Annotated in this window: 51 protein-coding genes; 27 read left to right on the top strand and 24 right to left on the bottom strand. The window is 44.6% G+C overall.

Annotated elements, in window-relative coordinates; genetic code table 11:
* Nucleotides 1-406: 406 nt before the first annotated feature.
* A complete protein-coding gene (locus AB4517_RS09410) occupies nt 407-1,201 on the bottom strand; it encodes an ABC transporter permease (protein WP_372123622.1) in 795 nt (264 codons plus the stop codon).
* 436 nt (nt 1,202-1,637) lie between these two features.
* On the opposite strand from AB4517_RS09410, the gene torE reads away from it, so the two are divergent.
* The 3 genes from torE to torA are packed head-to-tail and all read left to right on the top strand — an operon-like array spanning nt 1,638 to nt 5,541.
* Complete coding sequence (gene torE, locus AB4517_RS09405; protein WP_004734591.1) at nt 1,638-1,820, top strand: trimethylamine N-oxide reductase system protein TorE; 183 nt, start codon at nt 1,638-1,640, stop codon at nt 1,818-1,820.
* A gap of 52 nt (nt 1,821-1,872) precedes the next feature.
* On the top strand, nt 1,873-3,054 hold the full coding sequence (torC, locus tag AB4517_RS09400; protein WP_136974655.1) for a pentaheme c-type cytochrome TorC: 1,182 nt from the start codon (nt 1,873-1,875) through the stop codon (nt 3,052-3,054).
* A 24-nt stretch (nt 3,055-3,078) separates the two neighbouring features.
* Nucleotides 3,079-5,541 carry a trimethylamine-N-oxide reductase TorA gene (gene torA / locus AB4517_RS09395; protein WP_017060300.1) on the top strand — a complete coding sequence of 821 codons (2,463 nt, stop codon included), beginning with the start codon at nt 3,079-3,081 and terminating at the stop codon, nt 5,539-5,541.
* A gap of 294 nt (nt 5,542-5,835) precedes the next feature.
* Here the strand turns inward: torA and AB4517_RS09390 are convergent, their stop codons facing one another.
* Nucleotides 5,836-7,050: a putative manganese transporter gene (locus tag AB4517_RS09390; RefSeq protein WP_017060301.1), complete on the bottom strand. Its 1,215-nt coding sequence runs from the start codon at nt 7,048-7,050 to the stop codon at nt 5,836-5,838.
* Nucleotides 7,051-7,251: 201 nt separating this feature from the next.
* Here AB4517_RS09390 and AB4517_RS09385 point away from each other — a divergent pair, with 201 nt between their 5' ends.
* Together AB4517_RS09385 and AB4517_RS09380 are read left to right on the top strand one after the other, a co-directional pair.
* On the top strand, nt 7,252-8,157 hold the full coding sequence (locus AB4517_RS09385) for a manganese-dependent inorganic pyrophosphatase (protein WP_017065328.1): 906 nt from the start codon (nt 7,252-7,254) through the stop codon (nt 8,155-8,157).
* A 149-nt stretch (nt 8,158-8,306) separates the two neighbouring features.
* A complete protein-coding gene (locus tag AB4517_RS09380; RefSeq protein ID WP_004734596.1) occupies nt 8,307-8,696 on the top strand; it encodes a DUF2750 domain-containing protein in 390 nt (129 codons plus the stop codon).
* Between the two features lie 98 nt (nt 8,697-8,794).
* Here the strand turns inward: AB4517_RS09380 and AB4517_RS09375 are convergent, their stop codons facing one another.
* The 7 genes from AB4517_RS09375 to pspF form a co-directional block, all read right to left on the bottom strand.
* Nucleotides 8,795-9,574, bottom strand: coding sequence for a DUF2927 domain-containing protein (locus AB4517_RS09375; RefSeq protein ID WP_029235328.1), 780 nt, complete (start codon nt 9,572-9,574; stop codon nt 8,795-8,797).
* A 36-nt stretch (nt 9,575-9,610) separates the two neighbouring features.
* Entirely contained in the window at nt 9,611-10,393 is a 783-nt protein-coding gene (locus AB4517_RS09370) for an ATP-binding cassette domain-containing protein (protein ID WP_017060304.1), read from the bottom strand.
* A complete protein-coding gene (locus tag AB4517_RS09365; RefSeq protein WP_017060305.1) occupies nt 10,390-11,391 on the bottom strand; it encodes an oligopeptide/dipeptide ABC transporter ATP-binding protein in 1,002 nt (333 codons plus the stop codon). The genes AB4517_RS09370 and AB4517_RS09365 overlap by 4 nt, the downstream gene beginning before the upstream one ends.
* On the bottom strand, nt 11,391-12,278 hold the full coding sequence (gene sapC / locus AB4517_RS09360) for a putrescine export ABC transporter permease SapC (RefSeq protein WP_017065331.1): 888 nt from the start codon (nt 12,276-12,278) through the stop codon (nt 11,391-11,393). The genes AB4517_RS09365 and sapC overlap by 1 nt, the downstream gene beginning before the upstream one ends.
* Nucleotides 12,265-13,227: an ABC transporter permease subunit gene (locus tag AB4517_RS09355; RefSeq protein ID WP_017060307.1), complete on the bottom strand. Its 963-nt coding sequence runs from the start codon at nt 13,225-13,227 to the stop codon at nt 12,265-12,267. Before AB4517_RS09355 ends, sapC begins: the two co-directional genes overlap by 14 nt.
* Complete coding sequence (gene sapA, locus AB4517_RS09350) at nt 13,227-14,849, bottom strand: ABC transporter substrate-binding protein SapA (RefSeq protein ID WP_017060308.1); 1,623 nt, start codon at nt 14,847-14,849, stop codon at nt 13,227-13,229. Before sapA ends, AB4517_RS09355 begins: the two co-directional genes overlap by 1 nt.
* A gap of 102 nt (nt 14,850-14,951) precedes the next feature.
* Complete coding sequence (pspF, locus tag AB4517_RS09345; protein WP_372132411.1) at nt 14,952-15,974, bottom strand: phage shock protein operon transcriptional activator; 1,023 nt, start codon at nt 15,972-15,974, stop codon at nt 14,952-14,954.
* A gap of 273 nt (nt 15,975-16,247) precedes the next feature.
* Between pspF and pspA the strand changes: the two genes are divergently transcribed.
* The 7 genes from pspA (at nt 16,248) to AB4517_RS09310 (ending at nt 23,572) form a co-directional block, all read left to right on the top strand.
* Nucleotides 16,248-16,919, top strand: a complete 672-nt coding sequence (gene pspA, locus AB4517_RS09340; protein WP_372148245.1) for a phage shock protein PspA — start codon at nt 16,248-16,250, stop codon at nt 16,917-16,919.
* A 14-nt stretch (nt 16,920-16,933) separates the two neighbouring features.
* Nucleotides 16,934-17,167 (top strand): envelope stress response membrane protein PspB, encoded by a 234-nt coding sequence (gene pspB, locus AB4517_RS09335; RefSeq protein ID WP_004734605.1) that lies wholly within the window; start codon nt 16,934-16,936, stop codon nt 17,165-17,167.
* Entirely contained in the window at nt 17,160-17,546 is a 387-nt protein-coding gene (gene pspC, locus AB4517_RS09330; RefSeq protein WP_017065334.1) for an envelope stress response membrane protein PspC, read from the top strand. Before pspB ends, pspC begins: the two co-directional genes overlap by 8 nt.
* A gap of 158 nt (nt 17,547-17,704) precedes the next feature.
* Nucleotides 17,705-18,739: an efflux RND transporter periplasmic adaptor subunit gene (locus tag AB4517_RS09325; protein WP_372148244.1), complete on the top strand. Its 1,035-nt coding sequence runs from the start codon at nt 17,705-17,707 to the stop codon at nt 18,737-18,739.
* Between the two features lies 1 nt (nt 18,740).
* Nucleotides 18,741-19,826, top strand: a complete 1,086-nt coding sequence (locus tag AB4517_RS09320) for an efflux RND transporter periplasmic adaptor subunit (RefSeq protein WP_017060312.1) — start codon at nt 18,741-18,743, stop codon at nt 19,824-19,826.
* Entirely contained in the window at nt 19,819-22,929 is a 3,111-nt protein-coding gene (locus tag AB4517_RS09315) for an efflux RND transporter permease subunit (RefSeq protein ID WP_017065336.1), read from the top strand. Before AB4517_RS09320 ends, AB4517_RS09315 begins: the two co-directional genes overlap by 8 nt.
* 76 nt (nt 22,930-23,005) lie before the next feature.
* The gene (locus tag AB4517_RS09310) at nt 23,006-23,572 is read left to right on the top strand and encodes a DNA-3-methyladenine glycosylase I (RefSeq protein ID WP_372148243.1); all 567 of its coding nucleotides are present in this window, start codon (nt 23,006-23,008) and stop codon (nt 23,570-23,572) included.
* Between the two features lie 244 nt (nt 23,573-23,816).
* Here AB4517_RS09310 and AB4517_RS09305 read toward each other — a convergent pair whose 3' ends face one another.
* Together AB4517_RS09305 and cls are read right to left on the bottom strand one after the other, a co-directional pair.
* Nucleotides 23,817-25,001 carry a cystathionine beta-lyase gene (locus AB4517_RS09305; RefSeq protein ID WP_017065338.1) on the bottom strand — a complete coding sequence of 395 codons (1,185 nt, stop codon included), beginning with the start codon at nt 24,999-25,001 and terminating at the stop codon, nt 23,817-23,819.
* A gap of 188 nt (nt 25,002-25,189) precedes the next feature.
* Nucleotides 25,190-26,644, bottom strand: coding sequence for a cardiolipin synthase (cls, locus tag AB4517_RS09300; RefSeq protein WP_065583881.1), 1,455 nt, complete (start codon nt 26,642-26,644; stop codon nt 25,190-25,192).
* Nucleotides 26,645-27,010: 366 nt separating this feature from the next.
* Between cls and AB4517_RS09295 the strand changes: the two genes are divergently transcribed.
* The 4 genes from AB4517_RS09295 (at nt 27,011) to AB4517_RS09280 (ending at nt 32,087) form a co-directional block, all read left to right on the top strand.
* Nucleotides 27,011-28,444 (top strand): sodium-dependent transporter, encoded by a 1,434-nt coding sequence (locus AB4517_RS09295; protein WP_050546918.1) that lies wholly within the window; start codon nt 27,011-27,013, stop codon nt 28,442-28,444.
* A gap of 188 nt (nt 28,445-28,632) precedes the next feature.
* Nucleotides 28,633-30,249, top strand: coding sequence for a methyl-accepting chemotaxis protein (locus AB4517_RS09290; RefSeq protein ID WP_102333160.1), 1,617 nt, complete (start codon nt 28,633-28,635; stop codon nt 30,247-30,249).
* Nucleotides 30,250-30,426: 177 nt separating this feature from the next.
* Nucleotides 30,427-31,125: a TIGR01621 family pseudouridine synthase gene (locus AB4517_RS09285; protein WP_371725002.1), complete on the top strand. Its 699-nt coding sequence runs from the start codon at nt 30,427-30,429 to the stop codon at nt 31,123-31,125.
* An 8-nt stretch (nt 31,126-31,133) separates the two neighbouring features.
* Nucleotides 31,134-32,087 carry a class I SAM-dependent methyltransferase gene (locus AB4517_RS09280; protein ID WP_017068057.1) on the top strand — a complete coding sequence of 318 codons (954 nt, stop codon included), beginning with the start codon at nt 31,134-31,136 and terminating at the stop codon, nt 32,085-32,087.
* A 93-nt stretch (nt 32,088-32,180) separates the two neighbouring features.
* Here the strand turns inward: AB4517_RS09280 and AB4517_RS09275 are convergent, their stop codons facing one another.
* The 5 genes from AB4517_RS09275 to AB4517_RS09255 form a co-directional block, all read right to left on the bottom strand.
* The gene (locus AB4517_RS09275) at nt 32,181-32,798 is read right to left on the bottom strand and encodes a CDP-alcohol phosphatidyltransferase family protein (protein ID WP_017060320.1); all 618 of its coding nucleotides are present in this window, start codon (nt 32,796-32,798) and stop codon (nt 32,181-32,183) included.
* Nucleotides 32,788-33,438, bottom strand: coding sequence for an ATP-binding cassette domain-containing protein (locus AB4517_RS09270; protein WP_017065359.1), 651 nt, complete (start codon nt 33,436-33,438; stop codon nt 32,788-32,790). Before AB4517_RS09270 ends, AB4517_RS09275 begins: the two co-directional genes overlap by 11 nt.
* Nucleotides 33,404-35,104 (bottom strand): ABC transporter permease, encoded by a 1,701-nt coding sequence (locus tag AB4517_RS09265; protein WP_017060322.1) that lies wholly within the window; start codon nt 35,102-35,104, stop codon nt 33,404-33,406. Before AB4517_RS09265 ends, AB4517_RS09270 begins: the two co-directional genes overlap by 35 nt.
* Before the next feature lie 5 nt (nt 35,105-35,109).
* Nucleotides 35,110-36,276: an ABC transporter substrate-binding protein gene (locus AB4517_RS09260; RefSeq protein WP_372148242.1), complete on the bottom strand. Its 1,167-nt coding sequence runs from the start codon at nt 36,274-36,276 to the stop codon at nt 35,110-35,112.
* Nucleotides 36,277-36,704: 428 nt separating this feature from the next.
* A complete protein-coding gene (locus AB4517_RS09255; protein WP_004734625.1) occupies nt 36,705-37,151 on the bottom strand; it encodes an META domain-containing protein in 447 nt (148 codons plus the stop codon).
* Nucleotides 37,152-37,339: 188 nt separating this feature from the next.
* Between AB4517_RS09255 and AB4517_RS09250 the strand changes: the two genes are divergently transcribed.
* Nucleotides 37,340-37,603, top strand: a complete 264-nt coding sequence (locus AB4517_RS09250; RefSeq protein ID WP_017060324.1) for a DUF1289 domain-containing protein — start codon at nt 37,340-37,342, stop codon at nt 37,601-37,603.
* Between the two features lie 109 nt (nt 37,604-37,712).
* Nucleotides 37,713-37,880 (top strand): hypothetical protein, encoded by a 168-nt coding sequence (locus AB4517_RS09245; protein WP_017060325.1) that lies wholly within the window; start codon nt 37,713-37,715, stop codon nt 37,878-37,880.
* Nucleotides 37,881-37,937: 57 nt separating this feature from the next.
* Here AB4517_RS09245 and AB4517_RS09240 read toward each other — a convergent pair whose 3' ends face one another.
* The 3 genes from AB4517_RS09240 to AB4517_RS09230 form a co-directional block, all read right to left on the bottom strand.
* Nucleotides 37,938-38,240: a thiamine-binding protein gene (locus tag AB4517_RS09240; protein WP_017065764.1), complete on the bottom strand. Its 303-nt coding sequence runs from the start codon at nt 38,238-38,240 to the stop codon at nt 37,938-37,940.
* Between the two features lie 127 nt (nt 38,241-38,367).
* Complete coding sequence (locus AB4517_RS09235; RefSeq protein WP_017057116.1) at nt 38,368-38,589, bottom strand: hypothetical protein; 222 nt, start codon at nt 38,587-38,589, stop codon at nt 38,368-38,370.
* 253 nt (nt 38,590-38,842) lie between these two features.
* Nucleotides 38,843-40,081, bottom strand: a complete 1,239-nt coding sequence (locus tag AB4517_RS09230; protein ID WP_017060327.1) for a DEAD/DEAH box helicase — start codon at nt 40,079-40,081, stop codon at nt 38,843-38,845.
* 209 nt (nt 40,082-40,290) lie between these two features.
* Here AB4517_RS09230 and AB4517_RS09225 point away from each other — a divergent pair, with 209 nt between their 5' ends.
* Nucleotides 40,291-40,917, top strand: coding sequence for a LysE family translocator (locus AB4517_RS09225; RefSeq protein ID WP_017060328.1), 627 nt, complete (start codon nt 40,291-40,293; stop codon nt 40,915-40,917).
* Between the two features lie 267 nt (nt 40,918-41,184).
* Nucleotides 41,185-41,541 carry a PilZ domain-containing protein gene (locus tag AB4517_RS09220; RefSeq protein WP_372148241.1) on the top strand — a complete coding sequence of 119 codons (357 nt, stop codon included), beginning with the start codon at nt 41,185-41,187 and terminating at the stop codon, nt 41,539-41,541.
* 143 nt (nt 41,542-41,684) lie between these two features.
* On the opposite strand, the gene AB4517_RS09215 is transcribed toward AB4517_RS09220, so the two are convergent.
* Both AB4517_RS09215 and AB4517_RS09210 read right to left on the bottom strand, forming a co-directional pair.
* On the bottom strand, nt 41,685-42,809 hold the full coding sequence (locus tag AB4517_RS09215) for a M14-type cytosolic carboxypeptidase (protein ID WP_372148240.1): 1,125 nt from the start codon (nt 42,807-42,809) through the stop codon (nt 41,685-41,687).
* Between the two features lie 135 nt (nt 42,810-42,944).
* Nucleotides 42,945-43,220, bottom strand: coding sequence for a nitrogenase-stabilizing/protective protein NifW (locus AB4517_RS09210; RefSeq protein ID WP_017060331.1), 276 nt, complete (start codon nt 43,218-43,220; stop codon nt 42,945-42,947).
* Between the two features lie 307 nt (nt 43,221-43,527).
* On the opposite strand from AB4517_RS09210, the gene AB4517_RS09205 reads away from it, so the two are divergent.
* The 3 genes from AB4517_RS09205 to AB4517_RS09195 all read left to right on the top strand — a co-directional run bounded on the left by AB4517_RS09205 (nt 43,528) and on the right by AB4517_RS09195 (nt 47,446).
* On the top strand, nt 43,528-44,622 hold the full coding sequence (locus tag AB4517_RS09205) for a NapC/NirT family cytochrome c (protein WP_017060332.1): 1,095 nt from the start codon (nt 43,528-43,530) through the stop codon (nt 44,620-44,622).
* A 22-nt stretch (nt 44,623-44,644) separates the two neighbouring features.
* A complete protein-coding gene (locus tag AB4517_RS09200; protein WP_017071931.1) occupies nt 44,645-47,092 on the top strand; it encodes a molybdopterin guanine dinucleotide-containing S/N-oxide reductase in 2,448 nt (815 codons plus the stop codon).
* 141 nt (nt 47,093-47,233) lie between these two features.
* A complete protein-coding gene (locus AB4517_RS09195; protein ID WP_017071930.1) occupies nt 47,234-47,446 on the top strand; it encodes a TIGR02450 family Trp-rich protein in 213 nt (70 codons plus the stop codon).
* Nucleotides 47,447-47,475: 29 nt separating this feature from the next.
* On the opposite strand, the gene AB4517_RS09190 is transcribed toward AB4517_RS09195, so the two are convergent.
* A complete protein-coding gene (locus AB4517_RS09190; protein ID WP_102321519.1) occupies nt 47,476-48,213 on the bottom strand; it encodes an HAD-IIB family hydrolase in 738 nt (245 codons plus the stop codon).
* A gap of 639 nt (nt 48,214-48,852) precedes the next feature.
* On the opposite strand from AB4517_RS09190, the gene proV reads away from it, so the two are divergent.
* The 3 genes from proV to proX are packed head-to-tail and all read left to right on the top strand — an operon-like array spanning nt 48,853 to nt 52,138.
* Nucleotides 48,853-50,040, top strand: a complete 1,188-nt coding sequence (gene proV, locus AB4517_RS09185) for a glycine betaine/L-proline ABC transporter ATP-binding protein ProV (RefSeq protein ID WP_372148239.1) — start codon at nt 48,853-48,855, stop codon at nt 50,038-50,040.
* 3 nt (nt 50,041-50,043) lie between these two features.
* Nucleotides 50,044-51,138, top strand: a complete 1,095-nt coding sequence (gene proW, locus AB4517_RS09180) for a glycine betaine/L-proline ABC transporter permease ProW (RefSeq protein WP_372148238.1) — start codon at nt 50,044-50,046, stop codon at nt 51,136-51,138.
* Nucleotides 51,131-52,138 carry a glycine betaine/L-proline ABC transporter substrate-binding protein ProX gene (gene proX, locus AB4517_RS09175; RefSeq protein WP_372148237.1) on the top strand — a complete coding sequence of 336 codons (1,008 nt, stop codon included), beginning with the start codon at nt 51,131-51,133 and terminating at the stop codon, nt 52,136-52,138. Before proW ends, proX begins: the two co-directional genes overlap by 8 nt.
* 204 nt (nt 52,139-52,342) lie before the next feature.
* Here proX and AB4517_RS09170 read toward each other — a convergent pair whose 3' ends face one another.
* Nucleotides 52,343-52,717 carry a nuclear transport factor 2 family protein gene (locus tag AB4517_RS09170; protein WP_372148236.1) on the bottom strand — a complete coding sequence of 125 codons (375 nt, stop codon included), beginning with the start codon at nt 52,715-52,717 and terminating at the stop codon, nt 52,343-52,345.
* Between the two features lie 144 nt (nt 52,718-52,861).
* On the opposite strand from AB4517_RS09170, the gene AB4517_RS09165 reads away from it, so the two are divergent.
* Complete coding sequence (locus tag AB4517_RS09165) at nt 52,862-53,728, top strand: LysR family transcriptional regulator (RefSeq protein WP_372148235.1); 867 nt, start codon at nt 52,862-52,864, stop codon at nt 53,726-53,728.
* A gap of 28 nt (nt 53,729-53,756) precedes the next feature.
* On the opposite strand, the gene AB4517_RS09160 is transcribed toward AB4517_RS09165, so the two are convergent.
* A partial coding sequence (locus AB4517_RS09160) for a helix-turn-helix domain-containing protein (protein WP_372148234.1) occupies nt 53,757-54,787 on the bottom strand: 1,031 nt, incomplete at its 5' end.

The following is a 54,787-nucleotide window of genomic DNA, read 5'->3' as shown; positions in this document are numbered from 1 at the left end:
CTTGGCCTTAACGCCGCAGTTAAATCACGCCATGCCAATAAAATGGTTCGAGGAGTTGGGCCTGTACTCATTGCGAGATTGGTATGAGTCACTGAAAATGTATTCGGAATCGCCGTATGCGACCCACGCTTGTACGGTGGTGTGAGAGGACGGAGGCCGTGAGGCCTCCTCCTACTCGATTGTGGAAAACCTACTTCTTCATCTCTCTAATGATCATCTGAAAATTCAACAGCGCTGATTACCATGTGTGTATATGTCTTTGAAATCACCCAAAGATCGAAGGCGATGATCTTTCCTTGGGTCGAAATGGACAAAAAAGGATCTATATTGATTTGGTTATCCACAGTTTCTGTGGATAACCTGTCTCAAATTCAGTGAGTAACCAGATCTAAGTGGAGTAGGGAGGTTATTTCGAAGGCTGTATTTGAGCGAGAACTCGCCCTTCTTTGGTCAGAGATGTCTTCAATGAGAGGTGAAGTACAAGGGCTAGAGAGCAGCTCATCATCACGAAAATCGCCAGCATGATCATCAGTTGATACTTAATCGCGATCATCGGTGAAGCACCACCTAAGATCTGTCCAGTCATCATTCCCGGCAGCGTTACTAAGCCTGTGGTTGCCATAGAGGCCATGATAGGGGACATCGCTTTCTGTATTGCATTACGTACAAAAGGCGCAGCAGCATAAGTAGGAGACGCGCCTAACGCGATTGCTGCTTCATATTCTGATTTCTGTGTTTCAAAGGCACCAAACAGGTTCTGCAATGCCACGATATTACTGCTTAAGCTATTACCCAATAACATCCCTGCAATAGGGATTAAGTACTGTGCGTTAAAAACCGGTGTTGGTTTAATGATGAATAAGCAGATAAACAAGACAATGGGTACACAGGTTACCGCTAGGCTCACAGCGACAGGGACTAACAATAGGTTTCGCGGTAACTTGGATTTTTCAACAATCGAGCTTGCCCCAACGATAATCATCGTAAATAACCACAGTAAATTGACCCACAAGCTATTCAAAGTGAACAGGTATTCTAGGTAGAGGCCAACCAGAAATAGCTGAACAGTCATGCGAATGATGCTGATAGAAGCCTCTTTGCCAAGGCTAAGTTTTAGCTTGTGGTTGATTACAATTGGCAGCAAGAGAAGTGAACTGAAAAACAATAATTGCCACCAAGATATATCAATAACGTCTTGCATAATGCTTCCTTTTAATAAGGCTTATATCATATCTGAAAGTGCCAAATGATGCATTTCAACTGCAAAGTCATTGATTCGAAAACGATCAATTATTTAACAAACAAAACACAAAATAGTGGTTGTTTGAGGCTTTTTTGGCTACTACTTAGTAGGTAAAAAGTTAAAATCGGTTGTCAAATAGTTGCGCGAGTGTTGGTTTTTAACATTTGTGAAATATACTTAATTCTTCACATTTGTTAATACTTTTTAATAAGTTTGTTTAACTGAAAACAAGTTTGGATGACCTCAAAAAAGTATTGATTAGCAAGGGTTATAACAAGAGATTTGATTGAACCCTACTTTGTGTATGGTCTAAAATTTGTTGTTAGATACTCAAGAACTTTAGCTCCTTAGAATGAGCTACTCGAAATTACTAAATACAAAATAGGCAAAATGTATGAGTGATGTTAATAAAATTGAAACTGGCGAAAAACGCTCGTTGGAGTGGAAGTCATTCCTCTTCATTGCAGTGGTTCTCTTTCCAATATTAAGTGTGGCTTTTGTAGGAGGCTACGGCTTTCTAGTTTGGGCACTGCAAGTGTTTGTATTAGGTCCTCCAGGTGCACACGGCGGCATGTAATGCCCTCTTGCTATCACATTTTTATTAGAACTAATTTTTAAGAGAGCTAAACATGAAATCATTTTTAGTTAAATTATGGCGCACAATGACTCGCCCAGCAGTACACATCAGTCTTGGTGTACTAACCATGGGTGGCTTTATCGCCGGTGTTATTTTCTGGGGCGGTTTTAATACAGCGCTAGAACATACAAATACAGAAGAGTTCTGTGTAAGCTGTCACACCATGCGTGACAACGTATACGTAGAACTACAAGAAACGGTTCACTGGAAAAACACTTCTGGTGTACGTGCTACTTGTCCTGACTGTCACGTTCCACATGAATGGACAGCAAAAATTGCTCGTAAGATGCAAGCATCTAAAGAAGTCTTTGCTCAAGTATTTGGTGACCTAGATACACCTGAGAAATTCGAAGCTCGTCGTATCGAACTGGCTAAACACGAATGGGATCGTTTCTCTTCGAACAAATCTCTAGAGTGTAAAAACTGCCACAACTACGATTCAATGGATTTCGAAAACATGCGCCCAACAGCGCGTATCCAGATGAAGAACGCGGCAGAGCGTGATCAAAGCTGTGTTGACTGTCACAAAGGTATTGCTCACAACCTTCCATTAGATATGGCATCAGCGAGCGGTATTGTTGGCGAGCTAGAAAATGTAGCAAGCAGCACATCTTACGCTAATGGTTCTGACGTGATCTCTATTCGTCACCTGCCAATGTACACAGATGAAACAGCAACAGTTGAAGCGGGTCTACTAAGCCCTGCAAGTAAAGTTGCGGTTATCGACGAAAAAGGCGACATGATCAAGATTCAAATCGACGGTTGGCGTAAAGCGAAAGGCTTCGGACGTGTAATCCAAGAAGACTTCGGTATGAACATCTCAACTGCAATCTTGACGAAAGAAGTATCTCAAAGTGACGTTGTCACTGTTGGTGAGAAGAAAGAAGATGAGCTTACTGGCCTTCCATGGGAAGAAGTTAACCTAGCACTTTGGATGAAGAAAGAGTCTATGGTTGATAACTTCGATCCAATCTGGAACGCAGCGGGTCAAGCGTACCAATCTAACTGTTCAACGTGTCACTCACAGCCAGATGAAGCTCACTTCAGCGCTAACGGTTGGGTAGGCATGCTAGATGGTATGATTGCGTTCGTTAACTTCGATACAGATACAGAAGCACTTGTTCTTAAGTATCTACAGAAGCACTCATCAGATTTTTCTGAAGGCCATCACTAATAAGACGTCAATTGGAGTAACACAATGGCAATTACAAGAAGAAGTTTCCTGAAAGGTGTCGCTACTACAAGTGCGGCATCGGTTATCGGTCCAAGCTTATTGGCGTCGGCATCAGCGTCTGCTGCAGAAACAGACGGCGCGTGGAAAGTCTCTGGTTCTCACTGGGGTGCATTCCGAGCTCGCGTTTACGCGGGTAAAGTACAAGAAATTAAACCTCTAGAAATCGATCAGCACCCAACAGAGATGCTGAAAGGTATTAAAGGTATTATCTACAGCCCATCACGTGTGCGTTACCCAATGGTTCGCCTAGATTGGTTGAAGAAGCATAAGTACAGCGCAGACACGCGTGGTAACAACCGCTTTATTCGTGTGACTTGGGATGAGGCACTAGACCTTGTTTACCGCGAGCTAGAGCGCGTACAGAAAGATTACGGTCCATGGGCGCTTCACACAGGTCAAACTGGTTGGAGACAAACAGGTCAGTTCCATAGCTGTACTAACCACATGCAACGTGCAATGGCACTTCACGGTTACTCTGTGAAGAAAATCGGTGACTACTCAACAGGTGCTGGTCAAACGATCATGCCTTACGTGCTAGGTTCTACTGAAGTTTACGCACAAGGTACATCTTGGGAACTTATCCTAGAAAACAGTGACAACATTGTTCTTTGGGGTAACGATCCAGTTAAAAACCTTCAAGTAGGTTGGACATGTGAGACTCACGAGTCGTTCGCATACCTAGAACAGCTGAAAGAAAAAGTTGCTAAGAAAGAGATCAACGTTGTTTCTGTTGACCCTGTTAAAAACAAAACAGGTCGTTACCTAGAAAACGAGCAAATGTACATCAACCCACAAACTGATGTGGCGTTCATGCTTGGTGTTGCTCACGTTCTTTACAACGAAGGCCTATACGACAAGAAGTTCATCGAAACTTACTGTCTAGGTTTTGAAGATTTCATCAAGTACGTTCAAGGTGAAACGAAAGACAGAGTTGAGAAGACGCCAGAATGGGCTTCTGCTATCTGTGGCGCAAGCGCGGACTCTATTCGTGACTTCGCTAAGATGCTGGTTAACGGTCGTACACAGATTCTTGTTGGTTGGAGTATCCAACGTCAAGAGCACGGTGAACAGCCTTACTGGATGTGTGCAGTTATCGCAGCAATGGTTGGCCAAATTGGTCTTCCGGGCGGTGGTATCTCTTACGGTCACCACTACTCTGGTATCGGTGTATCTTCAACTGGCTTCGCTGCTCCGGGTTCATTCCCGCTGAACATCGACAAAGGTCAATCGCCTAAGCACACTAACACTGATTACAACGGTTACAGCCGCGTAATCCCTGTTGCTCGTTGGGTAGATAGCCTGTTAGAGCCAGGTAAGAAGATCAAAGCAAACGGCGCAACAGTGACACTGCCTGACATCAAGATGATGGTATTCAGTGGTAACAACCCGTGGCACCACCACCAAGATCGCAACAAGATGCGTAAAGCATTCAAGAGCCTACAAACTGTAGTGGCTGTTGATTTCGCTTGGACTGCAACTTGTCGTCACTCTGATATTGTTCTTCCAGCTTGTACTCAGTGGGAACGTAACGATATCGATGGTTACGGCGCGTACTCTGGCCGTGGTTTGATCGCAATGCACAAGCTAGTGGATCCTCTGTTCCAGTCTAAGACTGACTTCGAGATCATGTCTAGCCTAACTAAGCGTTGGGGTCGTTACGACGATTACACGCGTGGTATGGACGAAATGCAGTGGGTTAAATCTCTGTACGACGAATGTCGCGCATCAAACGAAGGTAGCTTCGAAATGCCTGAGTTTGATGAGTTCTGGGAGAAAGGTTTCCTAGACTTCGGCAAAGGTAAGCCATGGACTCGTCACGCTTCATTCCGTGAAGATCCAGAGATCAACGCACTAGGCACGCCTTCTGGTTTCATCGAAATCACAAGCCGTACTGTTGGCAACATGGGTTACGAGCACTGTCAAGAACACCCAATGTGGTTCGAAAAATCTGAACGTTCACACGGTGGTCCAGGCTCTGACAAGCACCCGTACTGGCTACAATCTTGTCACCCAGACAAGCGTCTTCACTCTCAGATGTGTGAATCTGAAGAGTGGCGTGCGACTTACGCGGTACAAGGCCGTGAGCCAATCTACATCAACCCAGTAGATGCTAAGAAGAAAGGCATCAAAGATGGCGATGTAGTACGTGTGTTTAACGACCGTGGTCAACTACTAGCAGGTGCTGTTCTAATGGATAGCTACGCTCCTGGTGTTGTTCGTATCGAAGAAGGTGCTTGGTACGGTCCGATCAACGAGAAAGTGGGCGCGCTAGATACATACGGCGATCCAAACACACTGACTCAAGATATCGGTACGTCTGAACTTGCTCAAGCAACGTCAGCAAACACATGTTTGGTTGATTTCGAGAAGTTCCAAGGCAAACTGCCTCCAGTAACTTCATTCGGTGGTCCAATCGAAGTTTCTTAAGTCTTGTCTTAAGAACCAAGATTAAAGCTTGAATTAAAGCCCCTGTAAGCACTCTTACAGGGGCTTTTTGTATTTTTGATATCAGTGTTGGTGTTTCTAAATAAGCATTATACAGGGCTAATAGAGGGCGTTTTTGAGACAGGCTGTAACGCGCTGTTTGAGAGAGGTGGTAGAAGCAGTGAAGCAGGAAGGGAATGTAAAAAGAACCTGTGGAAAGACTTAAGCAGGCGGAAACAAAAAGGCCGATACAAAGTACCGACCTTACAGAAGCCTATGGAGTTAACTCTACTCAAGTTAGATCTCAAATATAAACCAGTAGCTATAAGCACAGATTAGTGCGGGCACACTAGAGTATAAGGTCGCGACCAGTGCCGCTTTGGGAGCCATCGCAATCGCAGGGAATAGCGCGTCACCATCATTTGAAATTGCGTTACCTACCTGAGCCGAAAGTGGCAGGGCGCCTGAAAGGTATAAGCTAGTGACCAATAATTGCGGTCCACAGCCCGGTAGCAAACCCATCAACACGCCAGCCAGGGGGAGCATGATGCCCCAGCTTGAGAATAGCGTCGCAAAATCAACATTTGCTATCACAGAGCCAAATTCAAAGAAAAGAAAGGCAACCACCACCCAAGCGGTGACAAAGTTTGTATCTTGAGCGGTCTTTTGCAATGGGTGAGAGCCTATACACTTTTCGTCCTCACTCACGGCTGATTTGTAATCCTCAATTTCCCGAGTGAGGCCCCATAGAAACATCGAGCTGATCAGCAAAACTGTCCCCGCCCATTCCATCGACATTTCAGGCAAAGCGAGCAGCTCGTTCACATCGACTTGAAAAGAGCCAAGTAGGGCAACGGCAGCACCCGGAATAATCAGTACAGACCACAGGTAACCTTGCAGGTTTATCGCTTTTTTAGAGACCGATTCTTTGTCTTGAGATTGAGAAGCACAGCTGCTCACCACTTCATTTTTCTCTGCTTTTTTTGGGCGTAAGAAGTCGTCTGCGTGAAACAAGTTAATGATTCGGCCTGACGCAGTACCCACAATCACGCCCATCGCCATCATGGTTAAACCTGTCTTAGGCTCGCTCGCTATGAGCAGGAACGCCGCGTCACCCATGGTTGAGACGAGCACCGCAACTACCGCACCAAATCCGAGTTTTCCCGAGATAAATTGTGTGGTTACCACTATCGCACCGCCACAGCCGGGCAACGCGCCCATGAGAGCCGCGAATACCACTTGGTTTGAACGAGATTGATGGACGAGCTTATTGAAGACGTTATCTTTGTTTATGTACAGACTTAACCAGTGGTAAATAGCCAAGGTTAAAGCAACATAACAAGACACTGCCCAAAACGCGTCTGACAAAGTAGTCACCGTCAGCTCTCGTGTAGCTGGGGCTGCAACCAAAGCTGCAAGTGAGACAGGCAAAAGCAGGCGCTTAAATGACAGTGAAAACTGAGTTGTTTTCGCAGCACTACTGCTTGGCAAAAAAGAGATTAGTCGATCCATAGGTGTTACTCAAAATTAGTGGCTTAAGATAAATATATACTAATGATAATAATTATCAATTGCATTTGTTGTTTTTTTATCTATTGTTACTATTGGCTAAACCCACGAAACATGACCAATCTAAAAAAATGAGGTAAAGTATGGCTAATAAAGAGAGGCTCTAAAGGTAGAGTCATAATTGTTAGTGTAATAGGAAGAAACATGATTTTAGTTGTTGGTCACAAAAACCCTGATAGTGACAGTATTTGTAGTGCGTTAGTTGCAACTGAGCTTCTTAAGGCTCGTGGCGAGGAAGCGACACCAATTCGCCAAGGCGAGATCAACCGCGAAACTCAACACATTCTAGAAGTCGCTGGTGCTGAAAAGCCAGAGCTTCGTACTTCTGTTGCTGGTGAGAAAATCTGGCTAGTAGACTACTCAGATCTAGCACAAGCACCAGATGATGTTGCTGATGCAGAGATCGTAGGTATTGTTGATCACCACCGTCTAGGCGACGTGATGACAGTAAACCCAATGGAAGCTTGGATCTGGCCTGTTGGTTGTACAAACACTGTACTTTTCAACATGTTCAAGATTGAAGGTCACGCAATCTCTCAACAAATCGCTAAACTAATGATGTCTGCAATTCTTTCAGACACAGTTGGTTTCGCTTCTCCAACATGTACTCAAAAAGACAAAGACGCGGTTGCTGAGCTTGCTGAAATTGCTGGCGTAACTGACGTTGATGCATTCATCAAAGCGCTTCTAATCGCAAAAACAAACATCGAAGGCCTATCTGCTGCACAGCTAGTAGAAAAAGACCTTAAAGGCTACCCATTCAACGGTCGTGATGTTGTTGTTGGTCAAGTTGAACTTGCGACTCTTGAGCAAGTAGACGGCATGATCGAAGCGCTAGAAGCTGATCTTGAAGAGCGTTGTGAGAAAGACGGTCTAGCGTTCGCTGCGGTAATGCTAACAGATATCACTACTGCTCAAACTCGTCTTCTATACAAAGGTGAGTGGGCTGAGAAATTGGTTAAGCACGAGAAAGGCGGCGTATTAATGATGGAAAATACACTAAGCCGTAAGAAGCAAGGCTGGCCTTGGCTACAAGGTGAGCTTGTTTAATCAAGTCGCTTAATATTAAACGCCTGCTTATTTAGCAGGCGTTTTTCTTTGAAGTAGACTTTCTTCTTCATCGATAATGTTTGAAGTTAACAACACTCGGCATAAAATAGCTTTAAGAGCAAAGTTACTGACTAAAGTAGGAAATTAAGATGACTACACAGCTAGACGATAAAAAAATCGCTGAAATCAACAAGTATACGGGCGAGCAACGCCTGAAATACTGTGTGAAAGAAATCGTAGCAAACCGTGAAGTATGGATCTTAACCGATGAACACGGTTGTGTAATGCTGAACACAGAAGATGAAGATTGTGTTCCAGTATGGCCAAACCAAGAGTTCGCAGAATCATGGGCAACGGGTGATTGGTCTGAGTGTAAAGCTGAGTCTATTTCGTTGAACAAATGGCACAGTCGCTGGACGAACGGTCTAGAAGACGACGAACTTGCTGTTGTAGTATTCCCGAACGAGCAAGAAGAAGGCGTTATCTTGTTCCCGGATGAGTTCGACTTCGAATTGAAAAAGCAGGCAGCTAAGCGCTAGTTCTTTCGTAATACAGTAACATCGTAAGTCAGCGTTGCCTTTCTTAGGCAGCGCTATCATTCAATTATCCCATCTAAGTTACTTCCAACGTATATTCGTCAATACCCAATCAACTGATACAAAGGCGCTTGCTGTGCGGCTTTAGAAGCTTGCTGAAGCACACCTGTTTTGCTGTATCTCTTGAGTATCTTTCGAACGATAGGTTTTACTTCAGATTTTGTCATTCCAGCTTTCAATTCTGGTTCATACAGCAATTGCAGTAGCACTACGTCTAACGGCGATAATAAGTCTTCTGGCGTGTGGTCGTTGAAAATAGAAGGGTAGGCTTTATCTGAATCATTCGGCAGGCCTAGAACTTGTGTGATCTCTTCCACGATACAGGCGACCAGCTTACCTCGCGATCTTGCCTGATCAACCGGGATTACAATCCCAGCGTATACAATCTCGCCTTTAGAATTGGTTCTATAGCCCGCCGTGCAGATGGCGCTATTTAAATGTTGAGTTGATTTGAGCTTGAGCACCGATTTCGCCTCAGATACCCACTGGCTCTGCCTTGTGTATATCCATTTAACGTTCGCTTCGGACTCTTTACTGACGATTGTTATTGGATGTTGGGTGACTTCAGATAAGTGTTTGATATGAAGCTCTGTGATCTCTTGATGCAGTTCCTCATCGCCCACTCGATGATCGATCCAAATCTTGATCGGTTGTTTCCACTTGGCGAGCGGTTTGTTGCCTTGGGAGTATTCGTGTTGAAGCGCGACGTTATAAAAGGCAGTTTCGACGAAGCTTCTATCTAGCCATGTGAGCGGTGTGCTTGTCGCGTTAAAGGACAACAGCACCAACAAGAGGGGAAGCATTGAAGCTGTTCGATACATACTTTTCCCCTCTGCTAAATGTAGCGTGATTCCAGGTTAGTGGTTCGGCGCTTTGGAGAAATGGCTCTCAACCAATCTTTGGGTGATTTGGTGAGTTGGATTGGTTAGCACTTGATCTGTTTCCCCACTCTCAACCACATTGCCTTCATGCATGACAATAATCTTGTCGGTAATGTGCTTAACAATACCGAGGTGTTGAGATACATAAACGAACGATACGCCCATCTCTTCTTGTAACTCTAAGAACAGATTGATGATTTGCGAGCGCATTGCCATGTCCAAACCATTTAAAGCTTCATCAGCAACAATGATGGATGGCTGAAGTATTAAGGCACGAGCCAAACAAACCCTTTGTTTCTGGCCTGCAGCAAGCATCTGAGGGTAGAAATACGCATGTTCCGGTAGAAGGCCTACGCGCAGTAGTGTGTCTTTCACACGACGCATACGAGCTTCTGGAGGCATGTTGGTGTTTCGCTTTAATGGACCTTCAAGAATTCGACCGATCTGAATGCGCGGGTTAAGTGACGTATTCGGATCTTGGAAGATCATTCGAATCAGCTTACAACGAGTCGAGTAGTCTTTGTGCTCTAGCTTTTCGCCATTCACGCGGATCTCGCCTGCGGTTGGCTCCACCATGCCTGCGAGCATTCTGGCTAATGTTGATTTGCCAGAACCATTCTGGCCGATAAAACCAATTGTCTGGCCTGCTTCAAGAGAAAAGCTAACTGGCTTCACCGCCTGATGAATCTTTTTACGGAAAAGACCAGAGCGAGTCGTAAAGTCTTTAGACAAATCACTGACTTCTAATAATGCACTCATGATTTCTTTTTCTTCTCCATATTCAGAGGGAAGTGACAGTTGAACTTATGGTTCTTGATACGTTTCGTATGTGGGATCTCGACACACTGCCTTTGTGCGTATGGGCAGCGAGGCCCTAATCGACAACCAATAGGAAGATGTTGCAGCGGTGGAATTGACCCCGGCAAAGACTGGAGCTTCTCCTTGTGGGGAATCCAGTCGTTAAAGTCTGGCATCGCTTTTAACAAAGCAACGGTGTACGGGTGCTTTGGTGCATCCAACAGCTTCGGTGTATCAGCGGATTCTACCGATTGACCACAGTACATCACGGTAATGCGAGTCGCCCATTGGGTAATGGTGGTTAAGTCATGGCCGATCAACACGATGGTGGTGTTATTGATCTGGTTCATACGACTCAAAAGACGCAATATTTGAGACTGTGTAATTGGGTCTAAATCGTTGGTTGGCTCGTCAGCAATCAAGACTTTTGGCTTGGCAGCGATCGCCATTGCGATCATGACTTTTTGACACTCACCATCTGTCAGCTCATAAGAGTAACTGTCCATTAGGCGAGAGTGGTCTTTGATGCCGACTTTGTGTAGTAATGCGATCGCTTGCTTCTTACGCCACTTAAATCGTTGCCACCAACGACCTTCAAACGAATGGGAAGGGATCGCTTCAACGAGCTGGTTACCTACTTTTTCAGAAGGGTCAAGACACGTTGATGGCTCTTGGAAGATCATTGCGATATCGCGGGCGATCACTCGGCGTCTTTCTTTCGGCGTCAGTTGCAGTAGGTCGATATTACCTAAGCGCATTCGGTCTGCAGAAACCTTCCAGTTTTCTTTACATACTCCGACGATCGCTTTTGCAACCAAACTCTTACCTGAGCCTGATTCACCTACTAAGCCACGAATTTCCCCTTCATTGAGGGTAATACTCATTCGATCTACGGCTTTAACCATCCCTTGAGGGGTCTCAATCTCGATGGTTAGATGTCGAATATCAAGTAACGGCATTATTCGATTCCTGCATTTAGCGCTTGGCGAACACCTTCACCGACGAGGTTAATCACGATAACTGTAAACATAATAGCTAAGCCGGGTAGGGTAACTGTCCATGGCGCAAGGTAAATCAACTCGACCGAATCACCCAAGATGGAGCCCCATTCGGTACTCGGTGCTTGAGCGCCAAGCCCTAGGAAACCTAAAGCCGTGATATCAAGAATTGCGACTGACAGTGCCAGCGTAACTTCAAGAGCGATCACGGTAAGGATGTTCGGAAGGATTGAGTTCCATAGCAGGTAAAAATCGTTCGCACCATCAAGGCGAGAAGCCAGAATATAGTCTTTTTCTACTTCAGCATGCACGGCAATGTACACCGAGCGTATAAAGCGCGGGATCAGTGCCAAGCACAAGGCGAGCAAGATATTAAACTCCCCAAAGCCAAGGAATGCCACGAAGATAATCGCCAGCAGAAGAGATGGAATCGACATAACAGTATCAAGCAGGTGGTTTAGCGTGCTTGATAGTAAACCGCGCGTCATACCAGCAAGTACGCCAATCAGACAACCAATGACGGCTGCGATAAAGGTAATCACCACCGCGGCGCCGAAGGTTAACTGAGAGCCAATTATTAGGCGAGAGAGAATATCTCTGCCTAAGTCATCCGTACCCAAAAAGTATTCTACCGTTCCCGCAGGATCCCAAGAGGGCGGCGTTAATAGGTGACCGGTTTGTTCTTGTGCATCATGCGGGGCTAGCCACGGTGAAGTGACGGTGACCAGAATGATAAGCACCAAACACCACAAGCCAAACATAGCTAGATTATTGCTGCGGAAGCTGCGCCAGAAACGTTCGAACTGGGTTGGAATCTGTTCTTCTTGGTAGACGTTATTTGTTAGCATACCATTCCTTCCTTACCAGTGGATTGATCATCGCGCCCAGTAGATCGGACAGAATATTAGCGGTCAAAACTAAGGTAGCCACCACAATTACACCAGCTTGAATTGAAACGTAATCTTGATTCGATAAGGCATCCAATAACCAGCGGCCAATGCCCGGCCAGTTAAAGATAGACTCGGTAACAATAGCAAGCGTTAACATACTCGATAGCTGAACACCGACCTTAGGAATAATCGGAGGTATCGCGTTTCTTAGCACGTGCTGCGTGATGATCTCTCTAGTGGAAAGACCTTTAATTCGCGCAGCGCGGATGTAGTTTTGCGTCATTACTTCAGCCACTGACGCTCTCATCAATCGGATGACCTGAGTCGTTGGCGCCAGTGCTAAAACAAGACAAGGCAACGCCATGTGCTCGATAACACTTTGTAGTGCGTGCGCACGGTAGCGACCCTCGGCAAAAAAGGCGTCAATCATCGCGAATCCAGTCACGTGTTCAATCTCGTAAAGTAGGTCGTATCGGCCACCAACTGGGAACATTTCAAAGTGCAGTGAAAACACCATGATCATCAGCAACGCGACCCAAAATATAGGCGCAGAGTAACCGGCCATTGAGGTGAACGATATGGTGGTATCAACAAATTTACCTTGTCTCATACCAGCAATGGTGCCGAAAGGGATACCGATGATGAGTGCCAACACAAAGGCAAAGAAGCACAGCTCTAGCGTTGCAGGGAACACCAGGACCAACTCATCGATGATAGGCACACCGTGTTTGCTTAGGCCAAAGTTTAGCGTCGATAATTCAGTGATATAGCTAATCCAACCGGGCCAAAAATCTTGAATTGCCCAAGGTGAGGTTTGGTCTAATCGAAGCAGGGAAAAACCTACCAAGGTCAGAATTCCTAGCGTAATAACGAATAAGTTTACACGTCTTAATGTATACCAAAACATTACTGCACCTCTCTTCTGACTTGATCAAAAGGTTGGGCATTGAAAGGACTTGCTTTAAAGCCTGTTAGCGAACGATCGTGCACGCGAAATTGCACGCCATGAGCTAAAGGAATCACAGGAACTTCTTCATTGAGAATGTTTTGGGCTTGTCGGTACAAGTTCACACGGTGCCTTTGTTGATTGATCTCTAATGCTAAGTCGAGAAGGAAATCAAAGTCTGAATTACACCACATCGAGACGTTTAACCCTGCACGCTCAGAGCTGCATGAGAGCAGCGGACGTAAGAAGTTGTCCGGGTCACCGGTATTGCCTATCCAGCCTGTAAGCAACAAGTCTGTTGAGGAAATAGAGGACAACTGTGTGCGGTCAAATCGGTCGTCGGTATAGAGTTTCAATTCAATACCAATATCGGCTAAGTTTGCTTGGATAAGTTCTGCCGTTTTTCTTGGACTTGGATTGTATGCGCGTGGCTCTAGTGGTACCCACATTGACAGCTCTAACCCAGGTTCAACGCCAGCTTCTTTGAGAAGCGCAACCGCATAGTTTCGGTCGTAGCGAACTTGAACGCTGTCTTTTTGGTGAGCCCAAGAAGTCGGAGGAAGCAAGGTGTAGGCTTTGGTTCCTGTACCGTAATACACAGAATCAAGAATGTTCTGACGATTGATGGCTAAGTTGAGCGCTTTACGAACTCGAGAGTCACGCAGTGCAGGGTGCTCAGTATTCAGCGCGATGAAAGAGACATTAACCGCCGGAGTAGCAGAAATCTTCAACTCTTCATGAGCCTGAATAATAGGGATTTGGCTAGAAATTGGTGAGTTGAGCACGTCACACTCACTACGCAGAAGCTTGGCAAGTGTGCCTGTTCCACGTTGCGAAGTATCGAACACAACTTGGTCCATTTGTACTTCACCCTTCCAGTAGTGCTTGTTCTTTTTCAAGCGCACTAGGTCGTTGATTTGGTATTCATCCAAGTAGAAAGGGCCAGTGCCGACTGGATTGGAATCGATTCGATTTTTCTCATCCGCTGCAATGAGCTGATTGGCATACTCTTTAGAGTGAATGACCGCATAGCTGGTGGCGATGTTATTGAGAAATGAATTGTCTGGGCGACTTAATTGGAATTTCACTGTTAGGTCGTCAACCGCGGTGATATCGACAATCAGGGTCTTGAAGTCGATTCCGGCAAACCACGGGTATAGGCCGCCACCCACATAATGAAATGGGTTTGAACTATCAATGACACGTTCAAAGCTAAACACCACATCTTGTGCATTCATGCTACGAGTTGGGGTGAACCAGTCTGTCGTTTGGAACGCAACATTTGGGCGCAGTTTGAACGTGTACTCTGTACCTGATTTATCAACAGACCAACTTGTCGCCAAGTTCTGTTTTGGTCGGTACGTCATCGGATCAAGAGTGAGCAGTGTATCGAAAATTTGAGGACTCAGCGATTCTGCGGTAATGCCACTATCAACCAGCTGTGGGTTGAAGGTACTAGGATTACCTTGGCCGCAATAAATGAAGCCTTTTTCACGGATTTGCTCGTGATTCACACTCTCACCACATCCAGCGAGAAAGCTCAGCGTACAGATGCTCAGTGATAGTCTTATTAGTGCTTTCATAAAAAGAAATACTTTTCGAAACGAGGCGTTAGAGGAGCCTCAAGATCCGGACAATTTAACATTTTATTTATTCGGCTCCAAATAATAATCAAGCGTGGACAGCTATTTATCGTTAGCTTGTCCGACAATCGCGTACTTCCTCACCATTCCACGTAATTGGTTGTAGGTTAACCCAAGTAATTCTGCGGCTTGTTTCTGGTTATATTTGCTCTGTTTGAGGGCTTGGTTGAGTAGCTTGATGTCTTGTTGTTCTTGCCATGCTTTGTAATCAAGCGGCAAAGAAAACAAGCTCTCTGATGAAGTATGGCTGTTAGACGGCTCATTGCCAGTTTCCGGAGGGGAATCTTGCTCTGTTTTCCATGCGGGTTTAAATGGGTTAAACACCAAATATTCAATAGGATATGGATCTTTTCCGTGCTGATAGATAGCTCGCTCAATGACGTTTTTGAGTTCTCGTACATTCCCTGGCCAAGAATAATCCAAAAGCGATTCAACGGCAGAGGGGGCAAAGCCAACAAACAACTCCAATTCCAATTCACGACACATCTTAATGGCGTAATATTCTGCCAGTAGCATGATGTCTTCTTTTCGCTCACGCAAAGGAGGGATAGTAATGACGTCAAACGCCAGTCTATCTAATAGGTCTGCTCGGAATTCGCCCTTTAATGCCATGTCTGGTAAGTCGGCATTGGTTGCACACACCAGTCTGACATTGGCACTTAGCGCCTTTTGCCCACCGACACGTTCATATTGCCCGTATTCAATAACGCGCAGTAGTTTCTCTTGAACCGCAAGGGGAGTGGTCGCCAGCTCATCCAGAAACAGCGTTCCGCCTTCTGCTCTTTCAAAACGACCTTGATGACGCCCTTTCGAACCCGTAAAGGATCCCGATTCATGACCAAACAGTTCTGAATCAATCAAACCTTCACTTAAGGTTGAGCAGTTCAATGAGATCAAAGGTTGATCCCAACGTCTTGAAAGGTAATGCAGTCTTTGTGCGATCAACTCTTTACCTGTGCCACGTTCGCCAATGATCAGAATGGGTCTTTCTATTGGTGCGAGTTGGGAAACTTTATCTAACACAGAGAGAAAGCTAGGTGATTCACCAATGAGGTTCTGCTGCATAGCGGGTCCTTGTATGAATTAATCGCTGGAGAGGTCATGTAAGAGCCATAGTGGTGAAAAATACCAATACTTGGCTAAATTCATCATAGCATGGTTCGAGTTAATCACCATTTTATTGTAAGTAACTGATAATAAATGGCTTAAAAGTTGGCACGCTACTTGGATTATTTATGGTAGGTTTAACAACAAACGTAAATTTTTGAGCAAGTGGATTGATAAAGTCGCACAACGATTTGAAACGCATTTGCCATCATTGTAATTAAGGAGTTCCTCATGGGTATTTTTTCTCGCTTTGCAGACATTGTAAATTCAAACATCAGTGCACTATTAGATAAGGCTGAAGATCCAGAAAAGATGATTCGTCTTATTATCCAAGAAATGGAAGACACCTTAGTTGAAGTTCGTACCAACTCAGCAAAAGCAATTGCTGACAAGAAAGAGCTAGCGCGTAAAGTAGAAGCTATCGAAACACAGATTCTAGATTGGCAAAATAAAGCGACACTTGCCCTGACCAAACAACGCGAAGATTTGGCGAGAGCGGCGCTAATCGAAAAGCAAAAACTGGAAGACATCATCAAGAGCCTTCACACCGAACAAACCTTGGTTCATGAAACCATCGAAAAATTGACGAGTGAAATTGGTAAACTTGAAACAAAGATCGCAGAAACTCGTGCAAAGCAACAAGCATTAATGATTCGTAACAATGCGGCAAGCAGCCGTCGTGATGTTCAAAAACACCTGCACTCAAGCAAAACCAACGAAGCAATGGCGAAGTTTGAGCAATTCTCGCGTAAAGTGGATGAATTAGAAGCTGAAGCGGACGTTTACGCTAAGACTGGCAACGCAAAATCTTTAGACCAAGAGTTTGCCGAGCTACAAGCTCAAGATGAAATCGAAAAAGAGCTAGCGAAACTGAAGCAACAAGTTGAAAACCGCGATAAATAATCTAGGAGTTGTCTATGTCAACATTTCTAATTGCAGGTCCACTGATTGTCTTTTTAATCTTCGTGGCACCACTATGGTTATTCTTACATTACCGCAGCAAGAAGAAATCCAGCAATGGTCTTTCTGAAACGGATCTTCAACGTCTGCATAAGCTTTCTGCGCAAGCCGAATCCATGCAAGACCGAGTGAAAACGCTAGAAAAAATACTGGATGCGGAGTCGCCTAACTGGAGACGAAACTATGAGTAGAGAACTGTATCGCGACACGATTAACGGCAAATTGTCTGGTGTGTGTGCAGGGTTAGCGAACTATTTTGGCCTTGAAGTGTGGTTGGTTCGCATCTTAGTTATCTCAGCAGCACTGCTTGGTGGTAGTTTTCTGGTGTTATTAGCGTATTTAGCTTTGACATTTATGCTTGAAAAACAACCACCTCAGTATGTCGACCAAATGAAGGCGAAACAAGAGCATACGCTGAAGCAAAAGCCTTGGGAAAAAGGGCAAACTGCAGAGTCGCTATTGAACACTTTAGAGGGTGATTTCCAGAAGTTAGAGACCAGTGTCCGCAACATGGAAGCTTATGTCACCTCAGATACGTTTAAAGTGAATCGTGAATTTAAGAACATGTAGTGGTAAAACCTAAAAAGGATTAGATAACGGTTTAGGAAAATTTATTCCAAGCCGTTATTTTTTTTAATAATTTTCTCTAAATAAATCTTACGCTGACTGGTAAGTTACATGTGATTAATCTATGTTATAAAAATATTTATAGATATGGATGATCACCAATGTATAGAGCCTCCGTTGTCCTATTGACAGCCTTAGCTGGGTTGTCTGGGTGTGGTAAGGAGCTTCCTCCCGTGCCTGAACCTGAGTCCAGACCCGCCAAACTCTTCACTGTCTCCGTCGGTAATAATGCCTTTGAGCGTAATTTCCCTGCTACCACAGAAGCTGGTGACAGAGCGGTACTCGCATTCCGTGTTCCTGGGTTATTGCAGAGCATCGATGTGACCGCTGGGCAGCACGTGTCTAAAGGCGACGAGCTTGCTAAGTTAAATCCCGATGAATATCAACTACTCGAGAAGCAAGCAAAAGCGAATTTTCAGCTAGCCGATGTTCAATATCAACGTGCGATCAAACTTCGTAAAGATCGTGTGGTATCAGAGCAAGATTTCGACCAAGCGAAAGCGAACCACAATTCAGCTCGCGCGGTGCTTAATCAAGCTAACGCGAATCTTCGCTACACCACTTTGGTTGCGCCGTATGACGGAACCATTTCCATCATTCCTGCTGAAAACCATGAATACATTGCGGCTAAACAAGGCGTGATGAATATTCAAACCAATCAAATTCTTAAAGTCGTCTTCTTATTACCCGACCAACTTATTACGCGCTTTTCATCAGGGTTCGAGATGGATGCAACCATGGTTTTTGATGCGTTTCCTGAAAACTCTTACGTTTTAACCTTCCAAGAAGTGGATACCGAAGCTGACCCGAAAACAGGTTCGTACAAAGTCACCATGGTAATGGAAAGACCAACCGATGTGGGTATTTTGCCCGGTATGTCTGGCTCGGTAAATCTCGTTTCATCGTTAGCGGCGGCCACCAAAATACCAACGTCAGCAATGATGACCGATGGGGATGATGTCTCTGTATGGCGTGTGAATAGCGACGGCATTGTTGAAAATGTTGCCATTGTCATCGATGAAAAACGCCATATCGTCTCTGGATTGAACGATGGCGATCGCATTGTGACTTCTGGCGTCAATGGTCTTGAGTCGGGCATTAAAGTTCGAGAGTGGATCAAGGAAAGGGGGCTATAACATGAAAACACTTAAAGTGGCTGCTGGCCTGTCGTGTTTAGCCTTACTGACGGCTTGTGAAGATAAGCAAGCTGTAGAAGTGAATAACACGCCCTTGGTTAAAGCTATCGAGATTTCAGTCATCGATTTTAGCGACAAACTCTATTTCCCTGCGGTAGCAAACGCTGCTGAGAAGGCTCACCTCAGTTTCCGAGTTGCGGGTGAAATCTTCAAGCTAGATGTGAAGGAAGGTGAACGAGTTGCCAAAGGGGACATCATTGCCGAGCTTGACCCAACCGATTATCAATTGGATGTGGACAATGCTCAAGCTCGTTACACGGTAATCAATAGTCAATACCGACGTTCGAGTCCGCTAGTGAAGAAAGGCTTATTGGCTAAGTCGCAATTCGATGAAATTGCCGCTCAACGCCAGATTGCTTATGCCGAGTTGGAACTGGCGAAACTGCGCTTATCGTTCACTATGCTTCGTGCGCCTGTTGATGGGATTATTTCTCGAGTCAGTGTCGACCAATATGAAAATATTCAGGTAGGCCAACAGATTGTGAACATTCACAGTGTTGAGGATGTCGAAGTTGTGATTCAGCTCCCTGACCAAATTTATGTGAATCAACCCAATGAAACGCTCCTCTCGAACGTGGAAGCTGTGGTGAGAGTGCCAAGCGGTAATGAATACACCGCAGGTATTAAAGAGTTCACCACTGAACCCGATCCAAGTACGGGTACCTTCACGGTTACATTAGCTTTGCCGATGCCAGAAGACGATTTGATTCTTGATGGTATGGCCGTTGATGTGACCTCAAACGGGCGGGATATCGGTTTGGAGCTAAAAGCTGGTGTACTTATTCCGATCGAAGCGGTATTCAATGCAGACGGTGATGAACTGGATCGTAAAAACTCTTATGTGTGGGTTCTTAACGACGACAAGACAGTCTCGAAACAACAAGTCGTGTTAGGAAAAGCAAACCAGGAAACATTGCAGGTAGTGAAAGGATTGGAAATGGGGCAGCATGTCGTTGTTGCAGGCGTATCGCGATTGCGAGATGGGATGACAGTGGAAGTATTGTCTCAGGAGACGAACAATGAGTGAAGTAAATAACAAGCCCCAAAATGACGATCAACAGGGTGATGATCAGATCACAGGTGTTGCTTCTTACTTTATACGTAACAAAGTCATTAGCTGGATGCTATCTCTGATCTTTCTTATTGGTGGTGTTTCAGCATTCTTCGGTTTGGGGCGTTTAGAAGATCCTGCTTTTACCATCAAAGATGCAATGGTCGTGACTTCATACCCGGGGGCAACGCCTCAGCAGGTGGAAGAAGAAGTTACCTACCCACTAGAGAAAGCGATTCAACAGCTTACCTATGTCGACGAAGTGAACTCTATTTCAAGCCGTGGCCTGTCTCAGGTAACGGTAACGATGAAGAATAACTATGGTCCGGACGATCTTCCGCAAATTTGGGATGAACTTCGCCGAAAAGTGAATGATCTTAAGGTTGAACTGCCACCTGGGGTCAATGATCCTCAAGTCATTGATGACTTCGGTGACGTTTACGGGATCTTGCTTGCGGTGACGGGTGATGGTTATAGCTACAAAGAGCTGCTGGATTACATTGATTATCTAAGGCGAGAGCTGGAGTTGGTTGATGGGGTCAGTAAGGTCTCTGTTTCTGGTCAACAACAAGAGCAAGTATTCATTGAGATATCGATGAAGCGGATAAGCTCCTTAGGTCTGTCTCCAAGCACGGTATTTAATCTTTTATCGACTCAAAATATTGTATCAAGTGCGGGTGCGGTAAGAATTGGCGACGAATACATTCGAATTCATCCAACGGGTGAGTTCCAGAATGTTGAGCAGCTTGGCGATTTAATTCTGACAGAAGGTGGTGCTCAAGGTCTCATCTATTTAAAAGATGTGGCGAATGTAACTCGTGGTTATGTTGAAGTGCCAAGTAACATCATTGGCTATAACGGCAAGCTCGCACTTAACCTTGGTGTCTCTTTTGCGCAAGGCGTGAACGTAGTAGCGGTTGGTGAAGCGTTTGATCGAAGATTGGCCGAGCTAAAGTATCAACAACCCGTCGGCATCGACATCTCCGAGGTTTATAACCAACCTAAAGAGGTAGACAAGTCGGTAAGCGGATTTGTGGTGAGTTTAGGGCAGGCGGTTGCGATCGTAATCGTGGTGTTACTGTTCTTCATGGGACTAAGATCGGGCCTATTGATTGGTTTGATACTGCTATTGACCGTATTCGGTACATTCATTTTCATGCAGTACTTCAAGATCGACCTACAACGTATTTCACTGGGCGCGTTGGTTATCGCCTTGGGGATGCTGGTGGATAATGCCATTGTGGTGGTGGAAGGGATATTGATCGGCACGCAGAAGGGGCGAACCCGGATGCAGGCCGCCACCGATATCGTAACCCAAACCAAATGGCCGCTGCTTGGTGCGACGGTTATTGCGGTGACTGCGTTTGCTCCAATTGGTTTATCTGAAGACTCAACAGGCGAATACTGTGGCACCTTGTTCACGGTGCTACTGATCTCCTTGATGCTGAGTTGGTTTACTGCCATCTCGCTCACGCCGTTCTTTGCCGACATGTTCTTTAAAGGTCAGAAGGTCGATCCAGATAACGAAGGTAAGGACCCATACAACGGGATGGTTTTTGTTATCTACAAAAACTTCCTTGAGTTCTGTATGAAGCGTGCTTGGTTAACCATGTTTGTTCTGATTATTGGTTTAGGCGCGAGTGTGTACGGTTTTGGTTTCGTTAAGCAAGCCTTCTTCCCGTCTTCAACCACACCTATGTTCCAAGTGGATGTGTGGATGCCAGAAGGTACCGATATTCGAGCGACCAATACCAAGCTTAAAGTGCTTGAGAGTTGGCTAGCTGAGCAGGACGAAGTTGAACATATCACGACAACCGCGGGTAAAGGCCTGCAACGTTTCATGCTGACTTATGCGCCAGAGAAAAGTTATAGCGCTTACGGCGAGATAACGGTTCGTGTGAAAAGTTATGAAGTACTTGAAGGGCTAATGAAACGCTTCCGTGAACATGTAAATGGTCAGTTCCCAGAGATTGACTACAAGCTTAAACAGATCGAATTAGGTCCTGGTGGCGGTGCGAAAATTGAAGCGCGAATTGTGGGTTCTGATCCAACGGTTTTACGTTCAATCGCTGCACAAGTGATGGACATCATGCGTGCTGATGAAGGCGCATTTAACGTTCGTCACGATTGGCGTGAAAGAACTAAGGTATTAGAGCCTCAGTTCAATGAAAGCCAAGCGCGTCGTTATGGTATTACTAAATCTGACGTTGATGATTTCCTAGCAATGTCTTTCTCTGGTAAGTCGATTGGTGTGTATCGTGATGGTACAACGTTAATGCCGATTGTGGCTCGTTTGCCTGAAGACGAGCGTGTCGATATTCGTAACATCGAAGGCATGAAGATCTGGAGCCCAGCATTAAGTGAGTACATCCCACTTCAACAAGTAACGTTAGGTTACGAGCTAGAATGGGAAGATCCACTGATCATCCGTAAGAACCGTAAGCGTATGCTAACGGTAATGGCGGATCCTGATCTATTGGGTGAAGAGACGGCCTCAACTCTACAGAAACGCTTACAACCACAGATTGAAGCGATTGAGATGCCTCCGGGTTACTCATTGGAATGGGGGGGTGAATATGAGTCGTCAGCAGATGCACAGGCGTCACTGTTCACAACCATGCCTCTGGGTTACTTGTTCATGTTCTTAATCACTGTGTTCTTGTTTAACTCGGTGAAAGAGCCTCTGATCGTTTGGTTAACGGTTCCATTGGCGTTGATAGGGGTGACGACAGGCTTGCTAGCCTTGAATACACCATTCGGCTTTATGGCGCTGTTGGGCTTTTTGAGTCTATCTGGGATGCTTCTGAAGAACGGTATCGTACTACTTGATCAAATTGAGATTGAGATGAAATCTGGTAAAGATCCGTATGTAGCGGTTGTTGATGCGGCTCTGAGTCGTGTTCGCCCGGTATGTATGGCGGCGATTACCACCATTCTAGGTATGATCCCTCTACTACCGGATATCTTCTTCAAACCAATGGCAGTAACCATCATGTTTGGTTTAGGCTTTGCGACTGTACTCACGCTAATCGTAGTGCCTGTGCTGTATCGTTTGTTCCATAAAATTGAAGTGGCTTAACGTCAACTGACCTTTGAAATAATGCCCCTAATTGGGGCATTATTTTTATGTACGATTACTAAAAGAGACCATCGAAATGGAAGCTAATACAGTGGATAGAACGTGTGCATGGGCGCTTAAACATGAGCTTGAAAGGGAGTACCACGATGCAGAGTGGGGCGTGCCTGTTTATGATGACCAAGTTTTGTTTGAGTTCATTACTTTAGAGGGGGCTCAGGCTGGCCTTAGTTGGATCACGATACTTAAAAAGCGCGAGGGTTATCGTGCCGCTTTTGACAATTATGACCTTAATAAGTTAGCTGCGTTGAATGAAGACAATGTGCCGAATATTATCGAACACTTCGATGTGGTTAAGCATAAGGGCAAGATTGCTTCGGTATACAACAATGCTCGTGCAACCCTTGAGCTTCAGAAAGAGTTTGGATCCCTATCCAATGCTTTATGGCAGTTTGTCGATAATAAGGTGATTGAAAATCAATGGACCGAGATGTCTCAAGTTCCCGCTTCTACCGAGCAATCTAAAGCGATGAGTAAGTTTTTGAAGAAGAGAGGCTTTAAGTTTGTAGGAGAAACAATCTGTTACGCATTTATGCAAGCAACAGGTATGGTCAATGATCATTTAGTCGGTTGCCCACACAAATAAAGTGTTATTTATTTCAGCGGAACAATCACTTAGAAATTGAAAAATTCATAGCCATTTTTTCATCGCTCTGAGATCTTTAAGTGGATGTGCTTTAAGGTTCAATATTGGCTTTGAAAGCTTCTGGACTATGAGCGGTTTGTATTATGAGCTGAAGTATCTGAATATGAGTATTTTGAGTTATGCTTTAAACAGAAAAAGGCAGGAATATCCTGCCTTTTTTGCATATTAGACCTATCGTCTCAGATTAAATCAGAGCGCTATAACGTTCTAATCCCGCCTCTAGATCAGCAATCAGGTCATCAACATCTTCTAACCCAATATGAACACGTATCAAGGTACCTTCGAAATTAGGATTGGCAACAGTTCTCAAGCTGTCAAAACTGCTTGGTTCGTTAGCTAGAATCAAACTTTCAAATCCACCCCAAGAGTAACCCATACTAAAATGTGTCATTCCATCAAGTAACGCTGTCGTCGCTTTGATATTAGAGTTGTTGAGTACAAAAGAGAACAAGCCATTACCGCCAGTAAAATCTCGTTTGAAGAATTCATGGCCTGGGCAAGACTCAAGAGCAGGGTGACGAACGTGGTTAACTTCAGGACGAGTCTCTAACCATTTTGCGACCTTCAAGCTGCTTTCTGCGTGTTGGCGTAGACGCACATCAAGAGTACGAATGCCGCGAAGCCCTAAATAAGCATCATCAGGTGAGACACATTGCCCCATCAAGTAACTTTGCTCTCTTAGTTGATCCCAGCATTTCTCATTGGCGACTGCCGTACCTAGCATCACATCAGAGTGACCCACGATGTATTTGGTCGCTGCTTGAATCGAGATATCAACACCAAAATCAAACGGTGAGAAGTTCACGCCAGCCGCCCAAGTATTGTCTAGCATAACGATGATGTCATGTTCATGAGCGATACGCGCTAGTGTTGGAATATCCTGCACTTCCATGGTGACAGAGCCTGGAGACTCAGTAAACAGCACCTTAGTGTTTGGCTTGATAAGGTCTTGGATACCTTCACCAATCGTTGGCTCGTAGTAAGTTGTCTCTACCCCCATCTTTTTCATGATGGTGTCACAGAAATCACGAGTAGGTTCGTAGCAGGTGTCAACCATTAAAATATGATCACCTGTTTCTACAAAAGAGAGAATGGCATTCGAAATTGCTGCTGTACCACACGGGTACAGTGCACAACCCGCGCCGCCTTCTACTTCAACCATCGCATCTTGGAAGGCAAAATGAGTGTTGGTTCCACGACGTCCGTAAAAAAGGGTCTTGTTAGCGCGGTTAATCGTAGCTTTACGCTTCTCTTCTACTGAGTTAAATACGACAGTTGAAGCGCGTTGTACTGGTGGGTTAACAACACCATTGGTCCACTTCTTATCACGACCGGCAGTGATAAGTTTAGTGGTTTTGTTCTCGGACATGCTGTGAATTCCTTATCAATCGGTTATGTCCTATTTAAAACATGCGAGTAGCCATCAAAGCAAGAGGGAAGAGGGAGTTTTTAACGTTTTCTTTTGCTTTTTAACTTTTCCTCGATTTGTGATGAAAAGTTAAAAAGCGATCGCAAAGATACTATTCGTTGCCAATGGTGGTCGGCGAGCGAGGAGTATTAGAGCAACGGGTTGAATAAATAGAACAGTCTCTCAAAGAAGCGGTTACGTAAATTTCTCTGTTCCCACTGCTCTAATTCCACGGGATGAGATGATTCAATATAGGATTGCTGTAAATCAAACAATTGCTTGGTGAAGTGTACGTCGTCAACGGCAAGGGTTACTTCAAAGTTGAGCCACAAACTGCGCATGTCGATATTGACGGTTCCGATCAAGCAAAACTCTTCATCGATCACTACCGATTTGGTATGAAGAAGGCCACCGTAAAATTCATAGATCTTTACGCCAGCTTCAAGCAACTCGGTATAAAACGCACGAGAAGCCCATTTAACCATTAGTGAATCGTTATTGTGTGGAATGATCAGTTCTACAGTTACGCCGCGTTGAGCTGTCATCTTAAGTGTTTCGAGTAAGTCAGCACTTGGCACAAAATAAGGTGTAGTAATACGTACAGAATGATTCGCTTGATTGATGGCGATGGTCAGTACTTGTAAGATCAAATATTCCGGCATGCCAGGGCCAGACGGCACTACTTGAACCGGATGATGTGTCATGATTTCTTCAACTGGGCATTCAGGTATATCAGGGAGAATGCGTTCACCAGTCTCAACTTCCCAATCCCAGCCATGAATAGCGGATAACACATTAACGGTTGGCCCAGTCACTCTGACCATTACATCAATCCACTGACCAACGCCGGAACTTTGTTTGAAGTGAGCAGGATCGACCATGTTCATTGAACCCGTATAGGCGATAGTCTCGTCAATCACAATGATTTTGCGGTGTTGTCTTAAATCTAGGCGACGTAAAAAAATACGCCATGGGCTCACTTCTAGTGCTTGTACGACTTGAACGCCTGCGTCCTTCATCATTGACTGCCAGTGGCTTTTGAAAAAGCGAGGGCTACCGGCTGAATCGAGCAAAACTTTAACATCTACGCCACGTTTTGCAGCGCGAATCAGCGCAGAGGCAACCGAATCGGTCAGGCCACCTGGATGCCAAATATAGAAAACCATCTTGATACTGGTTTGTGCATTTTCTATATCTTCGATAATTGCGTGTAGGATCTCGTTTGGTGAAGATTGCAGCGATAGAGTGTTTCCACTGAGTGCAGGGATGCCCATTCGATTGTTACAAAGCTCGTCAATCTTATGGATAGGGGAGCCGACTTTCCCTGGTTGGTGAAGTTGGCAATCATTCAATTGACGGAACCAGTCGCCGAAAGGGGTAAACATACGATGAGCGCGTTCAGCCCTTTTTCTGCCTAGGTTTAGCTCACCAAAAAGGAAGTAACAAGCTACACCAACAATCGGGATAATGTAGATAACCATTAGCCAAGCAAGAGAAACGCTGACAGAGCGTCGTTTTAGTACAACACGAAACGTCACACCGGCTACGAGAACCCAGTACAAAACAACAGAGGCCAAAGTTAAAAAATGATAAAGCTTATCCACATTGAATACTCGAAAAAAGAGACACTTAGATAGTAATGCTATTTAGCGGATATGGGAATTTAAGGAATCAACTATTTACAAAATAGAGCAAAAGATGTAAATAGGTTAAAGTTGTTAAGTTTTGGTCAACTTAAGAAGAAAACGATTGTTTTGTATGAAAAGTCGGCATTTAACCATAAAAATTTACATCTTTAACGAAATTTGTACGGTATGCTCTTCCAATTTTATTCTTAAACTGGTTTACTTGCTAGACAACGAGCGTCAATCAAATTTTTTAGGTGTGTAAATTTATTTATACACCTTCCTTTTAAAGACGCCACCCAAAGCAAAACACAACATCACATAACACAAAAGTTTGGAGTACACGTGGCTACTAGTAATACAACCACAACACCCCGCGATACCTGGGGTTCGAAGTTAGGATTCGTAATGGCTGCAGCAGGTTCTGCTGTTGGCTTAGGTAACATTTGGAAATTCCCATACACAGCAGGCGAAAGTGGCGGTGGTGCATTCGTTGCCATTTACCTGTTTTTTGTAATTTTTATTGGTTTCAGTGTCATGCTGACTGAATTTGCGATTGGCCGTCATACGCAAAAATCAGCAGTAGGTGCATTTAAAACAACTGACCGTCGTTGGACGTTCGCTGGCGTTATCGGCGTATTCAGTGGTCTACTTATCATGGGTTTCTACCCAGTAGTAGGCGGTTGGTCAATCGCATACATCGGTAAAATTGCAGGTGGTCTTCTAGACGCACCAGAAGCAATTGGTGATAGCTTTGGTGGCTTTATCTCAAACCCAGTTCAACCACTAATGTGGATGGGCTTATACCTACTACTTAACGTTGTTATCGTTATGAAAGGTATCTCTGGTGGTATTGAGAAAGCAGGTAAGATCCTGATGCCGCTTCTTTTCATTATCCTTATTGTAGTATCAATCAAAGGCATTATGCTTCCGGGCGCGATGGCTGGTCTTGAGTTCCTATTCAGTCCTGACTTCTCTAAAGTAGACAGCAATGTAATCCTAGCCGCTCTAGGTCAAGCATTCTTCTCTCTAAGTCTTGGTATGGGTTGTATGATGACATACGGTTCTTACCTTAAGAAGAAAGAGAACCTAGTTCAGACAACAGCAATGGTAACCGCAATGGATACTGGTGTTGCTATTCTAGCTGGTGTTGCAATGTTCCCTGCAATGTTCGCGTTCGGTATGGAACCTGCAGCGGGCCCTGGTTTAGTATTCGTTGTTGTTCCTCAGCTATTCGCTGAAATGGGCGGCGTAGTTGGTCTTCTATTTGCTCTTATGTTCTTCGTTGGTTTGAGTGTTGCGGCACTAACATCTTCAGTATCTCTACTTGAAGTTGTGGTTTCTTACCTAATCGATGAGAAAGGCATGAAGCGTGTAACAGCGGTACTGTCTGCAAGTGTTGTAATGGCGATTCTATGTATCTTCGCTTCTCTATCACTTGGCGGCTTCGGTCCAACACTGTTTGATACTGGCGCGTTCGACATTTTCGACCTACTAACGGATAAGATTTTCCTAGCGGTTGGCGGTATGTTGGTATGTATCTTCGCTGGTTGGAGACTAAACCGTGCTGACCTAGAGAAAGAAATCACTAACGATGGTGAAGTATCTTTCCCACTATTCGGTCTATGGTACACGCTAGTTAAGTACATCATCCCAGTAGCTATCGCAATCGTTGCATTCATGGGTATCTCTTCTGGCTTCGACAGCGGTAAAGGTGCAATCATGCTACTAGGTATTGGTATTATTGCTGGCTCTGCGCTTATCTCTAAGAAGCTATAGTTTTAAGAAGCTACAATCGCGAGCTAAAGTAAGTTAAGAAACGGGAGCCAATGGCTCCCGTTTTTTTATTCAAATACTTAATTCTTATCAAAAAATAAAACATTACATTCACTAAAGTTATCCGTCACCTAGCCGATATATTGAATATCAAGAATTTTTGATCGGTATTTAATTTAGGTAGGTGTTGTGTGAAATTGTCAGTGAGAAAGAAACTGTATGCCGGTTTTGGCTCTATATTGGCGGTGCTTGTTACGTTAGTCAGTATTGTATGGATAGAAGTTATCGGCGCGCACCAGAGCGCAGATGAAATTAGAATGGACGATGTTCCGGGTACTGTTACCTACCTGGTACTGATTGATGAAGCGGGTGATGTATACCGAGATGCGCTTGGTGCAATTACACTGGTTGATAACGCACTCAATGATTATCGAACCAGCAAGAACGAATTTGCTCAAGCTATCGAGCAGGCTAAGCGTTTGGAGAGTAGAGGTTCGGAAGACCACCGCCGTATTCAGCGAATTGAAGACCTGATGGGGCGTTTCACTCAAGAGTTTGAATCAAAGCTTGTGCCGAAGATCAATGATGAAGCTGCACTACTAGCCAATATTCAACAGCTACGATCTTTGTATGAGAGCAATCTTATCCCTATTGAGAACTTACTGGATCAAGCGTCAGCAAGTGAGCGCGCAGATACAGAACAGTCACTACTGACACTAACCGACACGTTTACTACCATCGAGCGCACTATCATGGTGTTGTCTGCTATTGCGATTGTCTTTGGTTGTGTGATTGCGTATCTATTGTCTAGCTCTATTACCAATCGTCTTACTCGTGTAGAACAAGTAGCACGACGTGTAGCAAATGGTGACCTAACGGCAGGCGACATTATTGATGATTCTGGTGATGAATTGGCTGAACTGGCTAAGTCGATTAACCAGATGCAGAAATCACTAGTAGACCTATTAGGTTCAATCTCGTCTGTGACTCACCAAGTCCAATCGGTGACAGGGGAGCTCTCTTCTATTAGCCAAGACATCGTTACTGGTGCATCAGCTCAAGCAGACAAAGCTAACTTGATTGCAACGGCTGCTGAAGAGCTAAGCTTGACCATTTCTGAAGTGGCGCAGCAAGGTACTTCAACTTATGAAGAAGCACGTCGCTCAGAAACCTCTGCAGAAGATGGCCGCAACGTGATTGTTGAGATGGTGGCGAGTATTCAACAAGTGTCGACTCAAATGAGCGATATGTCGTTGCAAATGAATACTCTAGGTTCTCACGGTGAGCAGATTGGTAGCGTTATCAAGGTAATCGAAGACATTGCTGAGCAAACTAACCTGTTAGCTCTTAACGCTGCAATTGAAGCGGCACGTGCAGGCGAGTTTGGTCGTGGTTTTGCTGTGGTAGCCGATGAAGTGCGAGCGCTAGCAGAAAGAACAACCAAAGCGACACGAGAAGTCTCGGGCATCATTCAATCGATTCAATCGGGCACTCAAGAAGCGGTGACTTACACTCAAGATAACTGTCGTTTAGTTGAGATTGGTGTTGAGCAAAGCTCAGGTGCTGTTTCGGCTCTAGAAGCGATTGTGAGCGGTGCGGGCAATGTACAAAGCATGGTTAACTCTATTGCGACTGCGGCAGAAGAACAGACGGCTGTGACCAAAGAAATTGCAGCGGACATTACCGCGATTAGCGATATCTCTGAGCAATCTCTGCAGCTAGCAACTCGTAGCTCCGAAAATACATCAGGCTTGAACGCTAAGGTTGCTGAGCTAGAAGCATTAGTTGGTAAGTTTAAACTGGCGTAAAGCGGTAGCTTGGTTCTATTTACCTATTGGTAATCGAGTAAAGACCACGCACTGATCGCTAGTTGCTGAAAAGAAGCCCAACGATTCAATATTTATTGAGTGAGTTGGGCTTTTTCGTAGCTGGAATCTGGGTTCAGACGCGGTATACTCCACGTTCTACAATGGAGCTAGCCTTTAATGTTCGATATTCTTCTGAACCACTCTGATTTTTTACTTATCAATAAGCACCCTGGAGTCAGCGTCCACAAAGACGATGGCGATACCATGTTGCTTCAAGAAGTTGCTAAGGCAATTAATGAGCCTAAGCTGTATCTCGTTCATCGACTAGATAAAATGACTTCGGGCATTCTGCTGCTGGCAAAAAATGCGTCGGCGGCGAGCGAGCTTTCACAGCTATTTGCAAAGCGTGAAGTAGAGAAATACTACCTTGCGATCGGTTCTAAGAAGCCAAAGAAAAAGCAAGGTTTGATCTCAGGAGACATGGAGCGTTCACGACGCTCAAGTTGGAAACTTCTGACATCCAAAGAGAGCCCTGCGATTACTCAATTTTTATCAGCAACGGCTGAACCCGGTGAGCGTTTGCTTTTATGTAAACCCTATACGGGGCGAACTCACCAGATCCGTGTCGCGATGAAGTCGATTGGCTCAGCCATTGTTGGTGACCCTATTTATAATCCATCGAGTGAGGCTGACAGAGGTTATCTGCATGCTTTCGCGATTCGATTTATCTATCAATCACAAGCCTACGAATATGTCTGCGATCCAAGAAGCCTAAACTCCTTGGGTGAGAAGTGGCATCAAGAAACCGTGTCGAACGGTTTGGACAGTTGGCTTGAACCTTGGTCATTAACTTGGCCAAAGCTAAACACTAAGTGAGTGAAATAATGGAAGCATCAGCTTTACCTCTGTTTTTTAGTCATATTGAACAGCAACTTAATGAAGTACCAAACGAACTACGCCGTATTTTCCACGGGCGCGGTAAGTTTTGGCCTGGTCTAGAGCAACTGACATGTGACTGGGTTGATGGACAGCTACTGGTTAACGTGTTTAAAGAAGTCGACGATGAATTCTTGTCATCTCTTAAAGCTGGATTGGTTGAACTCACCAACAAAGATATCTGGCAATCAAAGCAGGGCACAAGCATTGTTCTGCAACACCGTTATGCCGATGGTGCGCCTTCAGAGGTTCTATGGGGTGAGTTGAATGACTCTCCGGTTGTGGTTGAGCATGGCCTTAAGTACCAATTAGACATTGGCCGTAATCAGAACTTCGGTTTGTTCCTAGACATGCGTAATGGTCGTCAGTGGGTACAAGATAATGCCAAGGATAAGAACGTTCTTAACCTGTTTGCATACACTTGTGGTTTCTCTGTCGCGGCTATCGCTGGTGGCGCTCGTCAATGCATGAACGTGGACATGTCACGTGGCTCGCTAAACAAAGGTCGCGATAACCACCGTCTGAATGAACACGATATGCGCTCGGTTAACTTCCTTGGCTACGATATCTTTAAGTCGTGGGGGAAAATCAAGAAGGGCGGTCCTTACGAGCTCGTTATCATCGATCCACCTTCGTTCCAAAAAGGCAGCTTTGCTCTAACCAAAGATTACAAAAAAATCTTACGTCGTTTGCCTGAACTTCTAACTGAAGGCGGTGAAGTGATTGCGTGTGTGAACTCACCAGCAGTATCACCAAACTTCCTGATTGAGACGATGGCAGAAGAAGCACCAAGCGTTGAGTTCATTGAGCGTCTGGACAACCCGCCTGAGTTTGTCGATGTCGACCTTGATTCAAGCCTAAAGGTATTGAGGTTTAAAATCACGGCTTCAGCTGAAGCTTGATGTCATGATTTAGCGGGCATTATCCATACTAATATAGAAAACGCCGCTCACAATGAGCGGCGTTTTTATAGGTGCAAGAAACTAACTCATTTATTAACTAGCTTGGTTTTTTAGTGTCTGAAAACCAAAATAAATACGCATGAACGTGGTTAGCCAACAAGCTGCACCAAAGGTGTAAGCGATAACCGCAAAGTGTTGAGGCCAAATACAAAACGCGATGAAACAAGCGATGGTTTCAGTGCCTTCGGTTAGCCCTGACATGTAGTACAGAGACTTATGCTTATAGACTGGGTTTTCAATGCCTCGCTTGCCTGCCATAACCGCAAACGCTAAAAAGCTGCTGCCTGTGCCGATAAAAGAGAAGATCAAAAATGCACCGGCAATGGCGTTGTGTTCTGGGTTGGCAATGACAAATCCAAAAGGGATCAGCGAGTAGAATAGGAAATCTAGGCTGATATCGAGGAAACCGCCCGCATCACTAATGCCTTGGATTCGAGCCAAGGCTCCATCAAGCCCATCACATACTCTATTAAACACAATGAAGCCTAACGCCCACTCATATTGTTGAAATGCCAACGCTGGAAACGCTAAACACCCAATCAGAAATCCGAATAACGTGGTTTGATTGGCCGTGATACCCAATTGGTTTAGTAACTTAGCAGACTGATTTAATGGCCACTTAATGACCTTAATGGAGTACTTATCCAGCATGGTTACTTCTCCATGGCCAAGACAGTACTTCTGCCCCTTGAGGTACATCGGCTTCGTCGTGCGTGACCATTAATGTAGGGATATTCGCTTTGGTCAGCTGTTCGAAGACCCAATCGCGAAATTGTGCTCTGAGCTCTTGGTCTAACTTACTGAACGGTTCGTCAAGCAGGGCGAGTTTAGGCTTGGCTAACAACATACGAGTCAAGCTTATTCTTGCGCGTTGACCGCCGGATATTTGATCCGGGAAAGATTCAGCTAAGTGAGTTAGCTCTATGTCTTTTAGTGCAGCCATTGCTTGTTTTTGGCGAGCGGAACCTTTAACAGAGTTCGGTAACGAAAAGGCCAAGTTTTCCCATACTTTGAGGTGCGGAAACAACAAGTCATCTTGAAACAAAATACCGACTTCACGCTGATGTGATGGAAGCTCGTCGAGCTGAATATTGTTCAACACAACGGTGCCAGAGTACGAAAACTCTTCACTTAAGTGACCAGCAATCGCATCCAGTAAGGTCGACTTTCCGCAGCCACTCGGCCCCATCAAAGCCAGTATTTGGCCAGATTCTAATGTGACGTTTAGCGCTGAGAACAGCGAATCTCCATCGGTTTTACGGATGGCGAGGTCGTTGAGGTACAGACTCATTACTTAGGAAACCTTTAAAAGTAAGACGGCGATATCTGAGTTGAAGTCGGCTGACTAATATCGCTAAAGAGAAAAAGAACAGAGGCAATAGGGCCTGCCAAATGGCATAGATTGCTGTCACCCTGCGGTCGAAACCACTGGTAAGTGCAACGGCTTCTGTGGTGATCGTGCTAATACGGCCCGCGCCGAGCATTAATGTTGGAAGGTATTGGGCCAAACTCACGCTGATCCCGACCGCCCAAGCAAAGGCAATCGCAGGAAGCAAGATTGGTAGTTTGATCGAATACCAACTCTGAAATGGTGATTTACCTAGGCTCAGCGAGGCTTTAATCAACCCATCATTGAAGCTTTTCCACGGGCCATCCAAAGACAGATACACGAACGGGAAAGCAAAGAAAACATGCGCCCAAATCACCCAGAACTCATAGGCACTACTGCCGATGTAGAGGGTCGTGACTTGCATACCAAACAACACTGAAAGCTGTGGTATTAGCATTGGAATAGCGATAATGAAGCCCGGAACTTGCCACTTGTATTTGATTCTGTATTCGTGAGCCACCAGCGCAAGCAACAAAGCGACTGAAGCGGCAATCAGACCAATCCATAAGCTTTGACCCACAGTACTCATGATGGCATCCCACTCGAACTCCCAGAAGCGCATGCTGTAGCGGCTCGGCAGTAAATCAGGGAAGCGCCAACGCTGAGCAACGCTCCAAATTACCATTAAAGGAATGATCAGCAGTGAAAGGCTAGCAAGGACAGTGAATACCGTTTTCCCCGGAAGGTTTGCCCCTGTTCTTCCGGAATACTGCCAAGTTCGAAAGTACTTAAGAACCGCCCATTCAACTAAACGCGCCAAGGCGATGATCAACGAAGCTAAACCAAACAAAACGATGGCACCAGCAGCAGCTCGCGGAAGTAGGTTAAGATCCGGATCGTTGAACCATTGCCATACCAAAACGGCAAAGGTCGGCGGGTTGGTTGGGCCTATGATCAAAGCAATATCGACAACCGAGACACTGTAAGCGAGTACCGCCAGCATTGGGAAACGAAGCTTGGTAAACCATTGTGGGAAAATACATTTCCACCAGATCTGAGCGCGGCTGTAACCGAGCGATGCACTGACCTTGGTGATACGCTCTACATCAATTTGCTGAAGTATCGAAATGCTCATCAGCAATAAGAAGGGGACTTCTTTGAGTGCGAGCATAATAATTAAGCCGAACGCGTATGGGTCTTTCACCAATAACGCCAATTCAGAGCTGGTAGCCGATTCGCCGAGCAAGTGATGTACCGCTCTTGCGCCAAGCCCCGTTGGACTAAACAGAAAAGCAAAGCCGATAGCGAAAGCTACATGTGGAATGGCAAGCATTGGCGATAGCGTAAACTCAATCTTTCTCCAAAACTTGTTTCCCCAAGAGGCTTGAAGAATACAAAAGGTCAGGAAGCAGGCTATATAGCTGCTTGCAATTGCTGAACCTAGGCTTAAGCCAATAGAGTGCCAAGCCCCTTCCCATTGAAAGACTTGGCTAAAACCGTTGAGTGTCGGCTCCTCTAAACCAAGGGGCGGGATGAAACTCAGTGACGAAGCCACGACTCCCGCTACCCCAGGAATGGTCGGGATAATGCATACAGCTATAACAACAAAATATAGAGCGCGTAGCATGAAGACTAGTTACCGTATCGCTTAAGCCACTCTTTCTCGAGCGCGTTTTGCCAGCTAGGGTGTGGTTCATCAACCGATTTAAATTGCTGGGTGTTTTTAGCGCTGCCAGTCAGGTATTTGCCGCTCAGAACCGAAGGATCGCCCCAAACATTGAGGTCACCCTTGCGAGACTGTGCTTCCGGGCTCAATAAGAAGTTAATGGTCACTTGAGCACCTGCGGTTGCATTGGCGTTCCAAGGAATCGCAAGGAAGTGAATGTTAGATAGAGCGCCGCTTTCTAGAGCATAAGCCTTAGTGGTTTCGGCTAAGCGACCACTGGCTTGTGCTGAATAAACAGAGTTTGGATTAAACGTAATCGCGAGATCGATCTGTCCGTCATCCAGAAGTTGGATGCTTTCCGATGTGCCTGCTGGGAACTGCTTTCCACCGCGCCACGCCACTTTATGGAATTTATCTAAGTAAGCCCACAGTGGTGCCGTTACTTCTTGGAAGTTGTCTTCTGAAACCGGCTGAGCCAGCGCAGGGTTATTGTTTGTTAGTTCAATCAGTAGTGACTTAATGAAGCTCGTGCCATGAAACTCTGGTGGGCGAGGGTAGCTTAAGCGGTTCGGGAAAGCCTGAGCGTAGCTTAACATCTCAGAGAATGATTGTGGCGGGTTGTGAAGTGTTTCTTGGTCATGAATGAACACCAGTTGTCCCACGCCCCACGGTGCTTCTAAGCCTTCTGTCGGCTCTGAGAAATCGACATCAATTGGCAGAGACTTATCGACATACTGCCAATTTGGAAGTGATTCCGTAAATGGCCCAAACAATAGCGCGTTGTCTTTCATCGAACGGAAGTTCTCGCCATTAATCCAGACGATATCGACGCTGCCTTCACTGTTCTTTCCTGCCGCTTTTTCAGCAAGCAGTCGAGTGGTGGTTTCCGCAATATCGGTCACTTTCACATGCTTTAACGTGACACCGTAGTCACTTTGTAATTTCTTGCCTGCCCACTGTAGGTAACGATTGATCTCTTGGCTTCCGCCCCAAGCGTGAAAGTAGACAGTTTCTCCCTCTGCCTGCTGTTCTATTTGGTTCCAGCTGTCGGTGGATGTTGCTTCATCAGCATAAATGGTTGCGCTGTATGCAACGGTTGCCATGATTCCTAACGTACTTACTATCTTGTTCATAAACTTTTCCATTTGGTAGTGAACGGGCAAGAGCATTGTATTTTCGAACTCCCTAGTGCGTATTGACCCTTCGTGGTTAACGAAAGATCAACATGCCCTAATAGTTATTCTATCTGTTTCTGAAATAAATTCTAATTCAACAGTAAATTCAATCAATTACTTGAGAACAAGCAGGGAGTTCGCGGTCGAGTTTTGTTCGATTCGTAATCATCTCGAAAACTCGACAGACTCTAGGCTTTTGCCATCCTAGCAACAGACCGCTGAACCGTTGAATTTATTGCATCTAAATGAGAGATTTTTGAGGTTTATTGGAGGCTGGTACGAAAAGTCGGCGATGAGTGTCAATTTTGAAGAAGTAGTGAGGGCAAGCTGACAATAAAAAAGGAGCCATCAGGCTCCTTTAATCAGTATTTGGTTTCGATGACGGATTAGTTTACCCAGTCACGAATTGTGTACGTTAGCGTGTGTACATCGTTTTTCAGTACTAGCGTATCGTTTGTTAGCGTTACGTCGCTCCACTCGCTTAGAGTAGCAGAAACCGATTGTTCGATTTCCATCGCAGAGCCGTGACACATTTTCATTGTCATGCCCATTTGCTTGATACGGAATTGACCGTCTTTCAGCTCGCCTTGACCGAAGAAGTTGTTACAACCAGCCATGCCGTTTGCAGTCATCTTTTCGCCGATCTCTAGACGAGGAGCTGCTTGGTCTTCGCTTTTCACAATGTCCTTGCCATCAATTTGCGCAAGTTCCCAATTATGGTGCTGTAGATCGGTTGGTGTTACTTGCATCGCGTTGTCACCTGTTGTTGTGCATGCTGCTAGCATCATAGGTAAAGCGGCTACTGCTAGTAATTTTTTTGAACTAAACTTCATATTATAAGGCTCCAAAGGAAAGAACGAAGTTACCGGATAAGTGTAACTTGATGGGTTCAAAGTATAGTTTACAAAACACTATATGTGTCAGTATAAGGTCATAGTTTAGTATGGATTTCACGAGCCAGGCGACAAATTAATCGCTTATTTTTGAGAGAGTAAGCGTAATTTTGAATGTGTAAGGAGGCATGGTGGAGCAGTTAGAGTTTTTCCAAGTTCCAAGCCCTTGCGTTGGGGTTTGTTCAAGCGATGACAAAGGCTATTGCAACGGTTGTATGCGCAAGAGAGAAGAGCGCTTTAATTGGATGTCGATGACACCGTCAGAACAATTGCACGTGATAAAGCTGTGTCGTCAGCGCTATAGAAGAAAAATAATGAATCAAAAAAACTTGATTGGTAAGCAGGTCGATGAAGAGGGAAATACCAGTCCCCAAAGAGATCTTTTTGGCTAAAGAGGAAGTATTTAGATTTTATTTAACTCCGAAGTAACTATTACTTTACATAATGGTTGGGGTGTAATATTAAAGTAGGTACCTTTGTACCTGAAGGAGTGGTGTCGGTATGAATAAAAAGAACGTAAAAATCAAAAAAGAGCCAGTCAAAGCACTTGACCGAAAACCGATCGGGGCAAAAGATGACCCTGAAGAGACTCCGCGTGATTGGCATTCGATGTCAGAAGAAGAACGAATGGAAATCCTTTCTCACCTCTCAGACATGCCTTTCCAATAACACCACTGGTTCTTCAGAGCCTTTCTTAAAGCTCAGTTTTCAGAAACAAAAATGTGATTAAACAAACATGTGATTCGCTTTCGTTACACCACGATGGTACGTGCAAAATGTATCATCGGCCTCGGTGGTTTTACTGTGAATCTTAATGTTTGTGATCACTTCTACCGCCCCTGCATCGTAGCAAGCTTGTTCTGCTTTTTTAACGATATCGAGTAATTGGTTGAGTTCACCTTTCATCGTAGTTTCCATCGCACCGACTTGGAAAGGCACATCGGCAGCTTTCACAACTTCAATGGCTTTATCAACCACTTCGAAGTTGTTGCCTTCTTTAACGCGAGGTATCACTTGGAAGGCAACCATCACTTCTTTTTCTCTTTTTAACTCAGACACTTTCTGCTTACTCTAGGATAGGGAATTGTTGCAGATTATAGGTTAATGCGGAGACGAATTCTACAGCGATTATGCTGGTTGGATTACTCTCTTTGTCCTACTTGTTACCCCAGTGGTCACTTACCCAACCACCTATGTGCTCATCAAAATGACTGCCACTGAACCTCTGGTTGCGTTCAACCGAAGTATCACAATCATCTTTATTATCTATTAGGGTTTGTATGTAGTTTGCCATCGGGTCATTGGAACGTTGACGATCTCGGCGAGTTGCCACTTCCTTAATCAGTTGTAATCGATATGTAGAGCTAGCACGTTTCATTTCAATGACCTCCTGTTGTAGACACTAATAGAAAAATCTAGTTGCTAGATATAGGGGCGTCAACGTGATTTAAGAGTATTTTTTTTGAGCAACCAAGAATCAATACGTTGGCATCATAATTCACAAAAGTGTCATTTAAGTTGGCAACTTTAGGGAAGTTTTTGGGTGTGAATTTGTATTTTGTTGCATATAAAAAAGCCCAGTACAAACTGAGCTGACCATTCTATTTCTGGTTACTTAGAGTTATTTCTGGTTACTTAGAGCTATTTGGTTTGCTTTTAAATTGCTTAATGCTTTTCTTTTTAGCTGTTCTTCGATTGGCCATTTTATCTTTAGGTGGACGCTTGCGAGCGGTCGTTTCAGATGCAGGTTTGTCGGTAACCGGGAAACCCTCTAATGGTTGCAGCACTAACGGCTTATTGGTCAAGGTGCGAATCGCATTGAGGTAGTCAGTTTCGCTGTGGCTAACCAGAGAGACCGCGCAGCCAGTACTTCCTGCTCTTGCTGTACGACCAACGCGGTGTACGTAAGTTGCTGAGTGAGAAGGTAATTCGAAGTTAATTACAATAGGTAACTGATCAATATGAATGCCTCTAGCCATCACGTCTGTCGCGATAAGCACACGAGTCTCGCCATTTTTGAAACTTTCTAATGCTTGCTCTCGTTCTTCTTGGCTCTTATTTCCATGTAACGCACTCACACTGATTTTGGCTTTATTCAATCGTTTGGTTAATGCATCGGCATTGTCTTTTGCGCCAATAAATACCAATACTTGCGGCCATGTGTGTTGATTGAGTAGTGCGATGAGCGCTTGAGCTTTACTGCCTTTGTTCACTAAATACAGGGTTTCTTCAATAGTCGCGACCACGCTGTTTTCTTGATGTGTCGTGACTTTAACTGGATTTAAAAGAAGCTCTTCAGCTTGCCCTACTAATTCGGGCGGAAGTGTCGCAGAGAACAACAGTGACTGACGTTTACTTGGTAGTGCTGCAGTAATCGCTTGAATATCTGGCCAAAATCCCATGTCGATCAGGCGGTCGGCTTCATCAAGAACCAATGATGAACACCGAGCTATATCCAGTTCATCACTTTTGATTAAAGCAAGTAGGCGGCCCGGTGTGGCGATGGCTAATTGTGGTTTAGTCGATAATTGTTGCTGTTGATCATCAGTATTTACGCCGCCCGTTAGCGTTACCAATTTGATATTGAGCGTTGTCGCGATCGGTTCTAAAGATTTGGTCACTTGAGATGCAAGTTCACGGGTTGGAACAATGATCAGTGCTTGCAGTTCATTCACATCTTGGTTGATGTTATTCAGTAAAGGTAAGCCGAACGCCAATGTTTTACCGCTGCCCGTTTGAGCCAATGCGAGTACGTCTTTCCCCGCAATAATGGTAGGAATTACCGCTTGCTGTATCTCTGTCGGCTTATTGAATTGAGATGAGAGCGCGGAGACGGTTTTTGCGTTAAGGGTTAGGCTATCAAATGACATAAATGAACCAAGTATCAAAAAGGAGGTGGAGTCTATCAGGGCTACAAATGTTAGAGAATCAGTTTTGTATGTTAGACGATAAACACATTCATTATACGCGCGAATTATGTCTGTTAGCTATACGCGATAATTAAGCGTTTATCATATTGTAATGGCACTGAATGGACGTACAATGTCCGCCCTAAAAATGTTCATGAAATGAGATCGAAATGAGTTGGGACAGTATCTGGCTGTTTATCGTTATCGTGTTTTTTATTGCCATTATCCCGGGCCCAAATGCGCTGTTGGTATTAAGCACAGCCTTAACTCAAAGGAAGCTGTTCGCATTTGTGAACGTGTTGGGCGTGTCATGTGGTTTCTTTTTTCATGCCTTTATCTCGGCTAACGGCATAAGCTTATTACTGTCGAACACTCCCATGGCCTTTGAAGGGCTAAAGTGGGCTGGGGTTTTGTATCTTGTCTGGCTTGGGTATAACCATTTTCGTGCGGCGCTGCGCGCTCAAGAGGGCGTGCTCTCTGTGGTCAGTGCATCGGGAAGTAAGCTTTATAAGCAATTTTTCAAAGGGCTTCTCACTAATCTACTGAATCCTAAAATTGTCCTGTTTTATCTTTCTATATTCCCTCAATTTGTTTCAACAGATGCGATTGTGACAGACAGTTTGATACTTGGTGCAATTCAAGCGTCAGTGGTGTCGATGTGGTTCTTAGTTGTGATCTTAATGGCGGATACCTTTAAGCGCTTGTTAGTTCAAAAGCGCACCTCGCAAATGATGAACATTGTGTGTGGGATTCTATTCGTGGGCTTCAGCATTCAGTTGGCATTGTTTCAGCTTTAGGGTGCGATGCGAAGAATTGGGTTTTTAGCTATTGGTTCAGTTCATTTCCGGCTTAGTTCTCGTTTCCATCTTAGTTTTCATTTCCGATTCAGTTCTCATTTTTTACTGAATGCTAAGCAATCAGTGTTTCTCTGTATAAATCTCTAAAGCATTAGCTCGGGAAGTCGATATAATTATTAGCTATCAATTTGGTGAATGTGTTTATTTGAGACCAATTGAAGCTACAGCCTATTGCTTGACCGAAATAACAGAGACAGGGAGTCACCAATGCGTGAAGATTCATTCACCCAGAAACGCAAATATTACCGCTTAAAGTACCCTCAAAAGGCTCGTCCGGTGATGCGAATTAAGGAAGAGCTTTTTCATGTCAGCGAAGTTTCTGAAAAGGGTGTACGCCTGATGATGCGTAACATCATTCCGGTTTATCGTGGCTTTTCAATGGCCGGCACCTTGAGGTTGCATGACAACAACAGTATCGATATTAGCGGTGCTGTATTGCGACAAGAAGGTGACGAAGTGATCGTTCAGTTATCACAAGGTCCGAGCTTCAAAGATATGGTGTCTGAACAACGCCACATTAGGCAAAGATACCCAGTGTTTTTTGCTAGCCTCAGAGTGGCATAGAAAGCTTTTAAAGTTAGATTCACTCATCCAAGCCGATATTAAAAAGCCCAGCACTTTCACAAGTGCTGGGCTTTGTTCTATCTATAGCCCAGATTCTTATAAACCAAAGGCGATACAGGTAAAGCTAATGAGCTTAGTTCGCCTTATAGCTCGTCTACTGTAGCCCAAACTGCGGCTAGCATATCGTGACCAAACGCGACACTTCGTTCTGGAGACCAGCCGTAAAGTTCGTCAGCGTGACTGATGTGATCTTTAAATGGCATCTCGACGGTGTAAGCCAAACACTTGAATTGCTCACCAATCCAGTTTGTGCCAACTGTCATGTTTGCTTTGCCTGGTTCGTCTTTATCGTAACCAAATTCATCTTGGAACTCTGGCGTGATAGTGAGCAGTGCTTGCTTGAAGTGGCTCTCTAGCTTCGCGATGCGCTCGTTGTATGAAGGCGTGCCTTCGCTGCCTGCTACAAAGTTATATGGAATCGCTTCATCGCCATGAATATCTAGGCACAGGTCAACGCCCGTTTCTAACATACGCTCGCGAACAAGGAATACCTCTGGGCTGCGTTCCATAGAAGGTGATTGCCATTCGCGGTTCAGGTTAACACCAATCGCGTTAGTACGCAGGTGACCGCGGATGCTGCCATCTGGGTTCATGTTTGGTACAACGCGGAACACAACGCTGTCTAGAAGAGAGCGACCGACCGTATCTGTTTCATCAAGCAGGCGTTGTAGCAGACCTTCGATTAGCCATTCAGCCATCGTCTCGCCTGGATGTTGGCGACCGATAACCCAGATATTTTTCTTCTCTTCACTTGGCTCGCCGATAGTTAGCAAAGTGATGTCGTTGTTGTCTAGCGTGTGACCTAGAGTTTCAAGCTTACAAGCAGGGTGCGTTTGAGCATTGTGCAGAAGATCTTGGTGACGATCGTATGAGTACGGCGCGAAGTACGCGAAGTACATTGAATCGTGTTCAGGGATGATATCGAAGCTTAATGTATCGCCATCGAACTGAGATGGGATACGGAACCACTCTTCACGGTCATACGATGCAACTACATCGTAATCTTTCCAGCCTTCAGGGTAGGCAGATGTTGCCAATTGACCGATTTCAAAGTGGTGAGATTGTTGAGCTTCACTTTCTAAGCGGAAGTGAAACCACTGAGAGATTTCAGTTTGGTAGTCTGCTGGGATCGTCAGTTGAATGTTTTGTGGTGAATCTGCAGAAACGACGTGAATGTTGCCGCTTTCGAAATTGCTGAAAATTTTCATTGTAGTTTTTATCTCGTAGTTGAGTTGCCGTAAGACTAGCACACTTTTTTTCGAGCAAACCACTAACTAAATCGTAATGAGATGTTATTTCAACTATCTACTTTTTAGTTCTCTACTTTGAGCAGTACTTCCTATCTATCGACGCTGACAAGTTGTACACCCACGACAGGCTGAACGTGTGTGGCGATCTAACTTGCTGCGTTGAACCTTACAATAAGCGTTTTTCAGCGCTCTTCTTCCTGAGAACCAATCATCGGGTTTTGACAGGATCAGATAACCATTAAAGCGTTTCATAAGCTCGACTCTATTTTGGTTGATGAACTTGCTATCAAAGCCAATCTCAAAGTAATCAAGCGCTTGTTCAATCGAGGTGAAACTCGCCATTTTTTGTTGGAATTCTGTTTGGTTCATTGAGTGAGGAGTTTATGAAAAATAGATAGCCAATATTGTAATAGATTTACAATTTACTTCTTTGACTTAGAAAGCCGTTTTGTCTCGTTGATGTTGGATTAATCAATAATGAATATTTAACCGCTGCTTCTTATTTGGTGGGTGATTGTATCTGGTGGGGAATAATTTCGTGAAGTGGCCTTGGGTTCTCATAAAGGTTCAATTTTTGTTCCTCAGAATGCGATTTATGATCCAAATCAAACTGATCTACCCCTAAAGTACTATTCTGATCTTAATTGTAACCAATTGTTGAAGATGATTAAGAATTATGACAATAAAAAAACGTTATATCGCACTAATAGCGGCGGTTGGTATAGGTATTGGCTGGTTAACCTTAGGGGGAACTGCAGCCGTTATGCACTATACATCGAGCACTGAGTTTTGTGTTTCTTGCCACACAATGGAAGCACCCCACAAAGAATACCAAGGTTCTGTACACTTCAGTAACGCAAAAGGCATTCGAGCTGAATGTGCCGATTGCCACATTCCAACTGATCCGATTGACTACGTGATCACCAAAGTAAGAGCGTCCAAAGACATCTACCACGAATTTATTTCAGGTAAGATAGACACGCCTGAGAAATATGAAGCACACCGTGAAGAGATGGCTGAGACAGTTTGGGCTCAATTCCGCGAGAATGACTCAGCGACTTGTCGCTCTTGTCACGAATTCGATGCAATGGAAGAGTTCGAGCAATCTCGTGATGCAGCAAAAATGCATGCTTATGGTCGTGAAAATAACCAAACGTGTATCGATTGTCACAAAGGCGTTGCACATTTTGCTCCTGAAGCTCAGCTAGATAGCAAAGCGTTCGATACCCTGATCGCATTTACGAAAAACACGCCAGCAGATGCGAAAGTGGTTTACCCAGTAACCGATATCGCAATGGGTGACTTCGGCAGTGTAAACCCAACAGCAGAACTGCAAGTGGTTAAGGCTGAAGGCGACAACCGTACTGTGACTTTGAATGCATTCCAAATGAAAGGTGCAGAGCAAGTGCTTTACTTCGGTGAAGGCCAACGTGCAATCGTTGCGACATTGACAGACAAAGGTCAAGAAGCACTGACTACTGGTGACTATAAAGCAGATGCTTATGGTAACGAGTGGCGTTCAGTTGCGCTAACGGGTGATATCACTTCTCCAGTTGTCGATAAACTAGACCCAATCTGGTCTTACGCAGAAGAGTTGGACAACGTTTACTGTGCAACGTGTCACGCGAAAATTCCTTCAAACCACTTCACTGTGAATGCTTGGGGGCCTGTTGCGAAAAGTATGGGCGACCGTACAGACATTTCTGAGCAAAACCTTGAGCTGCTGACTAAGTACTTCCAAAACCACGCGAAAGACGTTGTTGGTCACTAAAGAGAATTAGAAGGATAAAATTATGACTAATATGACACGTCGTGGATTTATGAAAGGCACAGGTATTACAGCTGGTGCGTTGGCATTCACATCTTTGACGCCGATGAGCGCAATTGCTTCGGACAAACGTGGTTCTGGTGTTCTAACATCAGGTCGTATGGGACCAATGCTGTGTGAAGTGAAAGATGGCAAGTTAGTGTCGACGACGAATGCACTGGCACAAACGGTTCCAAATAGCCTGCAGACCACAGGCCCTGATCAAGTACACACCAAAGCGCGTGTTAAGTACCCTATGGTTCGTAAAGGCTACTTGGCTAACCCATCTGCACCTGAAGGTGTACGTGGTAGTGATGAATTTGTTCGTATCTCTTGGGATGAAGTGTACAAATTGATTCACCAACAACACTCACGTATTCGTCAAGAGCACGGTGCGGAATCTGTATTCGCAGGCTCTTATGGCTGGCGTTCAAGTGGTGTTCTGCACAAAGCGCAAACGCTTCTACAACGTTACATGAGCATGGCTGGTGGTTACTCTGGTCACTTAGGTGATTACTCAACAGGTGCTGCGCAAGTTATCATGCCGCACGTTGTGGGTTCGATTGAGGTGTATGAACAGCAGACGACTTACCCAGTTATCCTTGAGCACAGTGATGTGGTGGTACTTTGGGGCCTAAACCCAATTAACACTTTGAAGATCGCTTGGAGCTCAACCGACTGTGCAGGTCTTGAGTTCTTCCACCAGTTGAAGAAGTCGGGCAAGACAGTGATTGCGATTGACCCAATGCGCTCTGAGACTATCGAGTTTTTTGGTGACAACGCAGAGTGGATTGCTCCTCACCCAATGACTGACGTAGCCATGATGATGGGTATCGCACACACGTTAGTGAAACAGGGCAAGCACGATAAAGAATTCTTGGGTAAATACACAACAGGTTACGACGTATTCGAAGCTTACTTGATGGGTAAGGAAGACGGCGTAGAAAAATCTGCTGAGTGGGCGTCTGAGATCTGTGGTGTGCCAGTGAAGCAGCTTGAGCTACTTGCGGATATCTTCAGTAAGAACCGTACTATGCTGATGTCTGGCTGGGGTATGCAGCGTCAACAATACGGTGAACAACGTCACTGGATGTTGGTTACGCTAGCGACAATGCTAGGTCAAGTTGGCTTGCCTGGTGGTGGTTTCGGTCTTTCTTACCACTACTCAAACGGTGGTAACCCTGCTCGTGATGCAGGCGTACTTCCTGCGATTTCAGCGTCACTTGGCGGTGGTTCTTCGGCGGGTAACGATTGGGCTGTTTCAGGATCTGTGAACGCATTCCCTGTAGCGCGTATTGTTGAAGCGCTAGAAAACCCGGGTTCAAGCTACCATCACAATGGTCACAACCTAACGTTCCCAGAGATCAAAATGATCTGGTGGGCAGGCGGTGCGAACTTTACTCACCACCAAGATACCAACCGCTTGATCAAAGCTTGGCAAAAGCCTGAGCTGATTGTTATCTCAGAACCTTACTGGACAGCAGCAGCTAAGCACGCGGATATTGTTCTGCCAATTACTACATCGTTTGAACGTAATGATATGACGATGACGGGTGACTACAGTAACCAACACTTAGTGCCAATGAAGAAAGTGGTTGAGCCACAAGGTGAAGCTCGTAACGATTTCGATGTATTTGCGGACATGTCTGAGTTACTTGCTCCGGGTGGTCGTGATGTGTACACCGAAGGCAAGACCGAGATGGAATGGCTGTATGGTTTCTACAAAACCGCACAGCAAGGTGGTCGTGGTCAGCGTATCGTAATGCCTAACTTCAGCAAGTTCTGGGAAGATAATCAGTTGATCGAGATGAAGTGGAACGAGAAGAACGCACAGTTTGTTCGTTACGCTGATTTTCGTGAGAACCCAATCATGAACCCACTAGGTACACCAAGTGGCAAGTTCGAGATATTCTCAAGAACCATTGAAGGTTACCAACTAGATGATTGCCCTGCACACCCAACTTGGTTAGAACCAACAGAGTACACAGGCAACGCTAAAGATGGCGAACTGCAACTGATGACAGCGCACGCCGCGCACCGTCTGCATAGCCAGTTCAACTACGCGAAGATCCGCGAAGAGTATGCGATTGCAGACCGTGAGCCGATTTCAATTCACCCTGAAGATGCGAAAGCTCGAGGCATTAAAACGGGTGACTTGGTTCGTGCACATAATGGTCGTGGACAAGTATTGGTGGGTGCATTAGTGACGGACGGCATCAAACAAGGCTCTGTATGTATCCATGAAGGCGGTTGGCCTGATTTAGATAAAGAGACAGGCCTATGTAAAAACGGTGGCTGTAACGTGCTTACGTTAGATATCCCGACTTCTCGTTTGGCGAATGGCTGTGCTGCAAACTCTGCGCTTGTGAAGATTGAAAAATACACAGGTCCAGTATTAGAACTCACGGCATTTGATCCACCTAAAAACGGCTAATCTTTAACAAGTAATAGCTAACTGAATGAAGCCAGCCTAATCGCTGGCTTTTTTTGATCCTTTTCTTGCGATGAAGACTATTACTCAATGTCGGCTAGACATCCCATAATAATCAATGACATCTAAGCGAGAAATAAGCTCATGAATCGAATCAATCCAAAGAAACTACTTCGCAGTAAATGGACGGCCGTTAGCCCAATAAAGAAAGAAAAACACTTCATGGTCACAGAGGTCGAGTTTGAAGAAGGGGAGGTCATTCGTTGTTTAATAGAAGCGGTGATGACCAAACGTGAGGAAGACATCAACTGGCGGGATCTCACCGATAAGGATCATTGGCTTCCCGGTTGGAAATAAGGATAGCAAGTAGGGAGCAGTCCTTATTTCTAATTACCCGCTGCTGCACGTCCTTGCCAGTATTTAAGGCCTTCTAAGACACCCTCAGCATGTGTTGCTCTACTCGTGTATACGTTGTCTCTATCCGATAGGTGAGCAACCTCTGGGTAATGGTTAGCAACCAGTATCGAGTTTACGCCTTCAATGGTGAGCATTGAGGTGTCGTTAGCTGAGTCACCTGCGACGCACACTTCTGCAACGCTCAAATCGTGTTGTTCGAGTAGGTGGTGAATCGCAGTCGCCTTGTTAACGCCTTTTGGTGTGATATCTAAGTACCAATCATGAGAGTAAGTAAGGTGAACATCTAATCCGTGGATCTCCAAACTAGATTCAATCAGTTCGTGTTGAGGCTCTGAAAGCTTTCCTTCAAAGGTGATCTTGTAATCGCCTTGATGGTTTTCTATGCGCTCACCCATAAAATCAAGGGGGGCGAGAGCCGTCTCTACCCTTGATTTGTTCCAAGAAGCTTCCAGTTGGTTATGCCAAACATGGTCTGGTTTTTGGGAATGAACATGATGAATTTTGGTGCCCACATCGCTAATAATACTGTGTGGCTTCGGGTAGTTATCCGATTCTAAACCCATTCGAATCGAAGGTAATGTTCTTCCTGTCGCGATGATAAAGCGAATATCAGGTTGTTCTGTGAGGTAATCAAATAGCTGGTTAACACCGTGAGATGAGCCTCCATCAAGCGTACCGTCAAAGTCACACACCAACATTTTTATCATTCGAATTCCTTGTCTTTTTCTCTATTTCGTCACGGGAAAATGCTTATTTCTTTTATAAAGAATGGCTCAGCAATGAGCACTCTACAAGTTGAAGTTCAGCTTAGATAATCACCAATTGACAGTTTGCAGCAAGTATCACAGTTGGTGTGACGTATTAAAATTCTTGGTTGAAAAGGTTGATTTCAACTCGCTGACTTTAGCCGGTTGACCTTTGGTTTTTAGGTAGAGATTGAGAGTTGATCTTATATTTTTTACCGAGCGAACTTTCGCCTCGGAAACATCATGAAAGCTCAATAAATAGTTCGTACTCGAATTATTTGTGCACGAACTAATTATGGTTTTTGTTGGTTCATTCAGCCTATTAATCACTCTAATGTAAAATTAATATTCAATAACCTACGACTACGTAATACATAATATTGGCCGTACGCTTATCTAATTTATCCCTTTTATTATCAGTAGCTTGCTTTGTTTTTGCTTATTTTTGGTCTTGTTGTTGCTGGTCTGGTTTCAGTCTGTTGCCTTGTTTTACCGAACGAAGAACCTTGATTTACACGTGTCAATTACTTAGAGTGCTAATTATTTTTCGGGTTTAAATAACCAATTTAAGTTTAAATAACTGAGAAAGGATTAGATTACATGGATCCCATACTGGAAGTTAAGGGACTGTACAAGGTGTTTGGTGAAGACACCGACCGTGCTTTTACAATGATTAATGAAGGCGCAAATAAAGATAAAGTTTTCGAAGAAACAGGGCTAACGATCGGCGTTAACGATGTTTCTCTTAGTATTCAAGAAGGCGAGATTTTCGTCATAATGGGATTGTCAGGATCTGGCAAATCAACCCTAGTACGCCTTCTTAACCGCTTGATCGAACCTACCAAAGGCAATGTGCTTCTTCGAGGCAAAGACATTGCCCACATCTCAGAAGATGAACTGCGTGAAGTCCGCCGCAACAACATCTCCATGGTTTTCCAAAATTTCGCACTGATGCCGCATATGACAGTTATCGAAAATGCTGCATTTGGCCTTGAGCTGGCAGGTGTTGAAGTAGATAAACGAAAACAGTCAGCATTTGAAGCGTTAGAGCGCGTAGGCCTTGGCGCATACTCAGAATCGTACCCAGATGAATTGTCTGGCGGTATGAAACAACGTGTTGGTCTAGCGCGAGCCTTGGCATGTGACCCAGATATCCTGTTAATGGACGAAGCGTTCTCGGCACTCGATCCTTTGATTCGTACTGAAATGCAAGATGAACTGATTCGTCTTCAAAATGACGATAAACGAACGATTGTATTCATCTCTCATGATTTGGATGAAGCGATGAGAATCGGTGACCGTATTGCCATTATGCAAAACGGTGAAGTGGTTCAAGTGGGCACACCAGACGAAATTCTTAACAACCCAGCGAACGACTATGTCGAAGCCTTTTTCCGTGGTGTAAATGTCGCAAGCGTACTTACTGTGAAAGACATTGCGCGTAAGAAACCGGCTGCGGTATTTAAAAAGTCAGAACACGACGGCCCAGCTTCCGCTCTGCAAATCCTAATGGATAACGACCGTGAATACGGCATCGTTGTTGAGAAGAGCAGCCTTTACTCCGGCATTGTTTCTATCGACTCTCTTCGTAAAGCTCACAAAGAGAACAAATCATTAGTGAGCGCGCAGCTCGATGATGGATTAACGCTAAACCCTGATTTACCAATCAATGACGTGCTTGGCCTTGTTGGTGGTGTGCCTTACTCGGTTCCTGTTGTGGATGAGCAAGGTAATTACTTTGGCGTGGTAACTAAGTCACGTTTGCTACAAACATTGGATAAGGGGTAGATCATGTCGTCTGAACAAACAAATAATGACCCATGGTCACAGTCTGCTCCTGCCGCTCAGCCATCAAGTGATCCTTGGGGTCAAGCCGCTGACACTTCACCATCGGCAGATTGGCTAAGCAGTGAAACCGTAGAAACCATTCCTTTTGATCCTCTTAATCCTTTTGCAGAAGTCGTTCTGCCTGTTGATACTTGGGTTGAGTCTGGATTGAATTGGCTAGTTGAACACGGACGACCATTGTTTCAAGCAATTCGTGTACCTATCGATTTCATTCTAAGTTCATTTGAAACGGCATTGGTGTCTACGCCAGCACCATTCATGTTGATCATCTTGTTTCTAGTGGCATGGCAGTTTTCAAACTTGAAGCTTGGCGTTGCAACGGCCGTATCTTTGACTTTCATTGGCTTGATTGGCGCTTGGTCTGAAGCAATGACCACATTGTCACTGGTCATGACATCCGTATTCTTCTGCCTATTGATTGGCTTACCCATGGGGATATGGCTCGCTCGAAGTAACACGGCGGCTAAATTCGTGCGCCCAATTTTGGATGCTATGCAAACCACACCAGCCTTCGTTTATTTAGTACCGATCGTCATGTTGTTTGGTATCGGTAACGTTCCAGGTGTCGTGGTGACCATCATATTCGCACTTCCTCCTGTTGTTCGTTTGACCATCTTGGGTATTCAGCAAGTTCCGGAAGAATTGATCGAAGCGGGTCACTCATTCGGTGCAAGCAAAAAGCAGATGCTTTACCGAATTCAACTGCCACTTGCATTACCAACTATCATGGCGGGCGTGAACCAAACACTGATGTTGTCGTTATCGATGGTGGTTATCGCATCAATGATTGCGGTAGGTGGTTTAGGTCAAATGGTACTGAGAGGTATTGGCCGTTTGGATATGGGACTGGCCGCTGTTGGTGGTCTCGGCATCGTTATTCTAGCAATCCTGCTTGACCGCATTACTCAAGTTCTCGGGGTAAATGCAGGTAATACAAAATTACGCTGGTACCACATGGGCCCTGTTTCTCTTGTGCTCAATGCGATAAATCGCGGTAACAAATCAGAACTACAATTAAGGAAAAACACCAATGAATAATTCATGGAAGAGCAAACTTGCAGTTAGCATCGTTTCTACATTAGCAGTATCAACGAACGTGTGGGCAGCAAGCTTACCGGGTGAAGGTGTATCAGTTCAGCCAGTTCAATCGTCTGTAGCGGAAGAAACATTCCAAACGTTGATTGTTAACCGCGCCCTTGAAGAGCTTGGCTACGACGTGAAATCTACGCAAGAAGTGGACTACAACGTAGGTTACACCTCTATCGCAAAAGGTGACGCGACGTTCCTAACCGTAGGTTGGTTCCCGCTTCATGCTGATAAATACAAAATGGCGGGCGGCGATGACAAATTCTACCGTGAAGACCAATATGTAAGCGGTGCCGCTCAAGGTTACCTAATTGATAAGAAAACGGCTGAAAAATACAACATCACTAACATTGGTCAACTGACGGATCCGAAAATCGCGAAGCTGTTTGATGCTGACGGTGATGGCAAAGCAGACCTTACAGGCTGTAACCCAGGTTGGGGTTGTGAGATGGTGATTGAACATCAACTTTCAGCGTTCAAACTGGACGATACGGTAACTCACAACCAAGGTAACTACGCTGCAATCATTGCAGATACAATTTCTCGTTACCAAAAGGGTGAATCAATCCTTTACTACACGTGGACACCTTACTGGGTAAGTGGCGTATTGGTGCCTAACGAAGATGTAGTTTGGTTAGAAGTTCCTTTCTCAGCACTTCCTGGCGAGCGTTCGAACGTGGATACGACGCTATCTAACGGCAAAAACTACGGCTTCGAAATGAACTCAATGCGCATTATTGCGAATAAAGAGTTTGCTAAGAACAACCCATCAGCAGCGAAGCTTTTTGAAATCATCAAACTTAACATCAATGATGTAAGCGCTCAGAACATGATGATGAGTAAAGGTAAGAACAGCTCTGCTGATATCGAAGCGCACGTAAACGGTTGGATCAAAGCGAACCAAAGCACGTTCGATGGTTGGATTACAGAAGCGAAGAAAGCAGCACTGTAACTTTGACTTGTATTTGTTCTGTCTTACCAGACACTTTGATTTGAAATGATGAGCGTGTTGAGTGATTGTGTAGAGTCACTCAATCACCTTCAAACCAAGTGAAAGGGCGACAAGAGTGAACATTATAAAGCCAGCAGTCCATTTGGATTGCTGGCTTTTTGTTTTCTGTTTCTATTTTTGAGCTTCTAGCTGTTAATTACAGCTCTAGCGTTCGCCTTGAACTTCGAAGTTGTCGCTGACTAAGCGAGCGCAGCCATCGGCTTCAAGTGCCCAGTGTTCATGATGTACAACGCCAAACGCTTTGTTCATTGTCCAACTCGCGGTAAGAATGTAACCGCCGTCTGGGTGCTCTTCCCATTTTACATCGGTGTAATCAACGTCTTTGAGACCTTGGTCGATGATGTTTTGCCAAAATGCTTGAATCGCTTCATGACCTTCAAAAGTACCAAATGGACGCGCTTCCATTACACAGCTTTTAGTATATTGATCGGCACAACCTTTCGCATCTTGGTTGTTGAAAGCCTTTTGCCACGCGTTAATGCCTTGCTTACATGCTTCTAAAATTTGGTTGTCTAACATTGTCTTTCTCCATAACAGTCTTGTTGTTTCGAGCACTGTCTTTTTTATTTGGTATTTCGATAAGTTGAATTGAGTTTAGTCTTGGAAATTGATTTGAAAAACAGAGATAATAGAAAATACTGTTTGTAAAAAGAGAACAATAAGATGAGTAAGCTAAAGCAGATGTCGATTTTCGCTCATATCGTAGAGCAGGGTTCAGTCTCGGCTGCGGCTGAAAAGTTAGAGTTGTCTAAATCTGTCGTCAGTCAACATCTCAAAATTCTAGAACAAGAGTTAGGCGCCTCTCTCCTTAAACGCACAACACGAAGACAAACTTTGACAAGCATGGGTGAGCGCTTTTATTTGAGTTGCAAAGACATCAATGTGATCGCTGAATCGGCTTGGGATATGGCAAAAGCCGAGCTAGAAGAGCCACAAGGCCGGATTCGTATCACAGCTCCGAATGCCTTGATGGATTTATTGGTAGCGCCTGTTATTGCCGATCTGATGAAACAATATCCGAAGTTAAAGCCAGAACTGATAAGCGACGATCAGCATTTAGACTTCATGGAGCACGATATTGATCTCGCGGTACGAGTGGGCAGTTCTCGTGACAGTAACTTAAAGCAAAAGCGTTTAGGTGAGTTTAAAGATGTGTTATGTGGCGTTGAAAGCATGCGTGAACGTGAGCTTGAATCGATTCCTTACATTGCAAACTCTTGGCAGGGAAAGCAGGTGACTCATCATTTTAGTTCTCAAACTGAGCAGGACTTTGTCTACCAACAGCAAGCTAGTTGCGTCACCAATTCGTTCCACAGTTGCCTTGCACTGATTAAATCAGGTGTTGGTATCGGTGTGATTCCAGATTTCTGCATTCCTCAGTTATTTGGTGATGTTGTCGACGTGCTGCCAAGCTTTGAATTACCCACCAACACGGTTTATGCGCTAAATCCATTCGCTTCAAATACGCCTATCGCCATCAAGCTGTGTATCCATGCGTTGGAAGAAAAGCTTAAGCAGAATTTAGTATAAGCTTTCTATCGTTGGTAAAATCCGGTGCTTAACCATATTTACTAATAAAAGAAATAACATGTTTATTACTCAGTAATTCGATCTTGTCGATAGTCAGTACGCAATAGCGGTAGTTTTTGTTTTTGAAGGTGATGTTCGACTTTTGTTCTGTTGGTTCTGAAAACTTCCATATTTCAAATCCAAGGTTTTTCATCAGCTCCAATGCATTTGGGTTTTTGATCATCATAGAGAATTTCTTGATCTTAGTATTGCTTGCAAGAAGCTTCATATCGGAAATCAGGTTCGCAATAGATTGTTCGCGCTTCTCAGAGTGACCGCTAACCACAATGTAATTTAAGTTCTGGTTAGAATCTAAAGAGCAAGCTTGCTTAATATGTAGATGCTTATTTTGGTATTGCTCGAACACCTCTTCGTTGAAGAAAAAACCTAGGCTATGACTAACAATATCGCCATTAACATCGACCATTTTTCTGCCATGCGCCTTTTTTTCACTGCAATAGAGAAACAGATCTATGGTATCAAGGGCTGAAGGATCCATCTTAGTATATTGTGAAATCAGCTTTATTCTATCTATTACTGCTTTGTCATTCTGATCTGTCATTAGTGGCATGATCTGACAGTCGCAGCCTTCTTCTATTTCCCCTTTAGAGATAGACGATATTCGGCTTTGAAACGAAAAGAACCTCTCACGAAGGAAGTCTTCAAGTAATGCACTGTCTTCGTTATCTTCTGAATCAAAGGATTTCAACGTTGTATACAAGTCCAGACCAAGGCAGTCCAATAGCTTTAGGGCTTTGTAATTACTTGGTTTTACTTTGCTATTTTCCCATCGATTTATCGTTACGACATCTACAGAGCTGAATTCATCATCTAAGTGATTAATGTATGCCGCAAAATCCTTTTGCGTTAACTTCAATTTCTTGCGCGCTTCGCGCAGTAATTGCGGAAATTTCATCATGGTAGAATATTCATCTTTGATTAGTGACATTACGTTCCGATTGGTCAGATAGTCTATTTTATCAATCGTTAATATACAGTAGCTATAATATTTATTTTTGA

This window comes from Vibrio sp. 10N.222.52.C3 (genome assembly GCF_041474195.1).
GTDB classification, from domain to species: domain Bacteria; phylum Pseudomonadota; class Gammaproteobacteria; order Enterobacterales; family Vibrionaceae; genus Vibrio; species Vibrio crassostreae_C.
This window is presented reverse-complemented; position numbering and strand designations above follow the sequence as displayed.

Bases quoted from the DNA above. Each gene is read 5' to 3' on its own strand.
- AB4517_RS09165 (WP_372148235.1), top strand. From the start codon at position 52,862: ATGAGTAAGCTAAAGCAGATGTCGATTTTCGCTCATATCGTAGAGCAG.
- AB4517_RS09390 (WP_017060301.1), bottom strand. From the start codon at position 7,050: ATGGATCGACTAATCTCTTTTTTGCCAAGCAGTAGTGCTGCGAAAACA.
- AB4517_RS09280 (WP_017068057.1), top strand. From the start codon at position 31,134: ATGGAAGCATCAGCTTTACCTCTGTTTTTTAGTCATATTGAACAGCAA.
- proW (WP_372148238.1), top strand. From the start codon at position 50,044: ATGTCGTCTGAACAAACAAATAATGACCCATGGTCACAGTCTGCTCCT.
- AB4517_RS09265 (WP_017060322.1), bottom strand. From the start codon at position 35,104: ATGCTACGCGCTCTATATTTTGTTGTTATAGCTGTATGCATTATCCCG.
- pspC (WP_017065334.1), top strand. From the start codon at position 17,160: ATGAGTAGAGAACTGTATCGCGACACGATTAACGGCAAATTGTCTGGT.
- AB4517_RS09355 (WP_017060307.1), bottom strand. From the start codon at position 13,227: ATGTTTTGGTATACATTAAGACGTGTAAACTTATTCGTTATTACGCTA.
- AB4517_RS09275 (WP_017060320.1), bottom strand. From the start codon at position 32,798: ATGCTGGATAAGTACTCCATTAAGGTCATTAAGTGGCCATTAAATCAG.
- AB4517_RS09315 (WP_017065336.1), top strand. From the start codon at position 19,819: ATGAGTGAAGTAAATAACAAGCCCCAAAATGACGATCAACAGGGTGAT.
- AB4517_RS09230 (WP_017060327.1), bottom strand. From the start codon at position 40,081: ATGTCATTTGATAGCCTAACCCTTAACGCAAAAACCGTCTCCGCGCTC.
- AB4517_RS09370 (WP_017060304.1), bottom strand. From the start codon at position 10,393: ATGAGTGCATTATTAGAAGTCAGTGATTTGTCTAAAGACTTTACGACT.
- AB4517_RS09285 (WP_371725002.1), top strand. From the start codon at position 30,427: ATGTTCGATATTCTTCTGAACCACTCTGATTTTTTACTTATCAATAAG.
- torC (WP_136974655.1), top strand. From the start codon at position 1,873: ATGAAATCATTTTTAGTTAAATTATGGCGCACAATGACTCGCCCAGCA.
- AB4517_RS09210 (WP_017060331.1), bottom strand. From the start codon at position 43,220: ATGAACCAAACAGAATTCCAACAAAAAATGGCGAGTTTCACCTCGATT.
- AB4517_RS09250 (WP_017060324.1), top strand. From the start codon at position 37,340: ATGGTGGAGCAGTTAGAGTTTTTCCAAGTTCCAAGCCCTTGCGTTGGG.
- AB4517_RS09200 (WP_017071931.1), top strand. From the start codon at position 44,645: ATGACTAATATGACACGTCGTGGATTTATGAAAGGCACAGGTATTACA.
- proV (WP_372148239.1), top strand. From the start codon at position 48,853: ATGGATCCCATACTGGAAGTTAAGGGACTGTACAAGGTGTTTGGTGAA.
- torA (WP_017060300.1), top strand. From the start codon at position 3,079: ATGGCAATTACAAGAAGAAGTTTCCTGAAAGGTGTCGCTACTACAAGT.
- AB4517_RS09235 (WP_017057116.1), bottom strand. From the start codon at position 38,589: ATGAAACGTGCTAGCTCTACATATCGATTACAACTGATTAAGGAAGTG.
- AB4517_RS09195 (WP_017071930.1), top strand. From the start codon at position 47,234: ATGAATCGAATCAATCCAAAGAAACTACTTCGCAGTAAATGGACGGCC.
- AB4517_RS09270 (WP_017065359.1), bottom strand. From the start codon at position 33,438: ATGAGTCTGTACCTCAACGACCTCGCCATCCGTAAAACCGATGGAGAT.
- pspF (WP_372132411.1), bottom strand. From the start codon at position 15,974: ATGCAGCAGAACCTCATTGGTGAATCACCTAGCTTTCTCTCTGTGTTA.
- pspA (WP_372148245.1), top strand. From the start codon at position 16,248: ATGGGTATTTTTTCTCGCTTTGCAGACATTGTAAATTCAAACATCAGT.
- AB4517_RS09170 (WP_372148236.1), bottom strand. From the start codon at position 52,717: ATGTTAGACAACCAAATTTTAGAAGCATGTAAGCAAGGCATTAACGCG.
- AB4517_RS09215 (WP_372148240.1), bottom strand. From the start codon at position 42,809: ATGAAAATTTTCAGCAATTTCGAAAGCGGCAACATTCACGTCGTTTCT.
- AB4517_RS09375 (WP_029235328.1), bottom strand. From the start codon at position 9,574: ATGTATCGAACAGCTTCAATGCTTCCCCTCTTGTTGGTGCTGTTGTCC.
- torE (WP_004734591.1), top strand. From the start codon at position 1,638: ATGAGTGATGTTAATAAAATTGAAACTGGCGAAAAACGCTCGTTGGAG.
- AB4517_RS09245 (WP_017060325.1), top strand. From the start codon at position 37,713: ATGAATAAAAAGAACGTAAAAATCAAAAAAGAGCCAGTCAAAGCACTT.
- AB4517_RS09260 (WP_372148242.1), bottom strand. From the start codon at position 36,276: ATGAACAAGATAGTAAGTACGTTAGGAATCATGGCAACCGTTGCATAC.
- AB4517_RS09190 (WP_102321519.1), bottom strand. From the start codon at position 48,213: ATGATAAAAATGTTGGTGTGTGACTTTGACGGTACGCTTGATGGAGGC.
- AB4517_RS09305 (WP_017065338.1), bottom strand. From the start codon at position 25,001: ATGTCCGAGAACAAAACCACTAAACTTATCACTGCCGGTCGTGATAAG.
- AB4517_RS09325 (WP_372148244.1), top strand. From the start codon at position 17,705: ATGTATAGAGCCTCCGTTGTCCTATTGACAGCCTTAGCTGGGTTGTCT.
- AB4517_RS09365 (WP_017060305.1), bottom strand. From the start codon at position 11,391: ATGCCGTTACTTGATATTCGACATCTAACCATCGAGATTGAGACCCCT.
- AB4517_RS09380 (WP_004734596.1), top strand. From the start codon at position 8,307: ATGACTACACAGCTAGACGATAAAAAAATCGCTGAAATCAACAAGTAT.
- AB4517_RS09385 (WP_017065328.1), top strand. From the start codon at position 7,252: ATGATTTTAGTTGTTGGTCACAAAAACCCTGATAGTGACAGTATTTGT.
- proX (WP_372148237.1), top strand. From the start codon at position 51,131: ATGAATAATTCATGGAAGAGCAAACTTGCAGTTAGCATCGTTTCTACA.
- AB4517_RS09310 (WP_372148243.1), top strand. From the start codon at position 23,006: ATGGAAGCTAATACAGTGGATAGAACGTGTGCATGGGCGCTTAAACAT.
- pspB (WP_004734605.1), top strand. From the start codon at position 16,934: ATGTCAACATTTCTAATTGCAGGTCCACTGATTGTCTTTTTAATCTTC.
- AB4517_RS09410 (WP_372123622.1), bottom strand. From the start codon at position 1,201: ATGCAAGACGTTATTGATATATCTTGGTGGCAATTATTGTTTTTCAGT.
- AB4517_RS09225 (WP_017060328.1), top strand. From the start codon at position 40,291: ATGAGTTGGGACAGTATCTGGCTGTTTATCGTTATCGTGTTTTTTATT.
- AB4517_RS09205 (WP_017060332.1), top strand. From the start codon at position 43,528: ATGACAATAAAAAAACGTTATATCGCACTAATAGCGGCGGTTGGTATA.
- AB4517_RS09220 (WP_372148241.1), top strand. From the start codon at position 41,185: ATGCGTGAAGATTCATTCACCCAGAAACGCAAATATTACCGCTTAAAG.
- sapC (WP_017065331.1), bottom strand. From the start codon at position 12,278: ATGCTAACAAATAACGTCTACCAAGAAGAACAGATTCCAACCCAGTTC.
- sapA (WP_017060308.1), bottom strand. From the start codon at position 14,849: ATGAAAGCACTAATAAGACTATCACTGAGCATCTGTACGCTGAGCTTT.
- AB4517_RS09320 (WP_017060312.1), top strand. From the start codon at position 18,741: ATGAAAACACTTAAAGTGGCTGCTGGCCTGTCGTGTTTAGCCTTACTG.
- AB4517_RS09255 (WP_004734625.1), bottom strand. From the start codon at position 37,151: ATGAAGTTTAGTTCAAAAAAATTACTAGCAGTAGCCGCTTTACCTATG.
- AB4517_RS09240 (WP_017065764.1), bottom strand. From the start codon at position 38,240: ATGGTTGCCTTCCAAGTGATACCTCGCGTTAAAGAAGGCAACAACTTC.